Annotated in this window: 52 protein-coding genes and 2 pseudogenes (2 of these 54 only partly in view); 24 read left to right on the forward strand and 30 right to left on the reverse strand. The window is 49.2% G+C overall.

The genetic code is table 11. From position 1 onward, the window contains the following. Both AC286M_RS08845 and AC286M_RS08850 read left to right on the forward strand, forming a co-directional pair. Positions 1 to 916: the end of an ATP-binding protein gene (locus tag AC286M_RS08845; RefSeq protein ID WP_488204026.1), read on the forward strand. Its footprint begins 1,388 nt before the window's first position; only the last 916 of its 2,304 coding nucleotides appear in the window; its start codon lies off the left edge, out of view; its stop codon occupies positions 914 to 916. A 479-nt stretch (positions 917 to 1,395) separates the two neighbouring features. Beyond that, entirely contained in the window at positions 1,396 to 2,589 is a 1,194-nt protein-coding gene (locus AC286M_RS08850; protein ID WP_488204027.1) for a response regulator, read from the forward strand. 110 nt (positions 2,590 to 2,699) lie between these two features. Here AC286M_RS08850 and AC286M_RS08855 read toward each other — a convergent pair whose 3' ends face one another. The 3 genes from AC286M_RS08855 to AC286M_RS08865 form a co-directional block, all read right to left on the reverse strand. Continuing rightward, entirely contained in the window at positions 2,700 to 5,138 is a 2,439-nt protein-coding gene (locus AC286M_RS08855) for a PAS domain S-box protein (protein WP_488204028.1), read from the reverse strand. Positions 5,139 to 5,405: 267 nt separating this feature from the next. Then, on the reverse strand, positions 5,406 to 8,717 hold the full coding sequence (locus tag AC286M_RS08860) for a response regulator (protein WP_488204029.1): 3,312 nt from the start codon (positions 8,715 to 8,717) through the stop codon (positions 5,406 to 5,408). Further along, complete coding sequence (locus AC286M_RS08865; RefSeq protein WP_488204030.1) at positions 8,698 to 9,123, reverse strand: hypothetical protein; 426 nt, start codon at positions 9,121 to 9,123, stop codon at positions 8,698 to 8,700. Before AC286M_RS08865 ends, AC286M_RS08860 begins: the two co-directional genes overlap by 20 nt. Before the next feature lie 903 nt (positions 9,124 to 10,026). Between AC286M_RS08865 and AC286M_RS08870 the strand changes: the two genes are divergently transcribed. After that, positions 10,027 to 12,693, forward strand: coding sequence for a PAS domain-containing protein (locus AC286M_RS08870; protein ID WP_488204031.1), 2,667 nt, complete (start codon positions 10,027 to 10,029; stop codon positions 12,691 to 12,693). Here the strand turns inward: AC286M_RS08870 and bchH are convergent. Continuing rightward, a complete protein-coding gene (gene bchH, locus AC286M_RS08875; RefSeq protein ID WP_488204032.1) occupies positions 12,690 to 16,472 on the reverse strand; it encodes a magnesium chelatase subunit H in 3,783 nt (1,260 codons plus the stop codon). The two genes, AC286M_RS08870 and bchH, sit on opposite strands and share 4 nt — an antisense overlap. Before the next feature lie 628 nt (positions 16,473 to 17,100). Here bchH and AC286M_RS08880 point away from each other — a divergent pair. From AC286M_RS08880 to AC286M_RS08890, 3 genes are all read left to right on the forward strand, one after another. After that, positions 17,101 to 17,373 carry an SWEET family sugar transporter gene (locus tag AC286M_RS08880; protein WP_488204033.1) on the forward strand — a complete coding sequence of 91 codons (273 nt, stop codon included), beginning with the start codon at positions 17,101 to 17,103 and terminating at the stop codon, positions 17,371 to 17,373. Positions 17,374 to 17,518: 145 nt separating this feature from the next. Further along, a complete protein-coding gene (mtnA, locus tag AC286M_RS08885) occupies positions 17,519 to 18,577 on the forward strand; it encodes an S-methyl-5-thioribose-1-phosphate isomerase (RefSeq protein ID WP_488204034.1) in 1,059 nt (352 codons plus the stop codon). Between the two features lie 173 nt (positions 18,578 to 18,750). Beyond that, complete coding sequence (locus AC286M_RS08890) at positions 18,751 to 19,800, forward strand: DMT family transporter (protein ID WP_488204035.1); 1,050 nt, start codon at positions 18,751 to 18,753, stop codon at positions 19,798 to 19,800. Between the two features lie 385 nt (positions 19,801 to 20,185). Here the strand turns inward: AC286M_RS08890 and AC286M_RS08895 are convergent, their stop codons facing one another. Then, a complete protein-coding gene (locus AC286M_RS08895) occupies positions 20,186 to 20,368 on the reverse strand; it encodes a DUF4278 domain-containing protein (protein WP_488204036.1) in 183 nt (60 codons plus the stop codon). Positions 20,369 to 20,655: 287 nt separating this feature from the next. Here AC286M_RS08895 and AC286M_RS08900 point away from each other — a divergent pair, with 287 nt between their 5' ends. From AC286M_RS08900 to AC286M_RS08920, 5 genes and pseudogenes are all read left to right on the forward strand, one after another. Beyond that, positions 20,656 to 21,291 carry a class I SAM-dependent methyltransferase gene (locus AC286M_RS08900; RefSeq protein ID WP_488204037.1) on the forward strand — a complete coding sequence of 212 codons (636 nt, stop codon included), beginning with the start codon at positions 20,656 to 20,658 and terminating at the stop codon, positions 21,289 to 21,291. A 77-nt stretch (positions 21,292 to 21,368) separates the two neighbouring features. Next, positions 21,369 to 21,767, forward strand: a complete 399-nt coding sequence (locus tag AC286M_RS08905; RefSeq protein ID WP_488204038.1) for a RidA family protein — start codon at positions 21,369 to 21,371, stop codon at positions 21,765 to 21,767. Between the two features lie 163 nt (positions 21,768 to 21,930). Beyond that, positions 21,931 to 22,777 (forward strand): annotated as a pseudogene (locus tag AC286M_RS08910) (IS5 family transposase). A 401-nt stretch (positions 22,778 to 23,178) separates the two neighbouring features. Then, complete coding sequence (locus AC286M_RS08915; RefSeq protein ID WP_488204039.1) at positions 23,179 to 23,661, forward strand: Spy/CpxP family protein refolding chaperone; 483 nt, start codon at positions 23,179 to 23,181, stop codon at positions 23,659 to 23,661. A gap of 20 nt (positions 23,662 to 23,681) precedes the next feature. Beyond that, positions 23,682 to 24,071 carry a Coq4 family protein gene (locus AC286M_RS08920; RefSeq protein WP_488204040.1) on the forward strand — a complete coding sequence of 130 codons (390 nt, stop codon included), beginning with the start codon at positions 23,682 to 23,684 and terminating at the stop codon, positions 24,069 to 24,071. A 33-nt stretch (positions 24,072 to 24,104) separates the two neighbouring features. Here AC286M_RS08920 and tnpA read toward each other — a convergent pair whose 3' ends face one another. Next, positions 24,105 to 24,548, reverse strand: a complete 444-nt coding sequence (gene tnpA, locus AC286M_RS08925; RefSeq protein WP_488202591.1) for an IS200/IS605 family transposase — start codon at positions 24,546 to 24,548, stop codon at positions 24,105 to 24,107. Positions 24,549 to 24,628: 80 nt separating this feature from the next. Between tnpA and AC286M_RS08930 the strand changes: the two genes are divergently transcribed. Continuing rightward, on the forward strand, positions 24,629 to 24,763 hold the full coding sequence (locus AC286M_RS08930) for a hypothetical protein (RefSeq protein WP_488204041.1): 135 nt from the start codon (positions 24,629 to 24,631) through the stop codon (positions 24,761 to 24,763). A gap of 73 nt (positions 24,764 to 24,836) precedes the next feature. Here the strand turns inward: AC286M_RS08930 and AC286M_RS08935 are convergent, their stop codons facing one another. The 9 genes from AC286M_RS08935 to AC286M_RS08975 form a co-directional block, all read right to left on the reverse strand. Then, positions 24,837 to 28,403 carry a two-partner secretion domain-containing protein gene (locus tag AC286M_RS08935; RefSeq protein WP_488204042.1) on the reverse strand — a complete coding sequence of 1,189 codons (3,567 nt, stop codon included), beginning with the start codon at positions 28,401 to 28,403 and terminating at the stop codon, positions 24,837 to 24,839. 457 nt (positions 28,404 to 28,860) lie between these two features. After that, on the reverse strand, positions 28,861 to 29,355 hold the full coding sequence (locus tag AC286M_RS08940; protein ID WP_488204043.1) for a DUF2165 family protein: 495 nt from the start codon (positions 29,353 to 29,355) through the stop codon (positions 28,861 to 28,863). A gap of 47 nt (positions 29,356 to 29,402) precedes the next feature. Then, positions 29,403 to 29,735: an antibiotic biosynthesis monooxygenase family protein gene (locus AC286M_RS08945; RefSeq protein ID WP_488204044.1), complete on the reverse strand. Its 333-nt coding sequence runs from the start codon at positions 29,733 to 29,735 to the stop codon at positions 29,403 to 29,405. Continuing rightward, positions 29,710 to 30,630 carry a histone deacetylase family protein gene (locus AC286M_RS08950; RefSeq protein WP_488204045.1) on the reverse strand — a complete coding sequence of 307 codons (921 nt, stop codon included), beginning with the start codon at positions 30,628 to 30,630 and terminating at the stop codon, positions 29,710 to 29,712. The genes AC286M_RS08945 and AC286M_RS08950 overlap by 26 nt, the downstream gene beginning before the upstream one ends. Positions 30,631 to 30,861: 231 nt before the next feature. Continuing rightward, positions 30,862 to 31,197, reverse strand: a complete 336-nt coding sequence (locus AC286M_RS08955; RefSeq protein ID WP_488204046.1) for a carbon dioxide-concentrating mechanism protein CcmK — start codon at positions 31,195 to 31,197, stop codon at positions 30,862 to 30,864. A 253-nt stretch (positions 31,198 to 31,450) separates the two neighbouring features. Further along, on the reverse strand, positions 31,451 to 31,861 hold the full coding sequence (locus AC286M_RS08960) for an ANTAR domain-containing protein (RefSeq protein WP_488204047.1): 411 nt from the start codon (positions 31,859 to 31,861) through the stop codon (positions 31,451 to 31,453). A gap of 203 nt (positions 31,862 to 32,064) precedes the next feature. Further along, positions 32,065 to 32,772, reverse strand: a complete 708-nt coding sequence (locus AC286M_RS08965) for a Crp/Fnr family transcriptional regulator (protein ID WP_488204048.1) — start codon at positions 32,770 to 32,772, stop codon at positions 32,065 to 32,067. 241 nt (positions 32,773 to 33,013) lie between these two features. After that, on the reverse strand, positions 33,014 to 33,439 hold the full coding sequence (locus AC286M_RS08970; RefSeq protein WP_488204049.1) for a response regulator: 426 nt from the start codon (positions 33,437 to 33,439) through the stop codon (positions 33,014 to 33,016). 207 nt (positions 33,440 to 33,646) lie between these two features. After that, positions 33,647 to 33,916 carry a hypothetical protein gene (locus tag AC286M_RS08975; protein WP_488204050.1) on the reverse strand — a complete coding sequence of 90 codons (270 nt, stop codon included), beginning with the start codon at positions 33,914 to 33,916 and terminating at the stop codon, positions 33,647 to 33,649. A 386-nt stretch (positions 33,917 to 34,302) separates the two neighbouring features. Between AC286M_RS08975 and AC286M_RS08980 the strand changes: the two genes are divergently transcribed. Then, a complete protein-coding gene (locus AC286M_RS08980) occupies positions 34,303 to 35,184 on the forward strand; it encodes a hypothetical protein (RefSeq protein ID WP_488204051.1) in 882 nt (293 codons plus the stop codon). A 71-nt stretch (positions 35,185 to 35,255) separates the two neighbouring features. Here the strand turns inward: AC286M_RS08980 and AC286M_RS08985 are convergent, their stop codons facing one another. Further along, positions 35,256 to 35,681 carry a hypothetical protein gene (locus AC286M_RS08985; RefSeq protein ID WP_488204052.1) on the reverse strand — a complete coding sequence of 142 codons (426 nt, stop codon included), beginning with the start codon at positions 35,679 to 35,681 and terminating at the stop codon, positions 35,256 to 35,258. A 191-nt stretch (positions 35,682 to 35,872) separates the two neighbouring features. Here AC286M_RS08985 and AC286M_RS08990 point away from each other — a divergent pair, with 191 nt between their 5' ends. Beyond that, complete coding sequence (locus AC286M_RS08990) at positions 35,873 to 36,571, forward strand: Uma2 family endonuclease (RefSeq protein WP_488204053.1); 699 nt, start codon at positions 35,873 to 35,875, stop codon at positions 36,569 to 36,571. A gap of 2 nt (positions 36,572 to 36,573) precedes the next feature. Here AC286M_RS08990 and AC286M_RS08995 read toward each other — a convergent pair whose 3' ends face one another. The 8 genes and pseudogenes from AC286M_RS08995 to AC286M_RS09030 form a co-directional block, all read right to left on the reverse strand. Next, the gene (locus tag AC286M_RS08995; RefSeq protein ID WP_488204054.1) at positions 36,574 to 38,271 is read right to left on the reverse strand and encodes an ATP-binding protein; all 1,698 of its coding nucleotides are present in this window, start codon (positions 38,269 to 38,271) and stop codon (positions 36,574 to 36,576) included. A gap of 274 nt (positions 38,272 to 38,545) precedes the next feature. Beyond that, complete coding sequence (locus AC286M_RS09000) at positions 38,546 to 39,883, reverse strand: hypothetical protein (RefSeq protein WP_488204055.1); 1,338 nt, start codon at positions 39,881 to 39,883, stop codon at positions 38,546 to 38,548. 154 nt (positions 39,884 to 40,037) lie between these two features. Next, a pseudogene (locus tag AC286M_RS09005) lies at positions 40,038 to 40,142 on the reverse strand (DUF433 domain-containing protein); the annotation flags it as partial. A 118-nt stretch (positions 40,143 to 40,260) separates the two neighbouring features. Continuing rightward, a complete protein-coding gene (locus AC286M_RS09010; RefSeq protein ID WP_488204056.1) occupies positions 40,261 to 40,518 on the reverse strand; it encodes a type II toxin-antitoxin system Phd/YefM family antitoxin in 258 nt (85 codons plus the stop codon). Then, positions 40,515 to 40,826, reverse strand: a complete 312-nt coding sequence (locus AC286M_RS09015) for a type II toxin-antitoxin system RelE family toxin (protein ID WP_488204057.1) — start codon at positions 40,824 to 40,826, stop codon at positions 40,515 to 40,517. Before AC286M_RS09015 ends, AC286M_RS09010 begins: the two co-directional genes overlap by 4 nt. Before the next feature lie 53 nt (positions 40,827 to 40,879). After that, entirely contained in the window at positions 40,880 to 41,821 is a 942-nt protein-coding gene (locus tag AC286M_RS09020; RefSeq protein WP_488204058.1) for a hypothetical protein, read from the reverse strand. 316 nt (positions 41,822 to 42,137) lie between these two features. Further along, positions 42,138 to 42,626: an anthrone oxygenase family protein gene (locus AC286M_RS09025; RefSeq protein ID WP_488204059.1), complete on the reverse strand. Its 489-nt coding sequence runs from the start codon at positions 42,624 to 42,626 to the stop codon at positions 42,138 to 42,140. 93 nt (positions 42,627 to 42,719) lie between these two features. Further along, a complete protein-coding gene (locus AC286M_RS09030) occupies positions 42,720 to 44,489 on the reverse strand; it encodes an ABC transporter ATP-binding protein (protein ID WP_488204060.1) in 1,770 nt (589 codons plus the stop codon). 208 nt (positions 44,490 to 44,697) lie between these two features. On the opposite strand from AC286M_RS09030, the gene AC286M_RS09035 reads away from it, so the two are divergent. Continuing rightward, on the forward strand, positions 44,698 to 45,108 hold the full coding sequence (locus tag AC286M_RS09035; RefSeq protein ID WP_488204061.1) for a GFA family protein: 411 nt from the start codon (positions 44,698 to 44,700) through the stop codon (positions 45,106 to 45,108). A gap of 64 nt (positions 45,109 to 45,172) precedes the next feature. Here the strand turns inward: AC286M_RS09035 and AC286M_RS09040 are convergent, their stop codons facing one another. Further along, the gene (locus AC286M_RS09040; protein ID WP_488204062.1) at positions 45,173 to 46,957 is read right to left on the reverse strand and encodes an ABC transporter ATP-binding protein; all 1,785 of its coding nucleotides are present in this window, start codon (positions 46,955 to 46,957) and stop codon (positions 45,173 to 45,175) included. 451 nt (positions 46,958 to 47,408) lie between these two features. Between AC286M_RS09040 and AC286M_RS09045 the strand changes: the two genes are divergently transcribed. The 4 genes from AC286M_RS09045 (at position 47,409) to AC286M_RS09060 (ending at position 51,137) form a co-directional block, all read left to right on the forward strand. Beyond that, complete coding sequence (locus AC286M_RS09045) at positions 47,409 to 48,488, forward strand: acyltransferase family protein (protein WP_488204063.1); 1,080 nt, start codon at positions 47,409 to 47,411, stop codon at positions 48,486 to 48,488. A gap of 102 nt (positions 48,489 to 48,590) precedes the next feature. Next, positions 48,591 to 49,073, forward strand: coding sequence for a hypothetical protein (locus AC286M_RS09050; RefSeq protein WP_488204064.1), 483 nt, complete (start codon positions 48,591 to 48,593; stop codon positions 49,071 to 49,073). 40 nt (positions 49,074 to 49,113) lie between these two features. Continuing rightward, positions 49,114 to 49,857 (forward strand): hypothetical protein, encoded by a 744-nt coding sequence (locus tag AC286M_RS09055; RefSeq protein WP_488204065.1) that lies wholly within the window; start codon positions 49,114 to 49,116, stop codon positions 49,855 to 49,857. Between the two features lie 95 nt (positions 49,858 to 49,952). Beyond that, positions 49,953 to 51,137 (forward strand): ISAs1 family transposase, encoded by a 1,185-nt coding sequence (locus AC286M_RS09060; protein WP_488204066.1) that lies wholly within the window; start codon positions 49,953 to 49,955, stop codon positions 51,135 to 51,137. A 72-nt stretch (positions 51,138 to 51,209) separates the two neighbouring features. Here AC286M_RS09060 and AC286M_RS09065 read toward each other — a convergent pair whose 3' ends face one another. Together AC286M_RS09065 and AC286M_RS09070 are read right to left on the reverse strand one after the other, a co-directional pair. Beyond that, positions 51,210 to 51,656 (reverse strand): hypothetical protein, encoded by a 447-nt coding sequence (locus AC286M_RS09065; RefSeq protein WP_488204067.1) that lies wholly within the window; start codon positions 51,654 to 51,656, stop codon positions 51,210 to 51,212. A 68-nt stretch (positions 51,657 to 51,724) separates the two neighbouring features. Continuing rightward, positions 51,725 to 52,366 (reverse strand): hypothetical protein, encoded by a 642-nt coding sequence (locus AC286M_RS09070; protein WP_488204068.1) that lies wholly within the window; start codon positions 52,364 to 52,366, stop codon positions 51,725 to 51,727. A 482-nt stretch (positions 52,367 to 52,848) separates the two neighbouring features. Between AC286M_RS09070 and AC286M_RS09075 the strand changes: the two genes are divergently transcribed. Next, entirely contained in the window at positions 52,849 to 53,340 is a 492-nt protein-coding gene (locus tag AC286M_RS09075) for a helix-turn-helix domain-containing protein (protein WP_488203920.1), read from the forward strand. Next, positions 53,292 to 53,879, forward strand: a complete 588-nt coding sequence (locus AC286M_RS09080; RefSeq protein ID WP_488203438.1) for a transposase — start codon at positions 53,292 to 53,294, stop codon at positions 53,877 to 53,879. Before AC286M_RS09075 ends, AC286M_RS09080 begins: the two co-directional genes overlap by 49 nt. On the opposite strand, the gene AC286M_RS09085 is transcribed toward AC286M_RS09080, so the two are convergent. Further along, positions 53,858 to 54,328 carry a hypothetical protein gene (locus AC286M_RS09085; protein ID WP_488204069.1) on the reverse strand — a complete coding sequence of 157 codons (471 nt, stop codon included), beginning with the start codon at positions 54,326 to 54,328 and terminating at the stop codon, positions 53,858 to 53,860. The two genes, AC286M_RS09080 and AC286M_RS09085, sit on opposite strands and share 22 nt — an antisense overlap. A 39-nt stretch (positions 54,329 to 54,367) precedes the next feature. Then, positions 54,368 to 54,724: a hypothetical protein gene (locus tag AC286M_RS09090; protein WP_488204070.1), complete on the reverse strand. Its 357-nt coding sequence runs from the start codon at positions 54,722 to 54,724 to the stop codon at positions 54,368 to 54,370. A gap of 244 nt (positions 54,725 to 54,968) precedes the next feature. Between AC286M_RS09090 and AC286M_RS09095 the strand changes: the two genes are divergently transcribed. Further along, positions 54,969 to 55,223 (forward strand): hypothetical protein, encoded by a 255-nt coding sequence (locus AC286M_RS09095; RefSeq protein ID WP_488204071.1) that lies wholly within the window; start codon positions 54,969 to 54,971, stop codon positions 55,221 to 55,223. A 428-nt stretch (positions 55,224 to 55,651) separates the two neighbouring features. Here AC286M_RS09095 and AC286M_RS09100 read toward each other — a convergent pair whose 3' ends face one another. After that, on the reverse strand, positions 55,652 to 56,218 hold the full coding sequence (locus AC286M_RS09100) for a hypothetical protein (RefSeq protein WP_488204072.1): 567 nt from the start codon (positions 56,216 to 56,218) through the stop codon (positions 55,652 to 55,654). 242 nt (positions 56,219 to 56,460) lie between these two features. Between AC286M_RS09100 and AC286M_RS09105 the strand changes: the two genes are divergently transcribed. Together AC286M_RS09105 and AC286M_RS09110 are read left to right on the forward strand one after the other, a co-directional pair. Further along, entirely contained in the window at positions 56,461 to 56,952 is a 492-nt protein-coding gene (locus AC286M_RS09105) for a hypothetical protein (RefSeq protein WP_488204073.1), read from the forward strand. A 226-nt stretch (positions 56,953 to 57,178) separates the two neighbouring features. Further along, on the forward strand, positions 57,179 to 57,671 hold the 5' portion of the coding sequence (locus tag AC286M_RS09110; protein ID WP_488204074.1) for a glycoside hydrolase 100 family protein. Its footprint extends 938 nt past the window's final position; 493 of the gene's 1,431 nt are visible here — the first part of the coding sequence; it begins with the start codon at positions 57,179 to 57,181; the stop codon falls past the right edge of the window.

The following is a 57,671-nucleotide window of genomic DNA, read 5'->3' on the forward strand; positions in this document are numbered from 1 at the left end:
GAAGTTTACGCCAGAGCGAGGGCAAATCAAACTAACGGCCAATCTGTCCTACGGCACCCAGCTCATGCTAGAGCAGCGACCTGACGACAGCCCGATTAACCATAGCACCCCCTATCTCTGTATTGAAGTGCAGGACAACGGTATTGGTATTCCCCAAGAAAAACAATCGCTTCTATTTCAGCCCTTTCAACAGATTGATGCTTCATTAACCCGTCGCCATGATGGAACAGGTTTGGGACTTGCGCTGACCAAACGATTAGCTGAGCTGCACGGCGGCACCGTATCCTTTAGTTCTACGGAGGGGAAAGGCAGCCGTTTTTGTATTTGGATTCCACTGCACGAAATTCGGGCGCAGCTGCGACCACTCAATCATAGTTCCGAGCCTGATCCTGCTAATGCTCTAGATCTCTCAGCTAGCTTTCTAACCCAGGACTACCAAGAAACGTCTCAGCAGCGCATTTTGATTGTGGAAGACCAGCCGTTCAATCAAACGCTGATTTCCGAGTTTTTAGAGATGGAAGGCTATCTGGTCGAACTGATTGATGATGGGCAGATTATGCTGCAAACCCTACAGTCTAAGTTGGTGACGCCACGTAGTTTGCCCGATTTGGTGCTGATGGATATTCAACTACCGGGCGTGGATGGCTTTGATTTAATTCGCCGACTGCGGCATAGTCAAATTTGGCATTCTGTTCCTGTAATTGCAGTAACGGCGATGGCAATGGCGGGAGATCGCGATCGCTGTTTAGAAGCAGGGGCGAATGATTACGTGAGCAAGCCGCTTGACCTGAAGGGCTTGCTAAACAAAGTACGAGCTTTGATTCAAACCGATGATATTTCAGCTCCTGCAAATCCTGGAGATGAGCTATCAAGTCAACCTGAATCAGAGGGGGCTGCATCGGATGATGTTGGATGATAGTAATTGAGGATAAGAGTGAAGACATAGATAAGTAGCTGCATATGAATAAATGCATAACTAAAAAATCGGGGGAGCATCCCTCCGAGGAGCTCTCCCAGTTTTTTATATGCGTTTATTTATGCCAAACCTACTTAGTGTCCTGATGGTCTTCAACCTTGATTGCCTTCAATCCTGACTGTTTTCACGAACTGTCTAGTTTTACATTCAGTGGTTGCGTCTACTGTGTCAGCATTTGGGAATACTAAGCTGCAAGAGCTTGAAGTCTTTCAATACTTTAGTTTTTGTGGTGCCTGATTTGATTGAACGCTTTTGTAAAGCATTCAGCTTTGTCGGAACAAGATTGTTTTAGACCAAAGCGTACGATGTGCTTTTTTCTGAAACTAATATTGTTTGTGTTGACAAATAAAATATTCAATTTAGTTAACAGTTTACTTGTGGTTTATTCCCGACCATAACCTTTAAGCGTGGTCTTAGCTATGACGACCGATTCTTATATTTTGCTAGTAGACGATGAACCACAAAATCTTTTGCTTTTAGAAGATCTATTAGCGATGGAAGGGTATACGACCTACTCGGTTCAGTCGGGGGCAGAAGCACTGCATCGAGTGCAGCAGTCTCTACCGGAACTGATTCTGCTCGATGTGATGATGCCAGAGATGGACGGGTTCGAGGTTTGTGAGCAGTTGCGCCGAGGTGCTATCACGCAGACGATTCCGATTATTTTCCTAACTGCATTAGATGACGATCAGTCCCGCCTTAAGGGGCTGGAGGTCATGGGCGATGACTATCTGACCAAACCGGTTCAGATGGATCTAGTTCTGACCAAAATTAACAGCGTTCTGCGACTCACCAAATTACGTCAGGCATCTCAGCAGAGTCAGTTGATGCAGCAAGAAATTCGCCTGAAGCAAGAAGCACGCGAACAGGCTAAACAGCAGATGATGGCGGCCTGGCAGATTCATGAGACTCTGTCTGAAAAATTTCGGCTGTTTGTCCCCGACCAGTTTCTGCGCCGGATTGCGCCCAAGGGGGTTGAATCCATTCAGCTAGGCAATGCGATCGCAGCCGAATTAACTGTTCTATTCTGTGATATTCGCGGCTTTACATCGATTGTCGAATCTCAGCAGGCGCAAACCACATTTAATTGGCTGAATGCGCTGTTTACGGCTATTAATGAGTCGATTACGCAGCACAACGGCTTTATCGATAAGTATTTGGGCGATGCGGTGATGGCGGTCTTTGATCAGTCAGAGACGCACCCAATGGATGGATTGCAGGCTGCGATCGCAACTCAAAATGCTCTGGCTCAGTTCAACCAAAGCCGTCACCAGTTTGGGTTAGAACAACCGATTCGGATCGGCATTGGATTGCATACAGGTGAAGGGGTGATTGGTACGCTGGGAGCCAGTCAGCGCATGGATACGACAGTGATTGGCGATGTCGTCAATACGGCGTCTCGTCTGGAGGAATTAACGAAAACCTACGGCGTTCCCATCATTGTTAGCGAAAAAACGGTGGCGGCTCTTCCTGCTCACCATCCATTTCAACTGCTCTACCTGGATCAAATCGTGCCGCGCGGTAAGCAACAGCCAATTCAAATTTTTCAGGTGCTGGACATAGACGCTACTACATTTGATACGGCCAAAGTTGAAACTTCAATTGAAACCTAGATCAGAAAATAATCGCTAGATTAATTAGCAATTAGATCACCATAGACTGTCAAGAAAAGAACCAAAATATGGCGGATTTCTGGGTTGAATTTAAGCCGCTCTGGCGGAGTTTAAAGCCATGACGCAGATTGATCAGTTTGCTGGCGTGGCTTGAGATATTTGGCAATCGTTTCAAACAAAACATTAGCCTCAACTGGCTTTGTGATGCAGCCATCACATCCGGCTGCTAGTATTTTTTGATGCTCGAACTTAAATGCGTGGCTGGTGACAGCAATAATCGGAATATTTTGGCCTTGGGGCATCGATTTAATTCGCCGTGTTGCCTCATAGCCGTCCATAATTGGCAGTTGAATATCCATTAACACGAGATCTGGCTGCCATTTTTGCACGAGGTCAATCGCTTCTTGTCCGTTTGTAGCCTGCTCAATCTGGCAGTTTAGGGGCTCTAGTAGCTGGGTGAGAACCAAACGGTTTTCCAGCTGATCCTCAACAATCAGAATGCGATCGCATAATTGATGGGATGGGTTGAAGAGTGGCGAAATAGGCGTTGGCGCGGGGGCAGGGGAGGGATCAACTGTGGGTAAAGATGGCGCTGAAACGGTTGCAGAATCAGGTGTTGGGCTTGGAACAACCGGAAGCGAGAGCGTAAACTGGCTGCCTATATTCACCTGGCTTTTAACCGTAATGATACCTCCCATCAACTTGGCGTAGGACTGGCTGATCGCTAAGCCAAGACCCGCACCTTCATGGGCCTGTTTGCCAGTGGTGGTTTGCGAAAACGTCTGAAATAGCTGGTCAAGTTCAGCTTGGGCAATCCCTAATCCAGTATCCATCACTTCAAAGTAAACCCAATGGCTCTGGTTTCCAGTCGCTGCTGGAGCCTGAGCAATGGAGCCTCGATCGGCTGAATTACAGGTTGCATTCGAAAATAGACGGAGCGTGACCTGCCCCTGCTGAGTAAATTTGAAGGCGTTGCCGAGCAAATTAATTAAAATTTGGCGGAGTTTTCCTTCATCGGTTGTAATCGATTGAGGAACGGGCTCGATAGTTTCAATACGGAAGTCTAGGTGCTTGCGCTTGGCTTTGAGCTGAAATAGATCTTGGAGCGTTGTGATCATTTGCCCAAGGTCAACTTTGGTGTTTTCAACTGTTAATCGTCCGGCTTCAATCCGCGACATCTCAAGCACGCTATTGATCAGCTGTAGCAAGTGTTGCCCACTTTGGCTGATGATGTTGATGTATTTCGCCTGTTTGGACGCAAGCGTGGCATCCCAACTGAGCACTTGGGCAAATCCCAGAATCGAGTTGAGCGGAGTGCGCAGTTCATGGCTCATGCTGGAGAGAAATTGGCTTTTGGCCTGATTCGCTTCTTCGGCACTGATTTTGGCCTGCTGCAAATCGAGTTCGATCTGTTTGCGATCGCGCAAGTCCTTAGCCACACCGACGATACCGATCAGCTCTTTCTGCTCGTTATAAATCGGAGAATTGGTAGACAGCACGGGCAAAATCGTACCGTCTTGATGTTGGACGTCAAATTCCCCACGCCAGGATTCTCCCTGCTTTAAACAGTCGAGCAGCTTAAGAGCCTCAATTTGCTCCGCATCATGGCAGAGCACGTCCACAATCCAGCGACCTTTCACTTGCTCTAACGACCAGCCGTAGAGCTTTTGCGCACCTTGGTTCCAGTAGGTGATCTGCCCAGCTGGATCGGTGGCAACCACCGCATCATCCACGGCTTCCAGCAAGTAGGACTGAAATTGGACTCTGGCTTCAGCGGCCTTTCGCTGCCGGATATCTTCAATCACAGCGACTAGGGCTGAGCACTGGCCCTGCTGGTCTCGAATAGGCGCTATCGTCAGCTGTGCCCAAATTTCCTGACCATCTTTATGTAGGTAGCGCTTTTCAAAGCTGACCTGATGATGAAGCGTCGTGATGCAGTCGATGGGGGACAACTGTGGATCGGGGCGATCCGCTGGATGAATAATGTCGATGTAGTCGAGCTGGCTCAATTCTGCGGCGCTGTAGCCTAATAGATTTTGTAGATAGGTGTTGGTATGGCGCAGCTTCCAGTCCAGTCCGACAACTGCAATTCCAATATTGACCTGACTGCAAATTTGGCAAAACAGATTGTGTTCAATTTTGCTCCGGGTGAGCCGCTCCGTAAATTGCTGCTGAGTGAGTAACGTCCGTAGAATGTCGGCTTCCGTGACCATACCAACCACGCGTCCCGCTGCATCCGTCACGACAAGGTGGTGTAGCTGATGCTGGCGCAAAATCTGGTCTGCTTCTAATAATGAGGTTTGGAGCGTTATCGTCGGGACGGGAGCGGTCATGATCTCGGCCACTGTGATTGGTGCGATCGCAGATCCCTGAGCGATTGCCTGCAGCACATTCGAGGGAGTGACAATACCCACCAATGCTTGCTGGTCTAGAACCACGGCCAAACTGGCAGCCTGCTCAGTCATTGCTGCAACGATATCTGTGATCGGTTGATCTGGCTCAAACTGCAGCGGAATCGGTTGAAGAATTTGGCCGAGCATGGTTGGCATATGGATACGGATAACCTTGACGCCCTATGACGTTCTACGGAAAGAAACTACAAAAGAAAAAACTTGATATGAAATAAGAGGTTCTCTATCGGCCAATCTCACGCCTTTTCCTAAACATGAAATGGCTCAAGCTGCTGCCGCCCTACATATTTCTATACATTTCTAAACAATTTTATAAGTATAGGCTACGCCTTGACAGAGACGGGAAAGTTAATAAAGTCTACATAAGATAAGGATTTTGTATGGGATTTCTATGCAGACAGCAGATTAGCAGTTGGCCGTAGGAGCTAGATAACGCCGAATGTGGGCAATCACGGCAGCTACATCACAGGGATACGAAATATAGTCGACCATTCCTTGCGATCGCAATTCCTCCACTTGATCGTTTTCATCGCTGTTTTGAATGAGCGCCACAATCGGCGTTTGCCGCTGGCAGGCCGTATTGATCTGGTTCACTAGCTCAATTGCGCTGATATCAGGTAAATCGGTCGTCAGCAAGATAGTTTTGATTTGCAGCATTGCATCCGGGGCGGCTGTTGCCTGTAGCTGCACGGACGCATTGGCTCGATCAATGTATTCCAGCGCCGTTTGTCCCGATTGGAACCAGTGGATGCGGTAACCTCGTGTTTCTAGAGCACGCGCCAGACTACGCAGCCAGGTTGTATCGGGACCAACGATGACTACATCAAGCTGGGGATCAGAGGCATCTGGCATTTGCCAACTGGCCGGTAAAATGCGATCGCGCCCGGTCAGTTTGGCCTGATACAGCGCGGCCTCGGCCACGCGATACAAAAACTCCAGGTTATGTCCATCAACCGGAAAGGTTGCTACACCAGCGCTGAAGCTGCTCATGGACGGCTGTGACCGCCACAGCTCAAGTAGTTGAGCCAGCCGTTCGACGGCGTCGGCTCGTTCTAATCCAATCATGGAAATGACAAATTCTTCGGCGCGCCAGCGAGCGATCACATCGGCAGGCGGACAATGCTGCTGCAAAAAAGTGGTGAATCGGCGCAGCAGTTGATCCCCGGCTGCTCGACCGTATTCAGCATTAAACCGCTGAAAGTTGTCTAGATTGATCACGCCCAAACTCAACGGCTGCTCGAACTGACGCGCGATCGCAATTAGCTGCTGCAAGGCACGGGTTGCACCACACCGATTGACCAATCCAGTCAGCGGATCAACCATGCGGGTTTGGGCACATCTGCGATCGCGATTGAGCTGTGCTTGGATCTGACCGAGATTAGCTGAGAGCGGATCATGCTTGGATAACACCGCATCAGCCCCCACCCAAAAGGCACGCTGACGAGTACTCAAATCATCATAATGAGTCAGCATAACCACGGGCAGCGTTTGATATTCTGCATCGCTGCGTAAAATCTGGCAGAGTTCAATGCCACTAATGCGAGGCATCAAAATATCGAGCAGAACTAAATCAGGCTGGCTGGCCTGGAGCGTTTCCAGCAGTCGCTCCGGCTGGCCTAGTCCAGTAAACTGCAGTCCCTCATTTTCCATATAGGTTCGCAATGTTGTGAGCTGGTGCTCGTCATCATCCACAGCCAACACGTGGAACATGGGTTCTGGGCAAGGCAAATGCTGCCGCACGATGGACAGCACCTTTTCGGGGACGGCAGGTCGCGGCACAAAGCCCACTGCCCCCAGTTGGATCGCCTGCAACCGTTCGGACTTACTGAGGCTACTAGAGTAGACCACCACAGGAATGGACAGGGATTGAGCATACAGCTTGCGCAACAGCTGCAAACCGCTCAGTTTTCCTTGCTGCCAATGCAGATCGAGCAGAATAATGTCGGGTTCATGCTTGGCAATGTCGGCTTGGGCCGTAGTTAAATCCGTTGCGATCGCAGCTTGTATAGACCAGGCTGGAGCAGCGGCTAGAATCGACTGCACCAGCTCCTGATCGGCATCAATAATCAGCAGGTTGGGGATCTGCGGTGGATGATAAGGCCATGGTGGCGAAGATTGCACCACCCCATCCAATGGTGTCGATTGAGTTTCTAAACAGTCTCGAATTGACTGGATGAGCTGACGTGCCGTTGTGATCAGGTCAGCGTCAATCTGAAGAGTATCTTGGGCTGGATCATCCTGAGCTAAAGCATCCTGAGCTGAAGAATCCTGAGCTAAAGCATTCAGCGTTGCATGACTGAAACTGGAACCGTTTAGCGCTGAGCCCTTCGAAGTGGAACCATTCGAAATAGAACGATTCGGCGTGGAACCATTTGCAGTTGAGCTATGTGAAGTAGAACCATTTTGAGCTGAATGGCTTGAGGGCAAACCATTTTGAGCCGAATTTTCTGGAGCCAGATCACCTTGGCAGGCCGTATTCAATGCCGACTGCATCAGGCGCTCCAACTGATAGGCCGCTTGGGACGCTTCTATCTGCCCAAACGTACCGAGCGATCCTGCTAGTTTGTGAGCAATATACATAATTTGGTTAAGCAGCCCGCTATCCGGCAAACCTGACTGTAGAAAAGACAACAACTGCTCGATCGTGTTCAGTCGCTGCCGTGCGGTTTGCTGTGCCTGATGCCAAAGCTGCTGGAGATTTGCTTGTAATCGCCGCCGCTTTGCTGCATTTAAAGCAGGTTTGCCGGATTGAGAAACAAAGTCGCGGTTTACTTGACCATCAGATGATGAATCAACGGATTGAGCGTTTGATTGAGCATAATGAGCCGAAATCTGCTGTTGAGTGTGACCCTCGGACGGATCCGATAGATCATCAGATTGCTGCTGCTGAGATGATGGTCGGGATCGCTGTTCGGATTGTTGTCCGTTGTCCTCTGCGTTAGATCCCAATGGTGCAGAATAATCTGCGATCGCAGGTTTTGCCCGTTGCCCGTTGGCCCGTTGGCCATTTGATAAATTGGCGGATAAAGAGTTGGCTGATTGCGCCACCGTAGAATCAAGCCGATAGCCTTGCCCGTACACGGTTTCAATCACGTTCGCTGTCGTCAGCGCTTTTAACTTGCGCCGAATCGCTTTGATGTGTGACTTGACCGTACTTTCCGTCGGCGGATCTTCGCCCACTCCCCAAACCTGATCAATGATGGTCTGTCGGCTCAGCACCCAGTTCGGGCGGCGCATCAACAGTTCTAGAATTTGGAACTCTTTGCGGCTGAGAGAAATCGGCTGCTGATCATAGGTCACGGTGCGAGTTTTGGGATCTAGCGACAGTTGACCCCAGCGCAAAACAAATTCTGCGGCAGAACCACGCCGCAACAACACTTGAATTCGAGCCAGCAATTCCTGGGGATCTGATGACTTCACAACATAATCATCTGCGCCAGCGTTTAATCCTTCTAGCTTGTCCGAGAGCGTGTTGCGTGACGTAAGAAAGATAATCGGTACCGTTTGCTGTTGCTGCCGCAGTTGGCGACAGAGCGTAATACCACTCAGCCCAGGGAGCACGATATCTAGCAGAATCAAATCGTAATCCAGTCGTTTGGCCATCTCCCGGCCTATCGATCCGTCCTCGGCCACATCCACGATGAAGTTATGGGCGTGTAAGAATTCCTTAATGGCATTCTGCGTCGTGGCATCATCTTCAATCAACAGAACTCTCATGGTTTTGCTCGGCAGGTGGCTCATCGGCATTGCGATCGCTTAAAACAGCTTGCGATCGCATACTGACCCAGACCGTTAGCGTTTGGTCTGAAGCCGTAATGACGCTGAGAATACCGCTGTTACGCAGATCATCAGCAACTCTAATGCCTTCTAAATAGCTATGTAAATCAAACTCCACCACTGCGTAAAACAAGTCCCCTGAAAAAGTTAACCCTGTGTGAAGTCGCCCATCTTGCCAATAGCGAAACGTGTCCGCCCGTTCTTCCTTGAGTAAAGGCGTACGGGGACAAACATTGGGCTCGATATAAGTTAAAGCGGTTGTGGGGGCAGACAGGGCAAGTAAAGCCCTTAACTGTTGCAAAGCTTGTGGCGTCGGCTGTGTAGATGTGGAGGTAGAGAAAGTCATAATACTCCATATATGTGGGATGGAATTAATCGAAGGCAGTCAAACTCGACTCAAAATCCGATAAAAAATTCCCAGATTTCCCTAGCCGTGGTATTTCAGTAATTTCAGTATGTATCCAAGCATTAGCACCTAAGTGGCTAAACCCGCATCCTAAAAATTTGCAATTTAAAGGATGGGATCAGCTTGTAATTTATTATTGTAATTTATTTGTAATATTTATTTACATTTAGGGCTATTAGAGTCTACTCGTAACCTTACTGAATAAATGTGCAAATCTCAGGCAGATGCCCTGATAACGTTCAGCGTTACAGCTTACGTGTTTCTACGGAAAAATATCTGTTCAAGAATAAGTAATAGGTACTGGGGTTAATAGGTATTGGGTTTTAGGTATTGAGTTTGAGAACCTGAATGCCGGATCTATTAATCAGAACGTAGCGGCAACAGTAAATATGAAAGATGAAGCACCAATCTGACCCAACACCTAACACCTAAAACCCATCACCTAAAACCTAATATCCAAATACCTAGCACCTAAAACCCAATACTCAACACCCATCACCTAAAACCCAAACACCTAGCACCTAAAACCCAACGCCCCACTCTCAACCCCCGATCCCCCCGAACTTAGCTCAAACTTCAGAAAAAATACGGAGATTTTTCCGGCTTATTAGTCACAAATAGCGAAATCTACTCCCCCAAAACTGCACGATTAAAATGTAACGTTTTAATAGCTTGTTCATATTTCGTTGCAATTCATCTTTTCGCAGCTTGCTATCACGCCTTTGGAGCGCATTGAGCTGCTCAAATTTTTACTATCTGTTTTAATCCCAATTTTTCAAAGATTCGACATGATCAGTTCTCTAATTCTGCCACTCAGCAGACCGTGCCCTAGGAGCCGATTTTATGCAGTGCCAACCCGGAAATCGTCAACTCTCACCTAGCCAATTTTCACCGCATCAGACGATGCAGTTGAGCGCATTTGCTCTAAATCAATTGCCAGATATCGTGTTGTTGATTCAGCCAGATGCCAAAATTTTTTACGTCAATGAGGCCGCATGCCAGCAACTGGGTTATGACTATGCTGAACTCCTCCAGTTTCACATCTTTGATATTGCACCTGATGTCTCGGCAGGCCAGTGGTCAGCTTACTGGCAAGACTTGCTACAGAAAAACTGCATCCTAAACCTGGAGTATCAAACCCAGACAAAACAGCGCTTGGCGGTTGAGGTGCGATTGACTTATATAACGGGTGCAGGAATGGAATATGCCTGTGCGATCGCATCTCCCCCAGCCGCATCCACAGCGCATATTTCACCATCACCGGATTTATTGACCCAGAATGCTCATCTGCTGGAATCTGTGCAGCTCTATCGACAAATTCTCGATGCGATTCCAGATATGATTCTCTGCAAGGGAGCTGGTTCGCGCGTTCTGTACGGCAATAAGGCATTTTGCGATTACTATGGCATCACCTCCTCTGACCTAGAGGGACGGATTGGTGCGCCGCATCCCAAGTCGAACTATACGCAGCAGTACGTCAAAGACGATAGCTACGTGTTCCGCACAGGCCAATCGCTTTTAGTTGAAGAACCAATTATTCGCCATGACGGTGAGGAACATACATTCAGCACGATCAAATCGCCCATTTTTGATCAGTCGGGAGCTGTGATTCAGACGGTCGGCATTTCCCGCAATATCACGAATCAAAAAGAGGCTGAACGGAAGCTGCGGGAACAGGAGCAATTCTTGCGCAGTGTCTATGATGGTTCCGAGCATCTGATTTTTGTTGTGGAGGTTTTGGCTGCTGAGCAGTTCCGGATAGTGGGCTGGAATCCGGCCACTGAGCGGGTAACGGGATTAACCAGTCGCGAGATTGCAGGCAAATCACCGATTGACGTGTTTGGAGAAGCGGAAGGCCGTCACGTTCATCGCAACTATGCTAGGTGCGTTGCGGCGGGGGAGGTCGTTACCTATGAAGAATGCCGTCGATTGCAGGGTCAGGACACTTGGTGGTTTACCACTCTCAACCCACTCCGAGATGAAGACGGACGGATCATTCGCTTGGTGGGCACTACGTCAGACATTACCGAACGGAAACGAGTAGAAGCCATTATCCATCAACGGGCCGCTAAGCTGCGTAAGCATAATGCGATTTTGCACCTGTTGACCCACCAGCGTGCGCTGTCAGAAGGCGATTGGGAAAACGCAGTGCAAGCGATTACGGCAGCAGCAGCAGGTACATTGAGAACAGAACGAGTGAGCCTTTGGCTCTACGATCAGCCGCACCAGCCCCAAACGCTGCTGTGTGTTGATCTCTATCAGCAATCCAGTAACTGCCACAGCCAAGAGGATGCATTGAACGTGGCGGATTTTCCCAGCTATTTTGATGCCCTGCGGCAAGAGCGGATTCTGGTCGCGCAGAATACGTTAGTTGATCCCCGGCTGAGTGAATTTGTGGACTGCTACCTTAAACCGCTGGGCATCACTGCCATGATAGACAGCCCAATTCGAGTTGGCGGCGAAGTGGTTGGGGTGCTGTGCATTGAGCATGTTGGCTCCTCTCGTCACTGGGAACCTGAGGATGAAGCCTTTGTTCGCTCGATCGCTGATTTGGTAGCCCTGGCAATTGAAAGTCGAGATCGCAAATGGGCACGGGCGGCTTTGCAACAGTCCGAACAGCGATTCCGCCAGCAAACGGAATGCCTGCAACAGGCTCTGGCAGAACTTCAGCGGACTCATGCGCAGATGGTACAGAGCGAAAAAATGTCGAGTTTAGGCCAGCTGGTCGCAGGTGTGGCCCATGAAATCAACAATCCAGTTAACTTTATCTACGGCAATCTGACCCACGCCAAAGAATACATCCAAGACCTCGTTGGACTCATTGACCTGTATCAACAGTACTATCCATCGCCGCTGCCAGAAATCGAAGATGAAATCAGTGCGATTGATCTGGACTTTTTGAAAGTTGATCTACCGAAGCTGTTGAGCTCGATGAAAGTGGGTGCCGACCGAATTCAGCAGATTGTCACTTCTCTCCGCACGTTTTCCCGCATGGATGAGGCTGAAATGAAAGCGGTTGATATTCATGGGGGTATCGACAGTACGCTGATGATTTTGCAAAACCGGACGAAGGCTAAACCGGAGCGCTGCGCCATCCAAGTTAATCGTCATTATGGTGATTTGCCCTTAGTGGAATGCTATGCCGGACAGCTCAATCAGGTATTTATGAATCTGATTAGCAACGCCATTGACGCACTGGATGATGTCATGCAGCAGCAACCTGATTTTGCCGCTGCCATTGATATCTATACAGAGGTGACGGCTACTAACCAGGCCACTATCCGGATTTGCGACAATGGGGCTGGCATTCCAGACGAGGTCAAACAGCAGATCTTTAATCCGTTTTTCACCACCAAGCCGATCGGCAAGGGAACAGGTATGGGGCTGTCCATTAGCTTTCAGATCATTACTGAAAAGCACGGCGGGACGTTGACCTGTCACTCGCAACCCAACCAAGGCAGCGAGTTTATCATTACCATTCCGTTACATCAGCAGGTTCCATCCGGCTAAACGGTTACACCCTCCAGTTCCTCATCGGTCAACTCATACAGCTGCTGCAGTTTTTCCAGCCGATCGTCATTGGGTTGCCAAAAGCCGCGCCCGTGGGCTTCCAACATCCGCGAGACGATATTACGAAACGCTTCTGGATTGGCTTTTCGGAGTCGTTCAGCCATTTCCGCATCCAGGGCATAGGTGTCTGCCGCCTGGTCATAAACCCAGTTGTCCTGGAAGTTGACCGTGCCGCTCCAGCCCAGCAGTGCCGTCATCCGCTGTGAAATTTCATAAGCGCCGCCAGAACCCTGTGCTGCCATCGCCTCGGCCCATTTGGGATTGAGTAACTTCGTGCGATACTCCATCCGCAAGAGGGATTCTAACTTGCGCGGCGTAGTGTCATTAGAAAAGCTCTCGACAAAGCTGGCCGTCACCTTGCGGCCCTGGCGAGTTTCTGCCGCCTGCTTCAGCGCGCCCGTATTGGCGTAATACTCCTGGATATCAGTCAGACCATACTCCACCGAGTCGATTTCCTGCACAATCCGGTCGGTCGATTGCAGCAGCGATTCCAGGATTTCTGGTCGGGCCTGCCCCCGGTCTTGCCGACCATAGCTAAACGAGTTGCGATCGCGCCAGGTATTGCCCAGTTCTTCACTCGACTCCCAACCAGATGAGGTTACCTGATCGTTAACCAGGGAACCAAACTCGCCGCTGGGATTGGAGAATAGCCGCGCCGAGGCGTTTTCGACGCCTTTGGCCTCTAGTTCCAGGGCATGTTTACGAATAAAGTTTTGCTCAATGGGTTCATTGGCTTCAGCCGCGCGACGGAACAGATCGTCCAGTAGCTCAATAATATTGACGAAGCTATCGCGGAAGATGCCCGACAGGTTGCCCAGCACGTCAATCCGAGGCCGCCCCAGTTGCTCCAGCGGCTGCAACTCGTAGCGGACGATGCGACCCGTCCCTTCTTTGATCGGTTCTGCCCCGACTAGCTCCAGCAGAATGCCCAGCGATTCGCCTTTAGTCTTAATCGCATCTAAACCCCAGAGCATCACCGCAACCGTTTCCGGATACGTACCTTGCTCATCCAAGTGCTGCTGGATGATTTGACGTGCGATCGCACGTCCTCGCTCATAGGCAGCAGGCGAGGGCATCCGATAGGGATCAAGCGCGTGAATGTTGCGTCCCGTCGGCAATGCACCCACACCGTCCCGCAACAGATCGCCACCGGGCGCGGGGGGCACGTACTCGCCGTTGAGTCCCCGCAGTAGATTGGTTAACTCATCCGTGGTTTGTGAAATGCGATCGCAAATTTCTACCGCCGTTTGGATTGCTTCTGCTTGAGCCGGAAATCGCGTCGTTAACGCTGGGATATCGACGGTCTGGTCGGGATCGCTCCAAGTCTGACTGATTTCGTTCACGAGCGCAGCGTCTAGCTGATCGCCAAAGTAGGCCGAAAGGTAGCTGGCGAGTTCGTCTGCCGTCGGAACTTTTCCAAGCACATGTAATCCTGACGAGAACAGCCGCGTTTCCAGCACCTGCAAGTATTCGTACAGCTTGATTAGATAATCGCTGAACACATCTTGGCTAAACAGCTTGACGTTTTCGGGAATCACCTCAATGCCGAACTGCCGCGCTGCCGCAAAGGGACAGTCTTTTTCCAGCCCGGTATCGGCAATTTTTTTGATAATGCCTTCCTTCAGCACCGTATTCTTGGCAGGATCTTCGCGATACTCCTGAATCAGCTCCCGCAGCGCCACCAGATCCTTGTATAAACCCGCCCGACCGTAGGGCGGCACGTTGTGGGAAATCATCACGCCATAGCCGCGCCGCTTGGCCAAAATCGACTCCGACGGATTATTGGCCGCATAAATATAGAGATTTGGCAGGTCGCCCAGCAGAATATCCGGCCAGGAGTAGCCCGTATTGCCCAGCGGCGCACCCGGCAGCCATTCCACCGTGCCGTGCATACCAAAGTGAATCAGCGCATCGGCCTGAAACTCCCGCTGTAGCCACTGGTAGAAGGCCACATACTGCGGATGCGGTGTCATATCCCGCTCAAACATCAGCCGCATCGGGTCGCCCAGAATGCCCAAGGGAGGCTGTACGCCAATCCACACGTTGCCTAGTTGAACGCCTCCGAGTAGAAGCTGATCACCAATCGTCTTAATGCCGCTTTCCGTCAGCGATTTCCACTGGCGCTCCACCCGCGATCGCAGGACATAGCCCAGCCAATGTTCCAGCTTGTGGGCAGGCACTTTTGCGATCGCAGTTTCCGCAAAGCTCTCGGCTGGTATCTGCCCCGCATAGGCTTCATCGGCAGATTGCACCTGCTGAATCAGCGCTTCCCCATCCGTCGGCCAGTCGCCGGGATTGCCCAGATCGTAACCCTGCGATCGCAGTTCCTGGAGCAGCTTGATTAACGACTGGGGTACATTCAGCAGTGCCGCTGTGCCGACCGCGCCGTATCCCGGTGGAAAACCGTAGAGTAAAATCGCAATTTTCCGCTCTGCTGGCGGCGTCTGCCGCAGGTGAATCCAGTTTTTCAGTCGTCCGGTTAATCGCTTCACCCGCTCTGGGATCAGATAAATCTGGTCACCCACCAGTCCACCCAGCGGAATCGTATCGATCGCGCCATCCAGCTCCGGCAGTGCATACAGCACCACGCTCTGCAATCCGCCAATCCCCTGCCGCGTCCAAGAGTGAATATCCTGAATCAGTAGCGGTGCCGCAATCAGATACGGAATATTTTTGGCGCTGAGAATGCGCGTCGCCACTTCCACCTGCCGCCCCGCCTCCATCGATCCGGCTGGCCCACCGACTAAGGGAAAACCGATAGTAGATGCGATCGCATCTACCTGCACGGCATCTTTTGAGAGTGACGGAATGGCCGTATGGCCTTGCTGTCGCTGCTCTTGCTCATAGGTCGTGGTCATCCAGTCACGCACGGCTACATGACCTTCTACCCCGTTAATGAAGATCGGCAGCGGAATTAAACCCGCCTGCTCAACGTGGCGAATCAGTTGGGGAATATAGGGCTGCTTTGTGATCACATGCTTACGGTAGAGCAGTATCCCAACTACAGGCCGTGTCTGTGAAGTCTCACTTAATGCTGGCAGCACCGTTTGCCGATACCAATCCAGATAAGCACGCGGCGACTCAAAGTAGCCTGCATAGTCCGGATGCAGCAGCCCCATGTTGGGCGTTTCAATCGGCGGCGATAATTCGCCAACCGAGATGCCCAAATAGCGCTCGGCAATCACGCCAAACATGGTCGTCACGTTATCGACGCCGCCTGCATTCCAATAGCCGTAGATAATCAGCCAGTTGCGCAGATCCTGCACCTTGCGGGCCGGAATATACTTCAGCAGCTTGGGGCCAACTTTCAAAAAGCTCAGGTAGCCCGCCAGCTTATCTTCTTCCTTGCCGCTGCTGAATTTGCTGAGGATAAACTTGACGGGTTTCGGCATCCCCTTGGGCTGATCACCAATCGAAAACTTGCCCAACTGGGTCAAACTCATTAGCTCCAAGGCCGACTCAAACACCAGCCGCACGGGAATATGCTCCGCCCGCTGCCGCAGCCACATCACCTGGTCATAATCAAACAGTAGACTGGCAAACAGCACATCCGCCTGTTCTAACGCTGCCGCAATCTGATCGGCATGGGTAGTCAAGTTGCGATCGCTAAAGACCTGAATCTCTAAATCTGGACATCGCTGCTGCGCCATCTCAGCGGCTTGCCGATATAGCCCCGAATTAAACGACTCAAATCCAGTAATTAAAACAATCCGCTTCATGGTGATCCTGATGTCTGCCTAGAGCGTTTTCAGAACCCGAAGAGATGATTTTGCTGCCGCGTGTACTTGTTCAGCGTAGCCGCATGATCCCCTGCTGTCGCCGCCCCCTTAAAAAAGGGGCTATTTCAACTCTGGCTCAAAGTTCCCCCTTTTTAAGGGGGATTTAGGGGGATCTATGCAGAGTGTCGCGCTAAACAAATATTGCCGCGTTGCGGCAGCAAAATCATCCGGGCTTTTAGTACAAGATGAAAATTTGAATAGCGTTCTCTCTAATTGTGGCGCTGATCACCACATTTTTCATTGTGTACCGTGCGGTTTGCCAGTTCCTACGGATGCCACTGCTGTCGGCCTTTGAATAACCTAATACTCCAGACTGATTTACGCAGCTTTACGATTTAATTACCATTGATTGTAAATCTCAAAGTAAATTCGGCATTAAGTGAACTTATTTTGAGAAAGTTTATGTTAGTTTAGCGTCTGAGACTTTTAATTGTCGTGACGTTCGCTTCCCCATAGCGGTCACGCCCCTCCGCGCAAAAGCGGTACTGCATGAGTGATTCCGACATTTTCGGAACTGCTCTTTTTTTGTGTAAACGACTTGGCAACGAATCATTGAGGTGAAATGCCAATGGAATTTACGACTGTTTTGGGACTGACCGCAGGTGCTTTAACAACAGTTGCTTATCTTCCCCAACTGATCAAAACCTGGCAGTCTAAGTCTGCTGACGATATCTCCTGGGGCATGTTAATCACGCTTTGCCTCGGTATCCTGCTGTGGCTGGCTTATGGCTCCTACAATCACGATATTCCAGTCATTTGCGCCAATGTAATGACGTTTCTGTTTGCGTTTATGATTTTGGTGCTGAAGATTCGCTATCAGTTGCGGAAGGCGAGGACGTAGGAAAGGGTTGTAGAGGCTGTAAAGGCTGTAGAGGGCTGTAAAGGGAATCGAGGGAGTCAGACGTAGGGTGCGATCTAATCGCACTAATCGCACAGTAAGCACTATAAAATGATGGGTGCTTATGCCATTTCATTTCCTGTAATCCATGTCATTAAACTTCCCGGTGTATCCTGTTGTTTGGCAAAACGATCACGTTCGCTTAATCGATCAAACCAAGCTGCCTGGTCAGCTCACGGTGGTCGAAATTCGTCGCTCAGACGACATGGCGATGGCGATCAAAACCATGATTGTGCGTGGTGCTCCGGCGATTGGAGTCGCAGCCGCATACGGGCTATATCTGGGAGCGAGAGAGATTAACACAGGCGATCGCGGTGCGTTTTTGGAACGTCTGGAAGCCATTGCCGAAAAGCTCAAGGCGACTCGTCCCACTGCCGTCAATCTGTTCTGGGCGATTGAGCGGATGATGCAGGTGGTCAAGAAAACATCAGGTTCCGTGTCGCATATGCGGGACGTTTTGTTTGAAACGGCACGGGCTATTAATCAGGAAGACTTAGAAACCTGCCGCGCCATTGGTGATCACGGTTTGGCAGCGTTACCGTCTAGTCCTGAAAAGCTGACGATTTTGACCCACTGCAACGCGGGCGCATTGGCCACCGCAGGTTACGGTACGGCGCTAGGTGTTGTCCGTTCAGCCTGGAGTGCAGGTCGTCTGGAGCGGGTGTACGCTGACGAAACTCGGCCTCGTTTGCAGGGAGCCAAGCTCACGGCCTGGGAATGCGTCGAAGAAAATATTCCCGTCACCGTGATTACCGACAACATGGCGGCCTACTGTATGAAACTGGGCCTGATTCATGCTGTCGTCGTCGGTGCTGACCGGATTGCCGCCAATGGCGACGCAGCGAATAAGATCGGCACCTACAGCGTTGCGATCGCAGCTCAAGCACACAACATTCCCTTCTTTGTCGCGGCTCCATTATCAACGGTGGACTTCAAGCTGACGGACGGTAGCCAAATCCCGATTGAGGAGCGCGATCCATCAGAGATCTACCAGGTTGGCGACACGATTCTCTGCCCCGCCGGAGCTGAGTTCTTTAATCCGGCCTTTGATGTCACACCCGCCGATTTGATTACCGCCATCATCACCGAACATGGTGCGATCGCGCCTGCTGAGTTAGTGAATCTACGCCAGCGACAGGTTGTATAGACTTACCAGAAACGGCTTTGTTCATCTGTAAACTGAACCCGTAAACTGTTTATAGTGAACAATTCATGACATGCAGGCTGCGTGACATTGCTTTAATTGGCTGGTTTTGTATACAGTATTTTGTATACAGAGAAAGCTGTTTGTACAACTGAATAATTCAAGGAGTGTCGTTGATGACTTTTGCTTCTGTGTTCTCGCGCGGCATCAAGCTTCGCTCATTCCAGGTAAACCCGACTGGAGTTGGCTATCGAGCCGTGGTGGAAACGCTCCAGTCCTGGTCTGCTGGAGGAGCGATCTTAACGCTGATAGCAGCGCTGTTGGGTTTGTCCTGCGCCTCAATTTTCATCGTCATCGCTGAACAAGATCTCAATCCCAGTACGATTGTCTTGAATCGGCTCCTGATTGCTGCGATCGCATTTAGCTGCTGGTCAAAGTTGCTGCCGCAGCCTGCGCTGGATCGCGATCGCGCTCTGACGGCATCTGCATCCGAAGCCGCACCAGTTTCACAATCAATACTCAACATTGCGATCTTGGCACTGGCTGGCATCAGCTTGGCTGCGTCGCAAGTGTGTTCGAGCTGGTCGCTGACGCAGACGAGCGTGGCCAATTCGGCCCTGTTGAATAACCTGATGCCCGTTTTCACCACCTTGGGCGCTTGGCTGGTGCTGGGCCGACGCTTTCGGCTGCGCTTTGTGATTGGATTGATGGTTGCCACCGCTGGAGTGATTGCGATTGGTCTGAATGATTTACACGTAGATGCGGCTCAAATGGCTGGGGACGCAGCGGCGCTACTAGCGGCAGTTTTACTGGCGGTCTTTTTGTTGAGTATTGAACACTTGCGGCAGCAGTTGCCCACGACCCTGATCATGACAAATACGGGCTTGATCGGCTGCGCCATCCTCGTGCCCGTGATGCTCTGGCACGGCGACTCACTCTGGCCCACGTCCTGGAATGCTGGTTTCGCTGTCCTGGCACTGGCGCTGATTTCTCAGGTCATGGGGCACGGACTGCTGACGCACAGCCTCAAAAATCTTTCGTCCAGTCTAGTTTCGGTATCGATGCTGAGTATTCCGGCCATTGCCGCAGTCTTGGCCATGATTTTGTTTGGGCAGCCGCTCACGTTGGCCAATGGTCTAGCGTTCTGTGTGGTGCTAGCAGGGATCTATTTAGCCATTTCAGCTCAAAATCAACCCACTGCTGAAATAAGTGATGAGTTCAGTTAGGTATGTATGCCAAAGAAAAACGCATGAACGATTGTTGTGTTCAATCGCTCATGCGTAGCATCGTGCTTTTGCAATTAGGGTGGGGTCAGGAGGGAAATCGAAATATTTTTACTATGACTTTGTAAGTGTATTAACAAGCTGGTGGGAGACAAGGTGGTGAGACATGGGTGGTGAGACATGGGCTGGTAGGACTGAGTGGTTCTGCTAGGATCGACAATTTCAGGAGTGGTGAGACTGGCTGACGAGACGTAATTAGAAACAGTGAGACTGGCTGACAATCTTAGAGTTTAGGGAATTTTGGGGGCTGGCTTGTTGGGGTTAGGAAACTTGGGAGGACCCGCAGCAGAAGGTAAGGGGTGGATGATGCCTTCTGCGATCGCATTCCTTATCGGGTGTAAGATACGCCGCGGTAGCTGAGCTGAGCGGAACCGGATGGATAACGCTCAGCAAAGTTGAAGCGCTTCATGGTGTAGCGGGAACCGAGGAAGACACCCGTTTGTTCAGTTTCAGAAGCGATGACTGCGTTTTGCTTGGGGTTATAGGTAACACCGCGATAAGAGAGAGACATGACAGGAACTCCGTTTGAATGGGGGCTTTCGTTTGCTTGTTGAATTTAGTTTCCCAAGATCGTAGGGTTTCTACCACCGATCTTTGCGGACTTAAGCAGAAGTTAGTGAGGTGCTGTGCCGAACACGGCTAAAGCCTTATGGGGCGGGAGATTGCGGTAAACCCGTTGGGATTGAATTTAAACAACGAAGACTGCGATCGCAATTAACGTCGGATTTAAAGACCTTAACTTCGGATTTTGCAATCGGCCCTACACTGAAATGAAGTGGAATGGGTTGGAGAAGAGGGATGATGTGCGATCGCAGGGGTGGGAATCGACTGCTCAGCAAAGTCCAGCTATTTGACCGCTGGGCACCCCAGTATGACCTGTTGTTTCCGTCGGTGGTTTATCAGGCAATTCACCTGCGGATGCTGGAATATGTTCAACTGCCGCCAGCCGCGCAGATTCTGGATTTAGGCTGTGGAACAGGTAAGCTGCTGAACCGTCTAGCGCAGCATGCTCCGACGTTGATCGGTACTGGCCTGGACTTTTCGGCAGAGATGATTCGACAAGCACGGCAAAAATCGGCTGCACCGGAGCGATTGACCTATGTGGAAGGCCGCTCTGATGCTTTGCCCTTTGCCGAGCCGCAGTTCGACGCCGTTTTTTGCAGTATCAGCTTGCTTCACTATCCCAATCCAGCCGCCGTTTTAGCCGAAGTCCAGCGAGTGCTGAAACCCGGAGCGAGCTTTTATTGGGCAGACTTCACGCCGTGGAAAACGTTTTCAGGCAAGCTGACGCTGACGCTTAGTCCTGATGGTATTTGGCTCTACAGCTTGGATGAGCGGGAACGAATGGGAACAACGGCTGGATTTGCCCAGGCTGAACATCACTATCTGCTAGGGCCAGTGGCGCTAACGATTTTGACGAAAGGGAAGGATTGAAGATCCAGTATTGAGTGCCAAGTCAAGTAAAGATTTTATTTCGATACGTTCCGTTCTTCAGCCAGAGGAGTCATAGCATGGGTATTTCGCGTCAGCGCATTTCATCCGGTACACATTGGGAAGCCGTTGTGGCTTATTCGCGAGCGATTCGGGTCAACAATCAAATTTTTGTTTCAGGTACATCGCCAGTGGATGAGCAAGGCAATACCTATGCGCCGAATGATGCCTATGCTCAGGCGCAGCGCTGTTTTGAGTTAATTGGGCAGGCGTTACACCAGCTTGGCGGCAGTTTGGAGGATGTGGTGCGGACGCGGATGTATGTGACGGATATTAGCCGCTGGCAGGAGTACGCCAAGGCTCATCATGAGGCGTTTGTGGGGCATCCACCTGTCACTTCAATGGTGGAGGTTGCGGCACTGATTGATCCCGATATGCTGATTGAAGTTGAGGCGGACGCCATCTGTGATCCGGATTGACCTGATAATATCAAGTCCACGTATAAGAACCCAATTTATTGTTTGTGAAACGCTTGCTCCGCAAGCATTTCACAAACAATAGACCTTAGAACCTATCCGAAAACCGATGTTGTTCGAGAGATGAGTGCTTAAGGTGAAGGTGTCGCCATAGGAGCAGTCCCAGATGTCTACCGTGACGCCTCCTCGTTCAACCGTCGAAATTGACCCTCGTTATCGGGTGCCCGATGAGCTGTGGGAGCGCCTGCATCCTCTGATTCCAGAGGAGCCACCCAAGCCTAAGGGAGGCCGCCCTCGCATGGATGATCGCCAAGCCTTAGATGCGATCTTTTACATCCTTTGCACCGGCTGTCAGTGGAATGCGTTGCCTCGGTGTTTAGGGGCCTCCAGTACGGTGCATGACCGCTTTCAAGAGTGGCAAACCAACGGCACGTTTGCTCGCTTTTGGCAGGCGGGATTGATGGAGTATGCCCGCACTCAAGGAGTGGACTGGCATTGGCAATCGATGGATGGTGCGATGGTCAAAGCACCACTGGGGGGAAAAAAAGACAGGCCCCAACCCGACTGACCGTGGCAAGTTGGGCACCAAGCGCTCGGTTTTAACCGATGGCAACGGCATCCCACTGGCCTTTGTGCTCGCACCCGCTAATCGGCATGACATGAAACTTGTTGAGGTAACTTTAGAGGCTCAACCGCTGGTGCCACCGGATGTGGAGGACGAGGAATCAAGACATCTCTGTCTGGATCGCGGCTACGACTATCACCCGGTGCGCCAGATTCTCAAGCAGTGGGGCTATCAAGGGCATATTCCGCCTCAAAACGAGGGTGACCTAGTGATTCACGACATTCCCAACTATCGGGCCAGACGGTGGGTGGTCGAACGGACTCATTCGTGGATGAATCGGTTTCGCCGTCTGTTGATCCGCTGGGAGAAGAAGCCCGAAAACTATCTGGCGTTCTTACAACTTGCCAGTGCGGTCATCACATTTCGCTCATCTGAGGTTTTCGGATAGGCTCTTATTGGAAATTGTTTTGTAGCGCGGCGGAGCCGCGCTACAAAACAATTTCCAACCCCAAAAACTTTATTTCCAATAAAGTCTAATAAATTATGGGTTTTCAACCGGACTTTATATAACCATGACCAAAGTCATGGTCAATATCGTGACTTCCGCTTCAGGTGGTTGAATTTTGCGCTGTCTACGATGGAATCAAATGAGACACAGGCGCGTTGTAGATAGCCGTAGTCACAGTAGTTAGGACGTTGGGAAACTCTGAAAACGTTCAAACGCTTTATTCAAACGCTTTAAACGTTGGATTTCGTAAATGTCTCAACCAAAGTGGCGACGGATATATATCTGGCGACGACACATCTAGCGACAACGTGTACCGAAACGATCACTTTTGAGGAATCACGATGAAAATTCAATGGTTTGCAGGGGCCGCCGGATTAGTTGCGATCGCAGCGGCTGTATATTCGCTCAGTCCCGTTCAGGCTCAAATGAGAGACGGGATGAGAGACGGTGGACGATGGGGTGGAGGGCCAGGTCGGGTGCTGGAGCAGCTTGACCTAACCGAGGCTCAGCAGGAACAGCTACAAGTGATTCGCAATGATGCCCAAACTCAAATGCTGAATGTCCTGACAGAAACGCAGCGGACTGAGTTAGAAGCCGCGCTAGAAGCGGGTGAACCCTTACCTCGCGCGATGCGAGATCTTGATCTTAACGACGAACAGCGCGAACAGCTGCGGGCGATTTGGGCAGCCAGCCATGATGCAGCTCAAAATGTATTCACCGCCGAACAGCGCGAGCAAATTGAAACTGCTCGTTCAGAACGGGGGCGGTTCCGGGAAGGACGACCGGGCGGCCTGTTCCAGCCAGAAAGCCGAGATCAACAATAGATTAATCGCAACAACTAACCATGAACCAATCTCCTGCTATTTTCACGACCCAAACTAACGATCAACTCAACCCTACAGCCAGTGCGATCGCAACTCGGGCACAGCGATTTTTAGCTCTAACGGATCGCATCGCTGATATCACTGGGCGCAGTGTGCCACAAATTGTCGATTTATCCAGGCTACGGACGTATTCGCCCGGAACGCTGGGCCACTGCTGGGCGGAGTTTCTAGACCGCAATCAACTGCAACCACTAACATCCGGGCCACGGCGGAAGCAACTACACGATGGCGTGCATGTGCTCACAGGGTACGGAACTGACACGCTAGGCGAGGCAGAAGTGCAGGCTTTTTTGCTGGGTGCAACGTTCTCATTACCCAACGCCCTGATTGGGCTGGGACTGCTGCAATGAAATACCCCGCCGCAAGCGGACGGGGTATCAGAATCAAAAAAGAGCAAGTTGATTATCCCGATGCAATTTGAGGTAATCTTTGCCTTGGGCTTGAACATATTTGGCGATCATTCCTTCATCCCCGTGGCGGCCTACTGTACTCGCAAAATATCCATCACTCCAAAACTCGCCTCCCCAAAGTTTCTGCTTCACTTGAGGGCATCGTTTGAAGACTTCTCGTGCAGTTAAACTTTTCAGCATCGTTACCAGTTTGGTCACACTATAGGTCGGCACGGACTGCACTAGAAAATGGACATGGTCTTTGTCCACTCCAATTTCGACAAACTTCACCTCGTAGCGTTTCTCGATTTCGAGGCAGACCTCTCGCAGAACCGCATCTACTTGCTCATCAAACACAACCCGTCGATACTTTGCTGGAAACACTAAGTGGTATAGCAAAACTGTTACGTTATGACTCTTGTGGATGTACTCACTCATTCTTAGATCTTACGCCGCAGAGCGGCGGGGAATGGACCCCAAGAGATTCAATTCATCGCTCGCCTGGGCTGTCAGACAAGGTGCGATCGCGGTTATGGCAGGCGTATCAACGGGGGCAAGCGGCCCAGTTTGATCCCGATAGCTGGCAGCCTGAAACCCTCTGGGCAGAATCGCTTGAGACAATCCAAAGGCAATTTGCGATCGCAGTTCGCTAGTGGTTGATCAAACGAGTACTGAGGGCAATTCCGCCGGAGTTCTCCCAGTACTCGTTTAATTTTGTATTGCGGTCTATTCCAACGGCTCTGGGACTTCTTCAAGGCCTAAGATGTCAGTCGAGCAGGCTTCTGCATCGGCCTCTCTGAGCAGCAGAATAGTTTGATCATCCACCTCTGGCTCTGCAACCTCTTCCGCTTCTAAAACTGCGATCGCAGCCGGGCAGGACACAGCAACCGTATCAAATTGAGAATTGGTATCGCTGAACAAATCTCTATCCAAGACAACGATATCAACCTCTGGCGGATTGGTCGGTTCGGGATTCTCACCTGAAACAGGATTCTCACCTGGAACAGGGTTCTCACCCGGATTATTGGGAATTGGATTGCCACCTGTACCACCGCCAGGAATTCCGCCAGGAATCCCGCCACCGGGAGTTTCACTAGGCGGTTCACCACCGGGAGTTTCACCGCCAGGATTATTGCTCAACTGAGCCAAATTGGTCAGGTTGAACAGCGCCTCGTTCAATTCGCCCACAGCCACGTTGACAACGTATGATCCGGTCGTGCCGTTAGCAAAGGGCTGCATTGTAGAGGTCAAGCCATTGCCATTAGTCACAACTTGATAAACAGTGCTGCCACCAAACAAGCTGCTTGCGCCTGTTGTGGGAGCCACAAAGGAGACGGCTGCATTGGGTACAGCATTGCCAAACTGATCGGTGACCTGAATCGTGAGGGCATTGGCAAAGGCTGTATTCACGGTTGTGGCTTGTCCATCACCGCCCAGAATGGTGATCTGTGCTGGCTGATCGGCTAGGTTGGTCAGCGTGAACTGCTGATCGGTCAAGTTGCCAGAGCTGGCGGTGGTGATAAATTCTCCGCTGCGGATGCTGGCGGTTAAGGTGGGTGCGATCGCAACTCCGCTACCGTCAGTATTCACCGTGGCCGTGCGGCTACCACTGAAGTTGCCGCTGACTTCTGCATCGGGCAGGATGAAGGTAATCGGGACACCTGCGATCGCGGCTGGCTGACCTGCTTCAGTGAGCTGTACCTGTAGGTTGGTGCCAAAGTTGGTGTTGACGACCGTTGACTGTCCATTGCCCAGTGTTGCCAGAATGTCGTAGCTCGTTTCTACGGCTCCAATGTCGATGCCTGCTCCGCCGATTCGAATTTGGCCCCGCTGATCGGTACTGGAAGCTGCGACAACTGCGCCGCTGTCCAGCACAATACTGTCAGGTCGTGGCCGATGAGTTTGGGTGGGGCCACCGTAGTTGCCTAACGGTTGCAGTCCTGGATCGAGCGGATTAGCCGTGCTGCCAAGTAGCGTGCTGGTTGCAAATCCGATGCTGCCATCTGCGTTGCCGATCAGGTTTGCGCCCAGGTCTTCTGTTACCTCGCCCTGCACATCAACGCCGGAAGTGTTGCTGGTATTTCCAGCAATGATCGAGTTGCCAATGTCAGTTTCAGCGAAATTTCCTAGGTAAAGGCCACCACCCTGCCCACCTAGGTCACCCGTGCCGCTGGCTGTGTTGTTGGTGATGGTGCTGTTGACTAGAGTGAGACGGTCATTATTGTAAATTGCGCCACCGTAGCCACCGAGTGTTGAGCTAGTTCCAGTGCCGCTGATCGCCTGATTGCCGCTGAACGTGCTGTCTGTAATGGTGACATTTGATTGCATACTAGCGGCGTTATAGAGCGCACCACCATGTCCAGCTCCACCAAACGTTCCACCGTTGCCACCAATCACTTGGTTGTTGCTAAACGTACTGCGGCGAATAGTCAGATCACCATCTTGATTGAATAATCCACCGCCGTAGCCCGCTTGACCAGAAACGGTACCGTTGCCGCCTAGAACTGCATTGTTGGCAATCGTGCTATCTTCAATCAGCAGACTGCCGCTGGTGCTGTTGTTATTGAAAATGCCGCCGCCGCGTCGGATGAGTGGTGTCCCGACCGTGGCTCTGTTATTTTCGATTCGGCTATTGCGAATCGTTAGGTTAGCTTGGTTGTTATAAATGCCAGCTCCTTCAGCCGCTGCGCCTCGGGTTACAGCCAGATCGCTGAGAGTGACATTTACATCACCACCGGAGCCATCCACGAACAGAACACGATGGGTGTTGTTGCCAAATAGAACCGTTTGGTCGGCTCCTTGCCCTTGGAGCGTTAGCGATCGCGCAATCCGAATTTCACGACTCTCTTGATAAGTCGCAGCCGCGAGATTAACCGTGGCTCCCTCAGCGGCAACATCAATCCCGTTCTGCACTCGACCAGTGGTGACATTAACCGTTGTGCCTTCGCCCGTCAGGGTTTGATTAGCACCAAGGGTAATCGGCTGATTCAGGTTAATGGTCAGGTTATTATCGGCATTTTCATCCGTCAGTTGCAGGGTCGCTGTACTTGCCTGAGCGCTGGTGTTGATGGGGGCATTGATATTAATCGTGGAGGCGGCATCAATCACGACATCTGCACCGGAACCTAGAGCTGTCACAATTGACGGTACGTCGGCTAACTCCACGTTTGCGACGTCTGGATCCAGCAGTACGTAGCCACCTGAATCGCTACCGATGCCACCAGACGCATCAATGGCTGTACCGAGCGTAAACTGATTGGTATAGACCTCTAGGCGACCACCCCCTAGTTCACCCGAAATATCAATTAGTCCAGCAGGAAACGCTGCCCGGTCAGCCTCAACGACGATTTGTCCCCCCGCTTGTCCTGTCGTCCCGGCAACGCTGGTTGTACCGCTGAGTACCGCTATGCCTGCCGCATTATTGGCTGCAATATCGCGGCTTGCACCCTGTCCTAAACGAATCGTGCCGTCTGCATCGACCGTGATCTGATTTGCGTGATCAAGCTGAGTACCAGTTCCCGTAAGCAGGGACGGTAAATCCAAGGGCTGAAACGGCAGTGGGTTCAAGCCCGTAGTTGAGCCAGCATCCAGGGCTGAAACTTCTAGACTCAGCAACATGCCGTCTTGGCTGATGCGCACTCGCTCGCCACCCTGGACAGATGCGATCGCAATTTGTCCTGCCGGAGCCTCTAACTGCCCCACGTTCACCACATTGCCCGCGATCAAGCTCAGTGACTCACCGGGATTGACGCTCAGGTTAGCTTGATTGACGATGCTGCCCGGTTGCGCGGTGCTAAACGCAAAGTCAGTCGGGGAGCCCACCAGGGTGCTGTAGTCGTTTTCACCAACGGCATTGAACCAGCCGTCTCCAAAGCCAATACCCGTTGCTGTCGTTGCGGCAAACGAGCCGGGGATGTCTAACCGAGCATTTTCACCAAACAGAATACCCGCCGGATTCATCAAGTACAGATTGGCCTCGCCGCCACTCACCCGCAGCAGGCCGTCAATTATCGACGGGTCGCCACCACTGATCCGACCGAGAATATTTTGGATGTTGGGTTGCGATCGGAAGTTGGCTGTCTCACCTGCATCCAAATTGAGCTGATCAAAGCTGTGAAATAAATTCGCGTCGTTACGAATACCACCGTCAATTTGATATTCACTACCGAACTGCTGCACATTTGTGCCACCACCATCAGTTGCAATGATGGATTGAGCATAGAGCGGTGACGGCAGACTTAACCCAAGCAGCAGACTAGGTAATAAAACACTCGATTTAAAGGCAGTATGCATAAATTTAATGGATGACGATCTTCTCAGTGGTTATCGATGGCGGACATTCTGCGCAAAATCCAGGAGGATACTTTGCGACTGCTACGCAGCGACAGAATGCCTACTTAGGAATCTAGGCTGGGCAAAATGCACGATATCAATAGGAAATGTTTGAATTGGGCTTAAAAATCACTGAGGGGCAAAAGCGATTAGAAACAGGGCACCCGAAATTTTACTGAGTCCATTATTAAAAGTTAGGGATCATCTCTGAGAAGACCCCTAAAGAGGCTTATTGAAATTTTCATGGTTGTGTGAAGGGATAGAAAATTTATCGCTCTGGTTTCCAAACTTATGTCTTGCACCTTACAAATCCAGAGCCTGGAAGAATAATTTGCTACTGCGTTGCGACGACAAATTATCCTTCTAGATTTAATTCAGGATGTAAAATTAGTTATTTTCAGTAGTCTAGAAAGGGCGACTAAGACAACGATTCGTCATCCTTCATCGTCAAAAAGATGAGCACGAATCCCAACAGCATGATGAAGCGAAAAGCGGGCTGTTGAGCGTTCCAGATCTCAGACTGCCACATAGCAAACCATTCCCCACCAATTGTCATAAATCCGGTCAACCAGAGAAAAATTCCTGCGGTTAGTCCTAGAACCGCAATTCCTTTAGCCTGATTAAATGCTTTTGCATCTTGTCGTGCTTGATAAAGCTGAACTGTGCCCCACCAACATAAAATTGCTGTAACAGTTTCAACGAGTATAAGTGCAATATAAGCTGCATGATGCAGAGCCGTAGAAGTAATTGCTCGCCAAGCTAATGCGCTATCTGGAAAGATAGTATCCATGCTCATAATATGAGCCACATATTGAAAATTTGACCCGTAATCTGTCAGGTTATTGAACACAATCGCCGTGAGCAATAATGACACAGACAGCATGAGCAAAATTTTAGAGGCACGGATATGCATGAGATCACTACGCTAGCTTCTGGATAAACTCTTTCTTCGATAACGGCTTATTGTTGGCTACTCTTGCATATTTCATAATGCCCTACCTCAGGAAATGGATCATAAAAATGATGTAATAATGCTTTCCATTCTTGATATTCAGGAGACTTACGGAATCCTTGAATATGATCGTCTAGTTTTTCCCAATTAACCAATAATAGGTATCGATTTTCGTTTTCAATACAGCGATGCAGTTCATGGGAAATATACCCGTTCATTGACGAAATAATCGACTGGGCTTCCCAAAAAGCCGCTTCAAAGTCTTCACAATGCCCAGGAATAATATTGAGAACGGCAACTTCTAGAATCATAAAACTATAGGCGATGGTGACGATAGACATCGCTGGCAGCACGGTGCAGTAAAGAATGTCGGTAGACCAAATCTTCCATTTTGTCGCCGTAGCCGCCACCGATCACGCAAGCAACGGGATATCCTGCGGCTACACAGGTACTCAGCACCTGCATCTCGCGCCGAAAAAGACCTGTATCAGTCAGCGCCAGTTTACCTAAGCGATCGCACAAATGCGGATCAACGCCTGCATCGTAAAAAACTAAATCCGGCTGCACCTCGGTCAGCAAGTCCGGTAAATAATTGGACAGAATACGGAGATATTCATCATCTTCGGTGCCAATCGGCAGCGGCACATCTAGATTGCTCTGCTGCTTGCGACCCGGAAAGTTAGCCTCGCAGTGCATCGAAAAGGTAAACACGCTGTCGTCATCTTGAAAGATGTGCGCAGTACCATCACCCTGATGCACGTCTAGATCGACGATCAGAATTTTCTGAGCCAAGCCCTGCTGCTGTAGCACTCGGCTTGAGATCGCAAGATCGTTAAAAATACAAAACCCAGACCCATAGGCCGGAAAGGCATGATGGGTTCCGCCAGCGGTATTGCAGGCGAGGCCATACTGCATCGCTAACTGCGCCGTCAGAATCGTGCCGCCGACTGCGGTACAGGTTCGCGATACTAAGCCTGGACTCCAGGGTAAACCAATCCGCCGCTGCGCTTTCACATCTAGCGTGCCCTCACAGTAATCGCGCACGTATTCCGGTAGATGCACCAGTTCCAGCCAGTCTGTAGACGGTAACTCTGGCTGATGAAACTGGGCGGCATTGGCAACTTGGTCTTGCAAAATGCGATCGCGCAGCAGACCAAACTTCGCCATCGGAAACCGATGCCCCTCCGGTAGAGGCGTCACGTAGTTTGGATGATAAACTAGCGGCAGATCGGACAAAGCTTTAATCCACAATCTCTAGGCAACCAAAAACTGGAATAGGCTACCGATTCTGGATTGTAAAAGCTAAATCAGGGATGTGCAATGAAACTTGGACCTAAAGCTAGAAGGGGCTATTCTGTCGCAGTACCGCCACAAAACAACCCCTTCCATTTGAGTACACAACCATCTAGATAAGCCAGCAGATGGCCAACCTATTCTTTAGCGAATGTCTCTTCAGCGAACAGCCTTTTAGCCTACAACGGTAATGCCTTCAACGGCTTGACGGAATTCTTCCACTTCCGGCGAGTAGTCGATTGGCAGCACGGCGACGACGTTCTCATGCGGACGCGGAATAATCACCCAGGTTTCCAAAACACCGCCCGGTGCTTTCTCCGCTGCTTCTACACCCGCAGCCATTGCCGCCTTCACCTCGGAGATATCCCCCCGGATATTCACAACAAACCGCGCACTACCAGCCCGAATATAACCAACCAAAGTCACGCGCCCAGCCTTTACCATTGCATCAGCAGCAGCGAGAACGGGCGGAAAACCCTTAGTTTCAAGTGATCCAACGGCCTGTGGCATGACCTTTCTCCTTAATCCTTAGTGGCGAATCAATCGTATGTATTGATGAATGGATTCCATTAATCCAAACTCTATTGTACGGGGCAATGCTAGCGATTTAGCACCCAAAGCCAGCTAAATCAGAGTTCAAACAATTCTCTAGTGTTAATTAGATAAACTTATCAATACGGCAATGAGCTGCAATCAAAGATGATCGGTGTCGCTCAAACACCATTCGCTGGAGGAAGCACGCGACTAGCTAAGCCAAACAAAATTAAGCACCATTCACCAGAGGAAGCACGCGGCTAATCAAGCTAAACAGTTGTTCTCCGTCTTCGGGATAGGTGACGTATTCGTAATCGCCAACTTGAACATCTTGCCCCTGTAAGTCTGGTCCAAATTCATCAGCATAGATAATGATGAGAGTATGATCCGGTAAATTGGCGTCGCGTCGAATCCGCTTCCCCATGCTCAGAGAAGCATTAACCGTCTGCTCAATTTGATTAATTAAAATCAAATTAGGCTTAATTCGACTCCCTCGAATACGTTCAACGGCACCAATTTCGTCTAATTCATTAATTACTAAATAACCTAAAGTACGAAGATTTTGCTTTAAAAGAGGGCGCGTTTCATCGTCTTGTTCGATCAATAAAATGGCCAACTGTTTGTTATTGACTTGGTTCATCTTATTAATTTAGCGGTAGATATTGAGTCGTCAGAATATGTACAACGCTCAATTAAAATTTGTGAATAGAAGCTGATTATTAATTGCTTTACTCCTTATAGATCTTCAGCGAACTTTCTCCAGTTTGCATCTGCTTGAAGAAATAATTATTGCGATAATTTGATTTTTCAATATATAAATTAATCAATTATTTTTTTGCAAAATCAGTCTTTTGGCTGACTCATTTTGATCCCAAGTGAACGATCGTACTGCTGCACCATCACTTGGTAGCACTCACAAGCAGACTGCTGTAGCTCTGCCTGATTGAGGATTTGAATTCGACCATGATGATATCGAATTGCACCGTTAAGCTGTAGTTTTTGAGCGGCCTGCGTTACACCAGCCCGCCGTACGCCTAGCATCTGCGCAATAAACGCCTGAGTCAACTCTAAATAACTTGAATCAACTTGGCTTTGGGCCACCAGTAGCCAACGTGCAAATCGCTGCTCTAACGTATGTAGACGGTTGCAAGCAGCCGTTTGAGAAACTTGATTCAAAAACACTTGCGCATAACCCAACAAAATATTTCGCACCTTTGGGCTTTGCTCAAATACTTGTCGTAATAGATCTGCTCCTAAGGTGACAGCTTGTCCAGCTATTTGCACGATATGTTCAGTATTCGCTGTTGCTTGATTGCCTAGAAGCGCATCAACGCCCAGCATCCCTCTATTACCAACGGTTCCTACTTCTGCTGTATCACCGTTCTGCATCGTCACTGTAACCGACAATAAACAGTCAATCGGAAAATAAACTTGATTGATGGTCTCACCGGAATTCTGCAGGATTTGGCTTTGTTCGAGTTTGACTTCTCTCAGATGTGGTTCAAGCACATCGTTGGTTTCTTCAATGAGCCAATTCAACAGCGAATTCATGAAAGACCTTTGGCAAACGGCTTTAGCTTAACTAGGTGTATTGAAGCGAACAGAAACTAAAACCTAATGTACTGATTTAATTCTGTATCCTTATCAGAAATCCCAATTTAGTTAGTCAGAATTTCTTACACGCCCTAACCTAAGAATGATGTCATCACTGATCGTGATCATCAAGCGTTTTAAATAGCAGTAAATTCATCGAAAAGATTGAGCAATTGTTGCTATTCTCCGCCTTTTACTTTTAACACTCTTCAGCAAGTAGCTGCACGATTATTTGCATAAGTTCATCCAGATCAAAGGGCTTAGCAATATGCTGACAAAATCCTGATTCTAAAGCCATTTGTCGATCTTTATCTAGCGCACAAACTGTGAGCGCAACAGATTTGAGATGACCAACACTTGCCATTGGCAGAGATTGAATCTGTTTTAGAAAGATACATCCATCAACATCAGGTAATGCAAGTTCACTAATGACTAAATCAACAGCATGTTGCTGGATTAGGTCTAGTGCTTCAGTTGCATAAGACGCTGTCAGAACCTGCATCTCATAGGACTCAAGTAAAAACTCTAATATCTTGATCGAATCGGAATCACCATCGACGATTAAAACTGTTCGTCCCTTTAGAGACATATTTGCATCCTGCTTATTAACAAGGAGATTCGACATATTTACTCCACAGGTTAGGTTAGCTCTCGCAATATTTATGTCCCAAGTAGGAGAATCAACAAATAAGTCTTTGAATGTGGATGTTTAGGCTGGCTGCTGATGCCTTTCAATCAGAACGAATGATCAATGGAAACTTTTTATGTTTTGCAGTGGTTGAGCGTTGCAATAGCGGTGATACAGTGCGGTACATGGTGAGACAAAACTTGGTTACAGGCTAAATGTTTGCTTGAGATAAGGTGACGTTTGACGTTTCGTTGGGAACTCAGATTGGAACTCAGATGCGATTTTGAGTATCATTTCGCAGATTGTGGGATTATCTGCGATCGTAATTAGCAGATAACGGCTAAATTCGTAACTCAACTCGCTCAACCGGAATCTCCTCGGCACATGGACTGTGACATATGGACTGGTATTAGGAGTATTCAAAGCTTGAGCGCCATTGGTATTCAACCGTTTACCCAAATTGCTATCCAGCATCTACTACAACTAGGCTATTGCCCCGACTACTTAAATGCTGTACGCAACCGTGCAAAGTTAAGAGGCTGCAACATAAATGGATTCGCTACGTCACATCTACTGAATCTTGTGGCTCTACCATCTATCGGCTCAGCACAGGCTCAATTTTTAACCCACTGATCCCAATCGTGATGATTTGAGACAATATAAAGAGAAGTAAAATTCAGTGTGCTTAACAACAAGACACGATAATTTCAACCCAAGTATTTCGGATGATGGCAAACTGTACTGCTGAATGATTGGATAGAGGGTGCCAAATCCTGAATCAATACTGTAAACACGATAACGATGGTGGATACGGAATGGTGTCAAACCAAAAGGCAGCGTCAAACCAGCAGGTTTCTACTATGAACGGATCAGGGATGCCCAAACCTCAAAACGAGACCGACATGTCAGTTTTGGTTGACGACATGTATCACCAGGCTCGTCAGGGCAGCGTGGCGGCGATTATTCAGATTCTGAATGAAAAGCTATCGGAGAGCGGTGTGCGGACGCGGGCTGTTTTAGCAGATGGCGTCCTGCAACTGCTGTGTGAGGCGGCAACGCCCGAACAGCTTGATCCCTCGAAGCTGGTCAACCGCATCCAGCAAATTTTGGAAGGAATTGGCCCGCGCAATATTCGACAAGTGGTGATTAATAGCCGTATTGTGCGGGAGCAGCAGTTGCTCTGGCTGGAAGAAATTCGCCGCGATCCAGAAGGTCAGCTCCTGTGGTCGCAACCGATTACCCTGCGTCGCCCCGGTCTGATGCGCCGCATTCGTGAAGATCGGCAGTTTCAGCAATATGTGCGATCGCGGTTTCAAGCTCCCCCATCTGGCAATCAATCGAAGAAAACTAAGCTCATTATCCGTGGCTTGGTCGGCGGTGTCAGTTTGGTCGTTTTACTCGGACTTATCGGCTGGGCTATGCGCGACTGGCTGGGCTTTGGCGGCGACTCAGCTACCCAGCCTGTTGTTGAATCTACCGAAGGTGATGGTACTCCTACAGTAAGCGACACCGAAGATCCCTTTGCGCAGGCTGTGGAACTGGCTACGCAAGCCGCAGTTGAAGGTGGACAGGCTCAAACTCGTTCCGACTGGCTTGATTTGGCAACGCGCTGGCAGCGAGCGTCTGATCTGATGGCGCAGGTGCCGGAAACCGATCAGCGCCATGCGCTAGCGCAGCGGAAAGTGGCAGAGTATGCAGCCAATAGCACTTTGGCGTTACAAAAGGCAGAGCAAACGCAGTAGGAACAGGGCCGTAAAGGGCATTGAGGCTGTAGGGGCGAATGGCATTCGCCCTGTTTTTGTTGTTGTGGCTGCTACGGTTGTTGCTGAATTAATTCTTCAACGGTAATGCCTAACTGTTCTGCCTCGCGCTGCAAAGCAAGAGCTGCTCTTTGGCGCTTTTGCTCTTGTTCACGCAATTCGACCTCGCGCCAATAGGCTTCCGATCGCTTCAGAGCCTCTGCTGCAGAGGAATCCCCTTGTTCTGCCAGTTTTTTGAGTGCTCTCAGAGCGGCAGAGCGGGTCAGCAAAATCTGACCTGTCGAACTCCGTTCTAGAGCTTTGACTGCATCTGGATCACCGAAGCCTACTTCTCCGAGTTTGTCTAAAATCGCAGCGCCAGTCTTGTCGTAGTCGCCCCAGTTGTACCAGTACCGTAGTTTTTCAAGGACTTCTGATACGGTTTTGAGATCAGGAAGAGCGGCTTTTATTTTGTCATCGTCACAGTAATATTCGGGCATCGTACACCTACTTGTAGAGAGTTTCGGCCACGTAGCGGTAAAGAGCTTTGAATTGCTACTCGTCTACGTCAATACTAATGTGGTCAAAGCAATCAGGGCGTTTGCGACTCGCGATCGCGCTTCTATCTTTATAAGTACATCTCGATACAATAGGACTATCTGAACGGATACACCATTCAAGGGGAACTCCCATGGTTCAAGTACCCATCGAACCCCAAATTTTATACCCCGATTCTGACGGTCAGCCGATGGCGGATAATACGCTGCAATATCGGTGGATTGTTCGTCTGGTCGCGAATCTGAAGCGCTTGCTGAAAGATCAAATGGCTTTTGTCGCTGGCGATTTGCTGTGGTATCCCGTTCAAGTTGATGCTCCTCCCGTTCCGGCTCAAGCCCCTGATGTCATGGTGGTTTTAGGTTGCCCCGATGGCGATCGCGGCAGCTATAAGCAGTGGGAAGAAAATAATATTGCGCCTCAGGTTGTCTTTGAGATCCTGTCGCCTAGCAACAGCGCCAGGGAAATGGTCAAGAAACAAGCCTTCTATCGTCAGTATGGCGTCTTAGAAATGTTTTTCTATGACCCAGAATCTTACGACTTTTTGGGGCTGGTGCGGTCAATAGTAGACGAAGATTTTGTGTCCATTGCACCGATCAAATTTCCTTGGACTTCGCCAACTTTGGGCATCCGCTTTGAGCTATTTGACGATGGCCTAGCCGTTTTTTATCCAGATGGTGAACAATTCAAAGATCCCGATGAAATTTTTGAGGCGCTCAATCAGGCTCAGCAAGGCCGCATCCAAGCCCAACAGGAACGTGATCAGGCTCAGCAAGAACGCGATCGCGCTTTTGCAAAATTACGCAAACTCGGCATCGATCCGTCAGAACTTTAGTCTCAATCGATACTAATCCCGTCGAGAGTGTCGGGGCGCTTGCGACTTGCGATCGCAGCTTTTTCCAGCTTGCGCGTTTTCTGGCGATGCTGCTGGAAGTGAGACTGCCACATTTCCGGCGCATTGAGCGTTTCACCACCGTGAACCGTGAGTCGCTGCCGCACCTTGCAGAGGACGGGCGTATTTACGCAGGCTCCGGAAATAATCACCTGACCTTTGGTAAGCGCAGGTAACTCCTTCAGCAGATCGCGGCCTGCGGCTTCGACTCCGTACTTGAGGCTTTCCTGATCGACTGGATTGACAATCCGCATCAGGAACTGACTCATGCATTGGGACAACACATCAGAATCGAGCTTGCCTGGTCGCTGGGTAATCAAACCAACGCCTAAACCAAACTTCCGTCCTTCACTTAAGATCGTCCGCAAAACCGCCTTACAGCGAGACGGTTCCCGCGCTGGCGCAAACCGATGGGCTTCTTCCAGCAGAATAAACACGGGATAGGGCAAGTAGTTCTCATCGCCCGCTTCGATTTTGTCCTTGTGCGTATCCATGCGCGCCTGATACGCCTGCCGCAACACCGCCGCACAGATCACCTGCTGCTCTTCCTGACTGATTTCATTCATTTGCAGCACCGTCACCTGTCCCGGTTCAAACAGATCCTTGGGCGGTAGGTGATTCATCGAGTGAAAATATTGCGATCGCGCCAGTTTCTCCAGCTTCCACTCAATCGCCGGAGCCGATGATCCGGTTTTCTCGTTGCCCTCGTCGTCCTGAGTGCGATCGGCCTCAAACACAGCGGCAATCAAGTCCTGCACGTCCCAGCGATAGTTGCCCTTGCGGTGCCGATTCAGGATCGTGAACGCCTTATTTAAAATCGACTGCTGCCGCTCACTCATCTCCGGCAGCAGCGTCAGCACATCATAGTAGTCCAGTGACGAAAAGCGAATGCAAATATCGTCCGGCGTCAGCACCTTCACCTCCGGCGCATAGCCATCGTCCGCCGTGAACGCTGGATGCCCGCGCATATCGGTCAGCGTGCCATATTCCCCGTGGGGATCAAAAATCAGCACCGCCGCCCGATTGTGGGGCAGCATTAGCTCCTCTACTAAAACGCCCGCCGTGTATGACTTTCCCGATCCGGTTCCGGCCAGAATCGCCATGTGGGTACTGACCAGCTCCTTCACATCCAGCGCAATCGGCACCGCCGCCCCCTCCCGCAGCAGCAGGGCGCCAACGTGTGCTGCACCGACTTCATTTGGCTGCCGCTTGTTGAGGATCTGCCGCAGCATCGGGTCAGGTGCGAGAAAAACTTTATAGCCCGGATCGGGGGTCTTACGCGGGTTCATGAAGCCCAGCGCTGGATGGAAGTAGCCAATTACATCGACGGTGACTTCATAAATTTCGGGATTGGGATAGGCGAAACCCACCAGCGCCGCAATGGTTTCGGGACTAATCTCGGCATCGGCAAAAATGCGATCGGGCAGGTGATCAATCAGCTTGCGCCCGGAAATTTTGCCCAGAATTTGCAGCGTCTCCGTCCGCAGTTCTAGGGAAACGGATTCAACCTCGTAGTAGACAAACTCGCCAATCTTGACATAGCGGTTGTCGGCGGTGATGAACACATACTGGTTGCCGTTTTCACCTGGCCCTTTGACGGTGCCAACAATCTGTTTAGGCCGAGAAGAATCTGAAGCTGTCATAGGGTCTCTGCTCGGTTCAGCGCTTTACTTTAACGTATGGGTGGACTTAGAGAACAAGAGTTCTATCCAGAGTAGCGCGACTGCGGCGATTTTCCCATCATTTGTTAATGGATATGGTGTATGGAATCACCTGTTGGCCTCTCGAGTATGTAATGCTTTGCATTGCCAGGCACAGAAATTCCCTTCACCTTATCTTTCGAAGATATAAAAAATAGTTCTGCTATTATCACTTCAAGCTATTCCCATTACTTCGAGGATTTAGATCTTTTCACATTCAAATAGATTCGACTTCAGGGTCGAATTCACCATATGCAATATCTTCTACAGGATTAGGAATATCATCAAGAATTGCTGCTCTATCGCAATATTTAAGAAAAAAATAGAGCGAAGAGTCAATTATTTTTAGAGTCTTACCACCTCTGTCATAATCAACGAAAGGTGGTTGAATACGTTTACTTATCTGATGCTGGGTAATATTGTGTAGAAACTTTCCAAGATCACTTGAACGTACATCACTAGGTCTATGGTGAATCTTTCTTATTTCCTCTAAGAGTTGTCCCCGAGAGAAACCGTTGTGTATTTCATCAAAGTCATGAGTTAGAAGGAGCCTGATGAAGTAATAAGGATAAGCAAGAGATGGTTTCCCGCTCTGAGCACTTATTCTAACTCTGACATCTACAAAGGACTCAAAATTGCGAATGTGTCTTACGCCATACTCGTCAGCCTTTCTTTGTTTTGCAACTTCAAAATGCTTGCTGGTGACAATAGTTAATTCTGCTGAGGTGCATTTTAAGTCAGCTTCAAGACAGCATAACTTACAAATCTCTTGTACTACACCAACACTGCTAAATGATTCCTCTACAATATTCTGTTTAACATTTGAAAAGTCAACATTAAGCAATCTTTCACCTTTTTCAATGACTCGCATAAAATCATCTCGATCCCAAGGTTCAACTGGGACTTCTGTAACACGATCTAATAAGTCGCCATTGAATTGAACTAAGCGATTTGCTTCACGCCAAATGCCTAAAATAATGAATATGAAACCGTAATCTTGAAATATCCTTAAATCATAAGATAGAGTCTCTTGAACTTCATTAGGAAGGTAGTGAAAATTTTCTAATACGATAAACTTCTTGAATTTTCTTGCTCTCAGTAGCTCTGAAACGTCTTGAGCCAAAGCCAAATTATACTCAAGATGTGTTGTATTCTGCTCCTTGGAATATCCAGCTTGGTTTGACAGCTCAGGATTGATTCCCGTCTCGCCAATAAAGGGGATTTTCACTTTAAATCCGCCACCAATCTTAACACCCTTTTCAGTAGTTGACTCAACAGTTTCTGATTCAATAAATGTAATGCCAAGTTGCCGTAGAACAGATTTATATATGTCAACTGTAGTTGTTTGAGGTGAGCATTCTACCTTGACATAAGCATCTGTATCAAGATGCTTTAAAAGGAGGGATGTTTTACCTTGCTTAGATGAACCATAGATGACAATCTCATTTCCACTAGACAACGCTGCTTTGAATTTTTCATCTACTGCCTCTCTCTCTATATAGGATTTTATGAGAGAGCTTTTCACACCGAAAACATCAGTTGTCTTGTAGTCCATCAATGTTGTCCTCTAATTTTTTGTGAATAAACTGAGGCAATTACGGCAAATATTAGATCAATCCTATAGAATTCGCTATATTAAAATCTTGTTAAATCTTTGGAAGCTTTTAAGAATACACCTAGAATCGCCATTTATGCTAACGCAATTTTTATGCTCGATACGCCAAGACATCATAAACAGTAATCCGCATATCGCGAATGCAAGGCTTGTCGCCTCGCTTACCCGGTTCAATCGTGATGATGTCTTGATACTGCATAACACTGAGCGGTTGTGTCGCTAAACGGTATGGATTATCCGTATTCTAGCTGTTGTTCTTTAATGTTCAGAAGTGCGATTGCACCTTTTGCTAAAAGGGTTGGAAAGTGCGATCGCAATTAGTCTGCGTACTTTGCTTTCAAATCTTCTAAACTAATTCCTTTGCCCTCCTTCAAACTTTGGCGTGCTTGAGCAATTTCTACCTCAAAACGTGGATCTCGCAGCAACAGTTCTTCCCACCAGTCCTCAGCATCTTCAAACCCAATGAGAATGCCAACAGGTTGCCCATCGCGCATGATCACAACGCTTTCTTTCTCAGCCAGTTGCAGATATCCCGACAGATCGCCCTTCACTTCATCAAATGATACTTGCTTCATTCCGCTCTTTCCCCAAACTCAGCTAGCCACTTCATCGCCTCATTTTTCTCCCGAATACGGAGAACTTCCACAGTCCCAGTTCCATCTTCAGCGTAACTCACGTCATAAAACGCGCGTATATCATCAAGCCGCAACCGATATTGAGGTTTTTGCATCTCTCGCAGACGCTTAATCCGGCTCTTACTCACCTTTTCCGGCTCATGTCTTAAGAATGTCTCGATGCCATCCAACACCTTAGCTCGATCACTTGCCCTCAGTGCAGCAATGTCGGCTTCGGCTTCGGGTGAAAAGAAAATTTCGTATCTCACTTTTGTTAATAATGAGGGTTAAGAAGTGCGATCGCACTTTTCTGTATTGTCTGTTATGACCAAGCTTCAACCCAAAACCAATGATCTTGGAGCTTGGTGCGGCTGAGATGCCAGGGGCCAGATAAATCAGGGGAAGCTTCTTGGAGACGTCGATGCTCGTCTGGTGTGATCGATACATCTTGGTCGTCAGATCGATAGAGAACCGAAGACTCTCCGTCTATCGATCCAAACTGACAAAAGGTCAATGTCTTCACGCCAGAACGTTCTTGTGTCAAAACTGTTCCACAGGGGCTGAGGTACTGGTAGCGGCGGGGCAAACTCACCCCAAATTGTATTCCTTGATCCTCTGCTCGTCGGGTAAACGGCTCCAGTTGTACCCGTTCCTGTTCAACAAGCTTGACAACGTGCTCAAAGGCGTTTGCATGTAGGCCAAAATTACTCGTCGAAGGATATCCCCAATAAAACAGATGAGAGCCAATCACAAAAAAGATGATGCTGATGGTGGCTAAGATGCGCCAAGCATAGGGTCGCAATCGAGAAGATAGGCGTCGCAATTGTGGAAAGGCTCTGAAGGCAAACCAAATGAGGGTAATTGCCATGATGCAAAATTCAATGGGCCATACGCTAGAACCTCTGACCAAGGCCGTAGCCATCATCACTAAATATAGGACTGGTAAAAAGAAGCCGGCTGTTTTCAGCAGACCGGCGATTGTCTGGTGGCGTAAATCTTGAACCTGATTTTCAACTCGCAAATAGGCTGGCCAGACTGACAAATAAACCACAAATAGTAGATCCAACAACAGAAGTGAGATCGGCTCACTACCAGGAAATGGCAGAAGAGCATTGATGTGGGTCAACCGAAATAGAAGCTGGAAACAGCCAATGCCAATCAAAATTGCCCAAGTCACATAAAATCGCTGTCGTTCTAATGTATTCAAGTCTTCACCTAGAAGCCCCATTTCAATGACTGCTGTGGAGTATGCCCACACAGCCATAACGACCTTCTATTGCTCAAACAAGTGTATTAGACTTTATTAGAAATAAAGTTTTTGGTGTTGGAAATTGTTTTGTAGCGCGGCGGAGCCGCGCTACAAAACAATTTCCGATAAGGTCTATTGATCCGAGTTGCCGGATCCATATGCCTTATCCTCACATCTTGCACCTTGCCTTTTAAGAAACCCAGAAGGGTTATTTTGCCGCCGTGATGCTGCGGCAAAATAACCCTTCTGGGTTTTGGTGCAAGATGTGCGTTATCCAGATCTATGCGATCGCACCTTGTGTTGATACAAAGTGATGAAACTGTGATCGCGTTCAGCTTGGCGATTGGATGGCAAAGGCAAAAGCGGCAGTGGCCAGTACTGCTGCGACTGTCCGGACGTGGTTCCAGATTGTCCAGCTTGTTAGGTAGCGTGCCCATAAAGCTGCCCCTTCTGCGCTAGTGGGTTCTACGTCTGCCAGTGCATTGTTCAGGGGTACATTGCCCACAATTGTGACGCCAAAGGTGCCCATCAGATAGAGCAGACTGCCCAAGAGCACATAGATCGCAGTGGGTTGCTGCCAGTTGAGCAGGGTTGCGATCGCAAGCAACAGACAAACCGCCGCTGTACCCATAAACACGGTCATAAACCAGGGGTTAATCACGGTGATATTGATTGCCTGCATAGCGGCAATACCTTGAGGTGGCTTCAGTTGCGCCAGCGCCTGCATCACAAAGGTGGAAAAGGCAAAAAAGACGCCTGCCATCAGCCCACAGCCCAGCAGCGAAAGCAGTTTGAGGATGAACGCTAAATCGTTAGTCATAGTTGATGGTGGTATATAAGTAATAATTTTGCGTTGCGTATGTGAAGCCCACACAGCACAAAATCATTACCAGTTGAAGACTATTGTCATGGTTTAACTGGCTCCCAGTTGCAGACTGTAAAGATTGGCGTAGATTCCCTGGTGATCCATTAGTTCGGCATGGGTGCCCTGCTCCACAATTTGTCCCTGTTGAATTACCAGCACTTGATCGGCTGCGGTGACGGTGCTGAGACGGTGGGCAATCACGAAGCTGGTACGACCCTTTAGAAGAGTTGCGATCGCATCCTGCACCAGCCCTTCAGTACGAGTGTCGATGCTGCTCGTTGCCTCGTCTAGTACTAAAATGCGGGGATTGACCAGCACGGCCCGTGCAATGCTCACCAACTGCCGCTGGCCTTGACTGAGGGGTGCGCCCCGTTCGCCCAAGCGGGTATTGTACCCCTGAGCCAGCGAGGTAATAAACTCATGCACATTGGCCGCCTGAGCCGCTGCTTCAATCTCGGTTTGACTGGCATGGGGAGCGCCAAAGGCAATATTTTCGGCCACGGTGCCCGTAAACAGCAGATTATCTTGCAGCACGATACCAATCTGGCGACGCAGGCTAGCCTGGGTGACGGTGCGAATGTCGATGCCATCAATCTTCACGGCTCCATCTGTCACATCGTAGAACCGCATAATCAAGTTAATGATGGTGCTTTTGCCCGCTCCGGTTGGCCCCACTAGCGCGATCATCTGTCCCGGCTGAGCGCAGAGATTGATCCCCTTCAGCACTCGCTGATTGGGCGTGTAGCCAAACTCCACCTGCTCAAACCGCACCTCGCCCCGAATTGACGGCATCTCATTGGCATTGGGGGCATCCTGTAACGTGACGGGTTCATCCAGCAGCATAAAAATCCGATCCAGTCCGGCCAGAGCCGATTGGGCTTGAGTATAAAACTGGCTGAGGATCTGAATCGGGCGGAAAAACTGCTGCACGTAGAGCAAAAACGCGGTCACGGTACCCACCGTCATCGCTCCTGTCACCGCTAGATAGCCACCGTAGGCCATCACGCCAGCCGTAGCCAGGGTGTTGAGAAAATCAATAGAAGGCAAAAACGCGGCTGTCACCGCCACGGCCTGCACATTTGCGCGCCGATTGGCAGCATTGAGGCTATCAAACTCCTCAATGTTGAGCTGAGTACGGTTAAATGCCTGAGCCTCGCGCACGCTACCAATATCTTCCTCCAGCTTGGCCGAGAGATCGCCAATTGTCTGACGAGTGACGCGAAATCGACTCCTAGCCCAGCGGGAGAAAAATCCCGTAGTAAAAATCATCAGCGGTACAACCAGATTACTCAGCAATCCTAGTTGCAAATTAATCGACAGCATGGCGATGATAATCCCCACCAGGCTGAAGGTTTGGCCCAGCACCTGGGGAATGGTCAGACCAAAGGCTTGATTCACCGTACTGACATCGTTGAGCAGACGGCTCATCAGATCGCCCGCCTCGCTGCGGTCAAAAAAGCTGACGGGCAAGCTTTGAACCTTGTCGAAAATATCCTGCCGCAACTGGCCCAGCAGCCGCTGCACAATGGCTCCCATGCGCAAGATTTGTCCCCGAATGGCCCAAACTCCCAAGAAATAAATGGCTGTCAGGATGACTAGCATCCACAACAGCCCTCTCAGATTCCCGGTCAGAATCAAATTGTCGATTGACCAGCCGATCAGCAGTGGCCCGATTGCCTGTGTCGTAGCTCCGATCGCAACTAGGAGAATCGCTAAAGGAAGTTCTTTCCGATAGGGCGCAAAGTAACGAAAGAAACGCCCAGTGGTTGAGGATTTAGGTTTTCGGGATTGCGTAGCGGCAACGGGAACAGAAGTCATAGCCGGAATCTTTGAATAATGCTGAAACTCAATTCTGGAGTGAGAATGAGTTAAGGCTAGCACTATCGTGCTGATTGGGTTGAGAACTTCGATTTCTGCGACTCTAAGTTCGATATTGGATAGGGGCGGGTTTAGTAGACCAATTTGCACCATGTCATAGATTTGGCGGCAAAACCCGCTCCCACAGTTTAAGGAAAAGGAGAACGTTATGGCCTCATCGTTTACGGGTCGCTGCCTCTGTGGCGCAGTTCAATTTGCGTCATCCAGTGCGCCTATTCGGCAGGCTAATTGCCATTGTGATGACTGTCGCCGTTCAAGTGGGAGTGTCTATGCCAGCTTTGTATTCATTCCGGCGGATGCGCTAACGATTCAAGGCGAAACCGCTAGTTATGAGCATTTGTGCGATCGCGGCACCATGATGACCAAGTTGTTCTGTCCCAACTGTGGTTCTCAGTTATTTTCAGCTAACAGCAGTCATCCGGAGCGCATGGGAATTCGAGTTGGCGTGATTGACGATGCGAGCTGGTTTCAGCCGATGGTGAATGTTTATACGTGCCGCAAGCTGCCTTCCACGCCGATGGATGACAATGTGCCTGCTTTTGAGAAAATGCCGGGGTGATGGTTGTTGGTTGATAGTAATTGGTTAACGGTTATTGGTTGATGGGTTGAGGGTTACTAATTGCTCAAATCTCAAGCGGCGTGGTGGCCGAACCAACCTGCGATTCCAGAATGGCACCGTAGAGCGGGCTGCTGGCCATTAGCTGTTCGTGGGTGCCCTGGGCGACTAGGTGGCCTTTGTCCATGAGCAGAATGCGGTCGGCGGTGCGGACGGTGCTAATCCGCTGGGCGATAACAAAGGAAGTGCAGGTGCGGCGGCGCATCAGGTCATCGAGGGCGGCTTGAATCTGAGCAGCCGTTTGAGCATCAACGGCGGAGGTGCTGTCGTCCAGGATCAGAATGTTGTAGTCGGTGAGTAGAGTACGCGCGATCGCAATTCGCTGTTTTTGACCACCAGAGAGACCAACGCCGCGTTCGCCCACAATCGTGTCATAGCCGTCGGGCAAACTGGCAATAAAGTCGTGAATCTGAGCAGCTTTAGCCACTTCAATCACTTCCGCCATTGTTGCGTCAGCTTTAGCGTAGGTGATGTTGGAGAAAATGGTGCCGGAGAACAGGGTGCTTTCTTGAAAGACAGTGCTAATCCGCGATCGCAAACTTTCTAGGGTAAAATCCCGCACGTCGCGTCCGTCGATCCGCACGGCTCCCGCCGTCACATCGTAAAAGCGGGGAATCAGGTTAATAATCGTGCTTTTGCCCGATCCGGTCATGCCCAAAATGGCGATTAGCTCATTGGGCTTGGTTTCAAACGAGATATGGGTCAGCGCTGGCACCGACGCACCGGGATAGCGGAAGGAGACGTTTTCAAACGTGATTCTGCCGCCGCAGGTGGTGAAGGGCACGGCCTGCGGTCGGTCTTTAATTTCAATTGCGGCATCAATTACCTCATACACCCGTTCGGCAGAAGCGGCGGCTTGGGCGATCGCTGGCGCGGCAAAGCCAATCAGCAGAATTGGCTGCAAAATCAGCAGCAGATAGGCATTAAACGCCACTAGCTCCCCCACCGACAGGCGATCGCCAATCACCGCCGCGCCGCCGTAGCCAATCACCGCCACAATCACCAGATTGCTAGCCAGGAAGATAAACGGAAACGTGTTGCGAATCGCCACAATCGTCTTCATGTTGGCGGCAACGAGGCTCTGATTTTGGTGGGTGTAGCGCTCCGTTTCCACCCGTTCCCGTACGAAAGCTTTGACCACCCGCACCCCCACCAGATTTTCTTGCAGCACGGCATTAAGGTCGCTGAGCTGCTCCTGCACCTGGTAGAAAAGCTGGCTGTTTTGACTAAAAAAGCGAGCCATCAGCCAACCCGCCAGGGGCACAACCAGCAGGCTAATCAGGGCCAGCCGCCAGTTCATCAGCAGCAAAATCACGGCAATCGTCACCAGCGTCACGACGCCGCTAATCACCTGGATCAGATTCGTACTCAGAAAGGTGCGAATTTGCTCAATGTCGCTGGTGACGCGGGTGAGGAGTTGGGAGGTCTGCGACTGATCGTGGTAGCTGAAGCTGAGGTTCTGGATTTTGCTGAAAATCCGATTGCGCAGGTCATACACCACGCCCTGAGACATGGCTTCGGCGCAAAAGCTCTGACCAAAGTTAAACAGTCCCCGTGCGATCGCAGCGATGACTAATCCCATCCCACTCTGGAGCACGATTGTCAGATTCCGCTCGGTAATACCCTGATCGATGGCCCAGCGATAGAGCTGCGGCGTCGCTGCATAGGCCGCCACCAGGAGCAAAGCGCTACCGATTGCGCCCACGGTCAACCAGGGATAAACGCGGAGGCTACCGAGTACCCGCTGCATGGGGCGTGCAGCGCTGGCTGGGGGCTGGGATGACTGAACCAATGGCCGACTCCTGTGAAAAGTGTGGTGCGGTTGTGCGATCGCATCTCTGCAAAAATTATGACAAATGCCTGATTATCTGAGCAGACATTTATGAGAGGACTTGCCTAGTGAATGTTTTAGGGTGTTCCAAAAACCAATTTTTTCTAAAAGTCATAAATAAAAGCGACTATAAAGTTGATGGGCTTGTTATTGTACTTGAAGTTAGCCAATCCATCTATATCTATCAGCCAACCAAGCCATATCTTCTTTTTTCAATCAAGCAATCATCAAAATTTCGATGGGCTGATGGCAGCAAATTCCATGCAATCTAGGCTCAGATTAAGAGCCAAATTCAAAGAAATAAAATGCTTCTCTATTTACTTTTCAATACAATTCAGGGAGGAATAATTGAATATAGAGAGCAAGTTCAGAAACTATAAACTTAATTTTTTGGTCAAAGTGAATTAGATAAATGGGAAAAAGATTAGTCGTACTTGATTGGATGAGAGCATTGGCAATCTTGGTGATATTGGTTCATCATCTACCAGGCTATACGTTTAACTATTACAATTTAAACAATTTCGGGATACCTCTTGATTTATCTCTTCTCAATGTATTCAACCGATATATTGGCCTAAGCCTTTTTGTGTTTACGTCAGGTTATTTGCTTAATTCAAGAAAAAGCCAATCTTTTGACTTAGACAAAACTAAAAAGTTTGTTCTTAAGCGCTGGATTCGAATTTTTCCCCTTTACTTGGTTGCCTTTGCGGCCTTCATTGTTCTGCATGAAATCACTAATCCAACTTCAATCTTTGTGCATTTATTTGGATTACAGCTACTAGTTGAGTCGCCAAGTCTGCAACCAATACAGACGCTTTGGTTTATCGGATTGATTATGGCTTACTACTCGATTTTCTTGGTTTGGAAGTCGAGGTTAAGCCAAGGTATCAAACTTTGCATCATTCTTGGTTTCCCCGTCCTGATTTTTGCTTTAAATGCGGTTTGGCAGGCAACTGATTTTCGTCTACTGCTCTACTATGGAGTTTTCTGGTATGGCATGTATTGTGGTGCCAGCAAAATCTTAGATAAATCACCTAAGTCATTCTCAATTATCTTTTTTCTGATTCTCTTGTTCATCACCTTATTAATGAATTTGACAGGATACGTATCCGTTCGCAATCCCGATGCTTCTTTACTCAACCTTTTAAGGGTAAATATCTGGATGATCTGTTTTGTAACTTTCTCTTATTATGCTCTACGTTACCTTCCTGAAAAGGGATTAAGCTTTTCCCTATTTGAAAAAATTGCTTACGCCTCTTATTGTATATATCTATTTCACCGACCTGTTTTATCTGTGGCAAGCAAAATTCTTGAGAAGATAATACCTGGTGACAACCTGTTTATATTTTCGAGCGTAATGATAGTTACTACTTTGCCAGTTATGTTTGTGATATGCCAAAAAATTCAGCAACTATATGATCGCCAAATTACACCTCGCTTAGAAAGTCGTTTATTACAACCTGCAATTTCTAATGATTCGAGAAAAACTTAGAGAATGGACATTGCAAATTGAAATCCAATTGAATTGAAGCTGGTTCCACCCAAGTTTGTGTTGAATTAAAATTGAGACAGAGAGTTCAGCAGGCCAAAGCCGATGGCTCAGCAACGACGCAAGCGTGGCACAGCAGGCGATAAAACGATTTGTCTGCCCATTGCAGACGACCTTGACTACGAGGTCTTAGTAGAAGACTGTGAGTCCTTTCGGCAGTATCTCAACGAGCAGATCGAGGCTCACCCAGAACTGTTTCCCGACGGGATTGAAGCGGGCTATCGCTTTCATGGATGGGTCGAGTCCTCTCGTCAACAGCTCAAGACCCGGCGGATTTTGCTGCCGAGTACCGGAGAGGCTTATCAACTGCGTCCCGATTTGGTGATGCCGTACATGAGCGAGACGGCGGAGATGGCCGACAAAGCGCTCTATTTAAGAAAGCATGGCCTGTCGTATGAGGGGATTGCCTATGTGCTGGGCCGTTCTGAGATGCACTGGTATCGGCTCTGTCAGTCGTTCGGTCGAGCCTCGATTGTGGGCAGTACCCTCAAAAGGGAAACGGCGCTCCCCCCATCTAGTTGCCGATGAGAAGCATTGTGATTGGCACGGGCAGCGAGTCTATCTGGCAGTGACAGCGGCGCAAGGGTGCGTCCTGGGAGCCAGTCTCAGTGCCAATGCGGGTCAGGATGGATTAACCGCAGCCTATGGGGTATTCCAGCAGGAAGCTGCCCATCATGTTCCCGACTATGCGCCCGAGACGGTGACGACTGATGGTTGGGAGGCCACCCGAGCCGCTTGGGAGGAGCTATTTCCTGGCCTGGTCTGGATTCTGTGCTTCCTGCATGAGGTGATTAAAATTCGCGATGGGTGCCGCTCTAAACCAGTCCTGGGTCAGCAACTAGCCGACAAGCTTTGGCATCTGTATCGGGGCCAGAGCAAACGTCACTTTGCTCAACGATTGCGTCGGTTGCTGGAGTGGGTGAACACCCACGCGTTGCCCCAGGCCATTGACGCTCGCTTGCGACGCCTCAACGACAAATCTCACGTCTTCCAACGCGCCTTTGACTTCCCTGACGCCTATCGCACCAGCAATCAGGTTGACCGTCCCATGAACTATCTTGACCGTACCCTGTATGCCATGCAAGATTTTCATGGATTCTGGGACTCGGCGGAACAGTCGGTGCGCTCGATGGCGCTACTCTGGAACTTCCATCCTTTTTGTCGCAAGACTCGCAAAGCGATGGGCGGGTGCTTATGCCCCTTTGAGCAACTCAACGGATTTCGTTATCACGACAACTGGGTTCGCAATTGGCTGATTGCCTCATCATTGAATGGCAGAAGACCGTTGCCAAGGAAATCTGACACAAAATAAGTTGGAACTAGAATTGAAGGTTTTGTCAACAGGGTAAACGCATCTAAAACGGGGCACGAAAAGGTGTAGGATGAGTGGTTATTCTCTGCTTGCCTATGCTTCCTATTGTTAATCGAGAAACGCTGCAATCGTGCCTGGAGCAGTACTTTGGGGAGATTCCCGACCCGCGAGTGGAGCGCACTCGTGCTCACCAACTGCTGGACATCATTGCCATCGCTTTGTTTGCCGTGTTGTCTGGAGCAGATAGTTGGGTTGCCATCGAGACCTACGGCAACGCCAAACGCCGTTGGCTCGAATCCTTCCTGTCGTTACCCAACGGCATTCCGTCCCACGATACCTTCGCCCGTGTGTTTGCTCGACTCGACCCGCAAGCCTTGGAGGCCAGTTTCCAGCAATGGGTCAAAGCATTGATCTCAACCTTAGATGCTCAACTGATTGCGATTGATGGCAAAACCGCTAAAGGATCCTATGACCGGGAGGGAGGAGGCAAAGCTCTGCAACTGGTGAGTGCTTGGGCCAGTGAGCATCGACTGGTGTTAGGTCAGTGCGCTGTAGCCTCGAAGTCCAATGAAATTACAGCGATTCCGGTGTTGCTCGACCAGTTAGTTCTGACCGGTTGCATTGTCAGTCTTGATGCGATGGGCACCCAAAGCGCGATTGCCCAGCAGATTACCCGTGAGCAGGCAGATTATATTTTGGCTCTCAAAGGCAATCATCCGACCCTGTTAAAGCAGGCACAAACTGGATTTGAAAGCGCTCAGGCGCGTCAGTGGGAGAACATAGAGCACACTCAGCATCAGACAATTGAGACGGGACATCATCGCATTGAGACGAGGACAATCTGGCAGATTCCGGCCCTGCAGGTGTTTACCCCACAACAGTTGGAGCAGTGGGCAGGCTTACAAAGTTTGGTTGTGGTACACTCCCATCGTCGCTTGTGGAACAAGGACACCACCGAAATCCGCTACTTCCTCAGTTCGCTGAGCACCGATGCCACAACCTTGGCTCGCTATGTTCGTGCCCATTGGGGCGTCGAAAATCAACTTCCTTGGTGCCTGGACGTGGTATTCAACGAAGATGCTTCTCGCATTCGCAAAGACCATGCTCCTCGCAACATGAGTGTGCTGCGCCGATTGGCACTCAACCTCCTGCGCCAGGAGTCCTCAAAAGGCAGTTTAGCCATGAAACGCTATCGCGCAGGCCTAGATGACCAGTTTATGCTGCACATTCTCAGCGCCAGTATGCCTCTCTCTGATGCACATTCTAAACCAGATTTTTGATGCGTTTACCCTGGTTTTGTCAAGATTGCATAAGTAGAAAAATAAGTAGAAATCAATATGCGATCGCACTTGTCAGATATTTTTTATTGACTCGTAAATTTCAGTTGGAAAAGGATGCCGCCATTTTTGAGCATATTCCTTATCAGTGTATTTTCTTCGGATATTATCTGCTGCTGCCAGATATTGAGACTTCAGCCTTTTGATAGATGTGGAGCATTCAAACTCAAGATTTCCTGAATCCCAGCTTACGTCCTCAAGAGTTTTTTCAAACCGATAGGCTGTGATTTTTACGTTATCAACGTGACGAATAAATCTGAGCTTTGTCCGTCCAGGTTCATGATCAAAGGTGCATTCTGCTGCTTTACAGCCACGTAACAAATCTAGAATTGCTCTAGACAAGCTATTAAACGCATCGGATAGATAAGAAATCGAGGCGATATTATAAATTTGTCCTTCAGATTGAAGAAGCGCACTTGCCCATCCGTAATTCTCTATGTTGAACTCTAATATGAATTTCATTCAAAGTGCGATTGAATTTTTACAAATTAGGCTTTGCATACATTATTTCATTTGTTAGAGCTTTAGACCTAGTAGTAGATTTCTGAATCTAGTAAAACTAAATGGAATTCATCTTTCCAATAGCCAGTCACAAAATCGCTACCCATAACTGGAGATTCATAATCGTAAGCCCACCCTACAACACGATCAATAAAATCAGCTAGCTTTGGTTCTGCCAATAATGACTTCCAGAAAATAGCTGAAATAATCGAGCATTCTTCTGGTGTAGTAACTTGATAGAATTCAAGTCCTGCTTTGAGTTCGTACTCAACACAGACAAACGGATGTAGAGCCGAAATGCTTGATGAATCATCAAGAAAAACCGCTACGAAAGGAATATTCAAAAGACTACGACGTTCGCTGTAGGCTTGCGGGGGATAAAAATTATATGCAGATGTAATCTTGGATCGAACCCAAATTGCATCCTGCCAATTCTCAGATTCAAATCTTAAGCTGGGCTGGATAAACTCATAAAATGCTGGGCAAAAATCCGCAAAGGATAAATGCTCTTGAAGCATGTAGTGCTCTAAAGAAAAATCCAAAATAGGCTGGTATTTTTCTGGGCAAGGAAATAACTCATAAAAGCATGGGACGATTACGATATTATCAATGCAAACTGAGGTTTCAACAACTTCATATATTGCTATTTCTTTCCAAGCAACACCATTCATAAGTTGCGATCGCAAATTTCACAGGCTAGACAAATAATAGCCTATTTTGTCTTGTCTCAAACTTTCTCGAAAAATGCGATTGCAAATCCTATAAGTTAGTTTGAGGAATGAAACTCAACAACTATGATTTCTCTAATGCAGGTGTTAAGCTATGTGGAAAACCATGTTTTCTTTGAATTTAGGAATTGCTTGATGTGAGTCTAGTGTATAGCCATATTGCCCTGGTCGGCTGCATTAAGTGAAATAGATTAAGACTCTGAAAAGGTGCATTACATACAACCCGCCATTCGGGGGTGTCAGTATAATTTGGATAAGATAGTTCTACCCCAACTAGACCATGAGTACCTTTTTTTAAGTTGATATTAAGATATTTTCTATCAAGCTTAGCTTGATGAACTGTAAGCTCAAGTACAGCAATCACAAATAGGTAATGAACGAGGGAGAATAGAATAAAGAGTTATCCTCACCGAAGTAAATCAGCCATGACCTCCCTGGAAGAATTTATCCAAAGTAATTCCTCTGCCCAAGAACTGAAACGCGCCTTGGCCGTGCAACTGCACCAGAGAGGTCAAAGCTATCGGGCGATCCGAGATATCCTACAGGTTTCTCTGGGATTTATTAGTGCGAGTCACCAGCGCTATGAAGAGCGAGGAGTCGAGGGACTGAAATCCCACTACTGGGGCACCCAAGGCTATTTAAGCGCCGAGCAGAAACAGGACATCTTTGAGTGGTTGCAGCAGAAAAACTGGTGGACACTAGAGGAGCTTGTTGAGCAGATTGAAGAGCGCTATGGAGTGCTCTATCGCTCAGCCCAAAGCTATACCCAACTGCTCAAAGACGCAGGGTTTAGCTGGAAGAAATCCCACTCGGTGCATCCGGGCCAAGAGGAGGCCAAAGTCGAGGCAAAAAAGCCGAGATTCAACAGTTGCTGGTCCAGTGGCGAGCCGAGATCGCCAGTGGGCAGGTGCGAGTGATGTTTCTCGATGAGTGCCATCTGCTCTGGGGAGACCTCCGTGGATATGGATGGAGTCGGCGCAATCAGCGAGTGGACATCCCCATTGCCTCCATTCGAGAGCGGCAGACCTACTATGGAGCCTTGGACTATTTGAGCAAGAGCTTTGTTATTCATGAGTATGAGGCAGGCAATCAGCACAATACCGTGGCCTTTCTGAAGTATCTTCAATCTCAGTATGATGAGTCCACTCGCTTTTTCATCATCTGGGATGGAGCCAGCTACCACCGTTCCAAGGTGGTTCGCAACTACCTGAGTCAACAGAATCATGGTACTCGAGAGCAGCACTGGAAACTCACTTGCATTCAGCTTGCGCCTAATGCACCCGAGCAAAATCCGGTCGAAGATGTTTGGTTACAGGCCAAGCGATTTAGTCGTAAATTTGCCCGCTTGTGCCACTCCTTTCGCTCGGTCAAACTCCTCTTTTATCTGGCGACTCATCTGCAAACCTTCATCTTTGAGAAAGCCTTCATGTATGGTTACTGTTCATGTCCTGTTTGAGATTGCTGTAATATATAGGCATGTTCTATTCTTAATAAGCCACAGTCTTCAGCTTTAACTTTAACTAGATCGTAAGTATTAGGATCTTCAATTTCTAAAAAAACATCCCTCAAATGAGGATTGAAAAGAAGTTTTTTGCGTTTACATAGATTATTCAAAAAGATGAGCTTGTCAAGATAGCCTGTGCAAGACAATATAACGCATCCCAAGATAGTTAAAGCAAGAGAACATAAGCTAACTAATATATTTGATGAGTAAATCGGATTATTCATGGATACAATTAAATATCCTGAAAATGCAAACATTAAAAAAGAAATAGAAAGTAAGATTAGGCTTGCATTTCCCACTTTGATAATGTCTCGTCTTGAAACTAGTTGAATAAAGCAATTTTCGCGCCAATTAAGTTCAACCTTTTCTGGAGGGTTAACTCCGACAAGCGTTCTCTTCATAGCTCTTTCATTGATTTCGACCTGGATTTTTGAAGACTTTTACAGAAAAGATGAATCTCTAAACCCTTTCACATTTGTTCTAACTAGACCTAAACCGTTCCAGAACGCTGGTGGATACTCAAGTTGAAGAGCGTCCTGATTATTTAAATTTAGCTCATAGCCATTTTTCAGCTTGGAGTAGGTAACTGCTGAGTAGATGAACTTGTCCCAATCACCCAGAAACTCCTGAAAGCGTGGGTCATTGAGACTTTCTGGATAGCTACCAAACCTCAGCTTGTGCAATTCAATCAGAGCAATTGCCTTCTTAAAATTCTGATCATCGAGATTATGATGAAAATTGCTCTTTAATTCCTTTCCAGCACCAGACATGTGATAAGCAATCTGAAAAGGTGCCATGATTAAAGCTAAGAGCAGCCCAAAAATCATCCAAGGTATAGTAAGAATCACTTTTAAGGCGAATGGAAGCCGATTGATAACCCTACTGAACAATCTCATATCCATACCCAGTAAATAGGTGTGAGTTTAGGATGCCCGGTTCAGCACAAAAAGAGTGACAATGCGATCGCAGCTTATGTGGTTCGAATTTCGTGAAATGATACGTTAGGCTTCGCCGTGACACACCCTACATGGACTGAAACCGATGAGATGTTTCAGAATGCGGGGGAAAAAAGGAAAGCCGCATCTGGAGCCGGATGACCCGCCAAGACGACGAGCCAACAAGCGTCGGGGGCACGGCACCTATGAGAATGACCGACCGTCGATTATCGGCACAGTGGGACGGATGTCGGGGCACGTCCGCTTACGAGTCATTGAGCGCACAGACAAGACGACCCTGAGTTCGTACATCCAGGCGATGACCCGAGCCGAGAGTTCGGTCTATACCGATGACTGGTGAGGCTACAACCAGGTTTCACATCCACGATACAGCGTATGCCAAGCTTCGAACGACTCTTTGGCGAACATGTTCCTCTGGAGTATCGTTCCTGAGCACATCAGGATGTACATAGCAGCGAATTTTGCCTGACGGTTCTACAGGATTGGTTCGTTGGTATCTGAAGGTACACTCCGTATCTGCTTCGCCGTCAAAATGCTATCCCTCAAGGATTGTGGTCTGCAATACCTGATTTTAGAGCAGGTTAGTGGTTTTTAGGACTTATTGCAGGCGCGAATTAAGCGACCAAACTCACAATCAAGGTCGGGTTTGAAGCTGGGCATAGACAAAGAGATGGAGTAATACTGGGACAAGTCCTTTGTACTAAACGGTTGCAAGAAGTCTAGTCATTTTGTTCGTGAGATAGTGTTGAGATCGCACTCATTATCCAATTAACTCAACCACAGCAGTCCGCCAATGGTGAGCGCAACGGCTATTAGCGCTACCCAAAGAAATTTATTGTCTTTTGTGTTGACCTGGCTCAGATCGATCGGTTCTGACTCCGGTTCCGGACGCTTGCGGCGTGGTTTCTTCGGTACATCAGCCGCAGCATAGCGCTGGCTAGAGAGCTGATCTTGGTTCTCTCCGTCTGAAATGGCCCCTAAATCGGGAATTTGCGTCAACCATTCCGGGCGCGATCGCAGTCGGGGCGCTTCTAGGATGTACAGCAACCGCTTACTCTGCTTGCGCGTATCGAGATGGGGGTGGCGCGTTAACTGGCGACACAGGCTGATGGCATCGCCAAATTGCTCCATTGCGGCATAGGCATTGACCAGCCAAATCTGGACTTCTCCCCCAAAGACAGAGTTACGATTGACTAAAGCGGCAGCTTTTTCAAACTGTTGAATGGCTTGGCGATAGTAACCCCGTTCAAAGGCTTCTCGGCCTCGGCCATATTCACGGCGGGCCAGATCTTTTTGGTCAGGTGTGCGGTTCGGCTCAGATGACGTTGTGCTCACGATTCGTCAACAATCAATCAAAATTCTGCTTTTTCTATTTTAAGGAATGAGGTGGAATTGGGTCGGGATTGGTGATGACTGGGGATGGGTCTCGAGCGTGATTTGGGGTTGATGGTTGGTGGTTGATTGTGAGGATAGCTATTAAGCACGGAACTTTATGGTTGAATCTGCGTCGCAGGAATCAGGGATGGCATGTTTGATTTTATACTTACACCAATCAAGCTAGAGCGTTGGAGGCAGGTATGGGGCGAGGTTTAGGGATTCCAAAATCGGCACGTGCGATCGCACTTTCGCTGTTGGCTGGAACGGCACTGATCAGCACTGCGCTACCCAGTCGGGCGGATTCCGTTTCAGTACGTGGCGGCAGCATTACGGTGCGGATTGGCTCAGATTACGACGACGATTATTACTACGACCGCGATGACCGCTACTACAGTCGCGATGGTTATTACTACCGTAATGGGCATTACTATGACCGCTACGGGCGGCGGGTCTACCGCGATCGCGATATCGAGGATTCGACGCTGGTGAATCCAGTGATTATTAACTCAGACATTGAAGATTCGACGATTGTGAATCCGGTGATTATCGATTCGCGCGATCGGTACGGCTCGAATGATGTAATTCTGATTCCCGGTAGCGGCTCCCGCACTATCTATCGCAATAATCGTTCTCGCAGTACCTCCCGATCGGGTTGCACACGCTTTGCTGATTTGCGGGCAGCCTGCCGGTAATAGTTGCGGAGCAGTCAGCCTTAATAGAGCTAAAGCGTTAGCATCAGACAACTCAATATCCACAAACTCACATCTTGCACCAAAACAACCTCTTCGGGTTCTCGAAGTGCAAGGTGCAAGATGTGAACAAACGAGAAGAGGACATTTTGCTGCATATAGCCAGATGTCCTCTTTGGTTTTTAGTGCCAGATTTGGATAGAAGCCAGTTTGTCAATTCAAGATAACCATGCCCAATCTATCTTCAATCATCGCGTCCGCCTATGAGGCGCTAGAAGCATCCATTGTGTATTACAAGGGGCAGCCCGTAGGGACAGTGGCCGCCTGCGATCGCACATCTCCCGACCTGAACTATGACCAGTGCTTTACCCGCGACTTTGCGGTTTCGGCCTGGGTGTTTTTGATGCAGGGGCGCACGGATATTGTGCGTAATTTTTTGAAGTTAACCCTGTCGTTACAGAACCATGAGCGGCAATTGGACTGTTACAAACCGGGTACGGGCCTGATGCCTGCCAGCTTCAAAGTTGAAGTCTGGGACGAGCGCGAGGTGATCGTCCCAGATTTTGGGGAACATGCGATCGCGCGGGTGACGCCCGTAGACTCCTGTTTCTGGTGGCTGCTGTTGCTGCGAGCCTATGTCAAGGTTTCTGGAGATATTGAGCTGGCCCACCGTCCCGACTTTCAGGCCGGAATTCATCAGATGTTGGATCTGTGCTTGCTGA

Source organism: Thainema salinarum CENA647, assembly GCF_057732415.1.

Coding starts and splice junctions, on each gene's coding strand:
- AC286M_RS09045 (WP_488204063.1), top strand. CDS start 47,409: ATGGGAAAAAGATTAGTCGTACTTGATTGGATGAGAGCATTGGCAATC.
- AC286M_RS09105 (WP_488204073.1), top strand. CDS start 56,461: ATGGGGCGAGGTTTAGGGATTCCAAAATCGGCACGTGCGATCGCACTT.
- AC286M_RS08900 (WP_488204037.1), top strand. CDS start 20,656: ATGATGTGCGATCGCAGGGGTGGGAATCGACTGCTCAGCAAAGTCCAG.
- AC286M_RS08945 (WP_488204044.1), bottom strand. CDS start 29,735: ATGTCTATCGTCACCATCGCCTATAGTTTTATGATTCTAGAAGTTGCC.
- mtnA (WP_488204034.1), top strand. CDS start 17,519: ATGTCATTAAACTTCCCGGTGTATCCTGTTGTTTGGCAAAACGATCAC.
- AC286M_RS08985 (WP_488204052.1), bottom strand. CDS start 35,681: ATGCCCGAATATTACTGTGACGATGACAAAATAAAAGCCGCTCTTCCT.
- AC286M_RS08935 (WP_488204042.1), bottom strand. CDS start 28,403: ATGCATACTGCCTTTAAATCGAGTGTTTTATTACCTAGTCTGCTGCTT.
- AC286M_RS09050 (WP_488204064.1), top strand. CDS start 48,591: ATGGCTCAGCAACGACGCAAGCGTGGCACAGCAGGCGATAAAACGATT.
- AC286M_RS08870 (WP_488204031.1), top strand. CDS start 10,027: ATGCAGTGCCAACCCGGAAATCGTCAACTCTCACCTAGCCAATTTTCA.
- AC286M_RS09090 (WP_488204070.1), bottom strand. CDS start 54,724: ATGGCACCTTTTCAGATTGCTTATCACATGTCTGGTGCTGGAAAGGAA.
- AC286M_RS08965 (WP_488204048.1), bottom strand. CDS start 32,772: ATGAATTCGCTGTTGAATTGGCTCATTGAAGAAACCAACGATGTGCTT.
- AC286M_RS09020 (WP_488204058.1), bottom strand. CDS start 41,821: ATGGCTGTGTGGGCATACTCCACAGCAGTCATTGAAATGGGGCTTCTA.
- AC286M_RS09035 (WP_488204061.1), top strand. CDS start 44,698: ATGGCCTCATCGTTTACGGGTCGCTGCCTCTGTGGCGCAGTTCAATTT.
- AC286M_RS08975 (WP_488204050.1), bottom strand. CDS start 33,916: ATGCTGGATAGCAATTTGGGTAAACGGTTGAATACCAATGGCGCTCAA.
- AC286M_RS08890 (WP_488204035.1), top strand. CDS start 18,751: ATGACTTTTGCTTCTGTGTTCTCGCGCGGCATCAAGCTTCGCTCATTC.
- AC286M_RS08865 (WP_488204030.1), bottom strand. CDS start 9,123: ATGACTTTCTCTACCTCCACATCTACACAGCCGACGCCACAAGCTTTG.
- AC286M_RS08855 (WP_488204028.1), bottom strand. CDS start 5,138: ATGCCAACCATGCTCGGCCAAATTCTTCAACCGATTCCGCTGCAGTTT.
- AC286M_RS08905 (WP_488204038.1), top strand. CDS start 21,369: ATGGGTATTTCGCGTCAGCGCATTTCATCCGGTACACATTGGGAAGCC.
- AC286M_RS08915 (WP_488204039.1), top strand. CDS start 23,179: ATGAAAATTCAATGGTTTGCAGGGGCCGCCGGATTAGTTGCGATCGCA.
- AC286M_RS09030 (WP_488204060.1), bottom strand. CDS start 44,489: ATGACTTCTGTTCCCGTTGCCGCTACGCAATCCCGAAAACCTAAATCC.
- AC286M_RS08880 (WP_488204033.1), top strand. CDS start 17,101: ATGGAATTTACGACTGTTTTGGGACTGACCGCAGGTGCTTTAACAACA.
- AC286M_RS09060 (WP_488204066.1), top strand. CDS start 49,953: ATGCTTCCTATTGTTAATCGAGAAACGCTGCAATCGTGCCTGGAGCAG.
- bchH (WP_488204032.1), bottom strand. CDS start 16,472: ATGAAGCGGATTGTTTTAATTACTGGATTTGAGTCGTTTAATTCGGGG.
- AC286M_RS08850 (WP_488204027.1), top strand. CDS start 1,396: ATGACGACCGATTCTTATATTTTGCTAGTAGACGATGAACCACAAAAT.
- AC286M_RS08990 (WP_488204053.1), top strand. CDS start 35,873: ATGGTTCAAGTACCCATCGAACCCCAAATTTTATACCCCGATTCTGAC.
- AC286M_RS08895 (WP_488204036.1), bottom strand. CDS start 20,368: ATGTCTCTCTCTTATCGCGGTGTTACCTATAACCCCAAGCAAAACGCA.
- AC286M_RS08955 (WP_488204046.1), bottom strand. CDS start 31,197: ATGCCACAGGCCGTTGGATCACTTGAAACTAAGGGTTTTCCGCCCGTT.
- AC286M_RS09075 (WP_488203920.1), top strand. CDS start 52,849: ATGACCTCCCTGGAAGAATTTATCCAAAGTAATTCCTCTGCCCAAGAA.
- tnpA (WP_488202591.1), bottom strand. CDS start 24,548: ATGAGTGAGTACATCCACAAGAGTCATAACGTAACAGTTTTGCTATAC.
- AC286M_RS09095 (WP_488204071.1), top strand. CDS start 54,969: ATGAGATGTTTCAGAATGCGGGGGAAAAAAGGAAAGCCGCATCTGGAG.
- AC286M_RS08940 (WP_488204043.1), bottom strand. CDS start 29,355: ATGCATATCCGTGCCTCTAAAATTTTGCTCATGCTGTCTGTGTCATTA.
- AC286M_RS09025 (WP_488204059.1), bottom strand. CDS start 42,626: ATGACTAACGATTTAGCGTTCATCCTCAAACTGCTTTCGCTGCTGGGC.
- AC286M_RS08960 (WP_488204047.1), bottom strand. CDS start 31,861: ATGAACCAAGTCAATAACAAACAGTTGGCCATTTTATTGATCGAACAA.
- AC286M_RS09070 (WP_488204068.1), bottom strand. CDS start 52,366: ATGAATGGTGTTGCTTGGAAAGAAATAGCAATATATGAAGTTGTTGAA.
- AC286M_RS09000 (WP_488204055.1), bottom strand. CDS start 39,883: ATGGACTACAAGACAACTGATGTTTTCGGTGTGAAAAGCTCTCTCATA.
- AC286M_RS08860 (WP_488204029.1), bottom strand. CDS start 8,717: ATGAGAGTTCTGTTGATTGAAGATGATGCCACGACGCAGAATGCCATT.
- AC286M_RS08970 (WP_488204049.1), bottom strand. CDS start 33,439: ATGTCGAATCTCCTTGTTAATAAGCAGGATGCAAATATGTCTCTAAAG.
- AC286M_RS08920 (WP_488204040.1), top strand. CDS start 23,682: ATGAACCAATCTCCTGCTATTTTCACGACCCAAACTAACGATCAACTC.
- AC286M_RS08995 (WP_488204054.1), bottom strand. CDS start 38,271: ATGACAGCTTCAGATTCTTCTCGGCCTAAACAGATTGTTGGCACCGTC.
- AC286M_RS09010 (WP_488204056.1), bottom strand. CDS start 40,518: ATGAAGCAAGTATCATTTGATGAAGTGAAGGGCGATCTGTCGGGATAT.
- AC286M_RS09085 (WP_488204069.1), bottom strand. CDS start 54,328: ATGAAGAGAACGCTTGTCGGAGTTAACCCTCCAGAAAAGGTTGAACTT.
- AC286M_RS09065 (WP_488204067.1), bottom strand. CDS start 51,656: ATGAAATTCATATTAGAGTTCAACATAGAGAATTACGGATGGGCAAGT.
- AC286M_RS08980 (WP_488204051.1), top strand. CDS start 34,303: ATGAACGGATCAGGGATGCCCAAACCTCAAAACGAGACCGACATGTCA.